This is a genomic window from Brevibacillus borstelensis, from assembly GCF_037834415.1.
Classification (GTDB): domain Bacteria; phylum Bacillota; class Bacilli; order Brevibacillales; family Brevibacillaceae; genus Brevibacillus; species Brevibacillus borstelensis_A.
Genome location: NZ_JAUMSJ010000008.1, coordinates 57,672 through 114,436 on the forward strand (window position 1 = coordinate 57,672; position 56,765 = coordinate 114,436).

Sequence of the window (56,765 nt, forward strand, 5' to 3'; positions counted from 1 at the left end):
CCACCATGTCCAGTCTTTCGGCAAAAGCGAATGCTGCCCTGCCGCCCCGCAAGTCAACCCTCTTTTGGTTCCGGTTGCGGCGGAGCCCGCTGACCTTGCTTGGCTTGTTTCTGCTCGCGATGCTGCTGCTCTTGGCCGTGTGCGCGCCGCTCATTTCCCCGCATGATCCGACCCGGATCAATATTGTGGAGCGTTTCTCGCCTCCGTCTGCTGACCATTGGTTCGGGACAGACGAGGTAGGCCGGGATATCTTCACCCGCATCCTGTACGGCGCCCGCCTGTCGCTCGGAGTCGGCGTAGCGGTCGTTCTCTCCGCCGGACTTGTGGGCACGATCATCGGTGCGGTCTCCGGTTACTTCGGAGGCCGGGTCGACCAGATCATCATGCGGATGATGGATATCGTCCTCGCGTTCCCTTCGCTTGTCCTGGCGATGGCGGTAGCCGCTGTACTCGGTCCCAACCTGCAAAACGCCATGCTGGCCATCGCCATCATCAAGATTCCGGTCTACGTCCGGCTGGCCCGGGCGGAAACGCTCGCGCTGCGGGAAAAGCTGTACGTCAAGGCGGCAGCGACTTTCGGCATCAAGCCTTGGCGAATCATCTTGCGCCATATCATTCCCAACGCCGTCTCGCCCGTGATCATTCAGGTCACACTGGATATCGGGGATGCCATCCTGCTCGTCGCGACACTCGGCTTCCTCGGCCTGGGCGCTCAGCCCCCCACGCCGGAATGGGGCGCGATGATCAGCATCGGCTGGAAATACCTGCTTGACTATTGGTGGTACCCCACCTTCCCGGGACTTGCCCTGTTCCTCGCTTCGTGCGGGTTTAATCTGATCGGTGACGGCATCCGGGACATCCTCGATCCGAAAGCTAACCGATAGGGAGAGATAACCTATGCTGCTTACTATCAACGACTTGTCTGTCGAATTTTCCTCCATGCAGCAGACTGTCAAAGCGCTGAATCACGTCTCTTTTTCCATCGATCAAGGGGAGATCGTCGGCATCGTGGGCGAATCCGGCTCGGGCAAGTCCGTTACGGCGCTGACCATACTCGGTCTGTTGGATAAAAACGCGACCATCAAGAGCGGGGAAATTCTTTATAAAGGAAGAAACGTCCTTCAGCTCGGAAAAAAGGAGCAGCAATCGCTCCGCGGCAAACAAATCGGCATGATCTTCCAGGAGCCGATGACGGCCCTCCATCCGACGATGCGGATCGGCGACCAGCTGGCCGAGGTGATTCACCGTCACCGCGAGATCGCGTACAAGGAAGCGTACCGGCAAGCCGTCCTCAGTCTGGCGGAGGTACAGATCAACGAGCCTGAGCTGGTTGCCCGCAAATACCCGTTTGAGCTGAGCGGAGGGATGCGCCAGCGGGTCGTGATCGCGCTGGCGATGTCGGCCCCTCCCGACCTGTTGATCGCCGATGAGCCTACCACCGCTCTGGACGTGACGATCCAGCACGAAATCCTGAAGCTGATGAAGGAGTTGGCCGCCAAACGCGGCACCTCGATCATGCTGATCACCCACGATCTCGGCGTGGTTGCGGAGGTATGCCAGCGCGTCGTCGTCATGTACGCGGGCGAAGTGGTCGAAACGGGAACGACCGACGAGGTGCTCGCCCGCCCGGTCCATCCGTATACACAGGCCCTGATCGGCGCCTTGCCAGACCTCGCTTCTCCTGATCAGCCGCTGCACGCGATCACGGGGGAGTCTCCCGATTTGCGGAACCTGCCGCCCGGCTGCGTTTTCGCGCCGCGCTGCGCACGCGCATTGCCGCTCTGCCGCGAGGACCATCCTGTTTTGGAGCCGGTACCGGGCTCGCTTGAGGCATCGACGGGTACACATCAAGTCGCTTGCTGGGTGAGGTGATTTACATATGGAAGCACTGCTGCAACTGTCCGGCGTCTGCAAGCAATACGGGAAGGGAAGCCAGCTGTTTCACGCTGTCGCTGACGCCGCTTTCTCGATCTATCCCGGCGAAACGTTTGGCCTGATCGGCGAATCCGGTTCCGGCAAAAGCACGCTGGGAAAAATGGTAACTGGATTGGAACATCCGACTTCAGGGTCCATCCTTTACGAGGGAAGTCCGCTTTGGACCGGAAAAAAATTCAACAGAAGGAAGCCCGGCGAAATGCAGATCGTCTTTCAGGACCCGCAGTCCTCTCTCGATCCGCGAATGACGGTTCAGGACATCATCCTGGAGCCGCTGTGGGCCCTGCCAGCCGAAGAGCGGAGGCAAAAGGGAAGGATGGAACGGCTGCACGCCCTGATCGCCCGGGTAGGGCTCAAGCAAGAGCATCTGCCCCGCTATCCCCACGAATTCAGCGGCGGCCAGCGCCAGCGGATCGCGATCGCACGGGCGTTGATCACGGATCCGACGTTCGTCATTTTGGATGAACCGACCTCTGCGTTGGACGTCTCTGTCCAGGCGCATGTCCTCAATTTGTTGAAGGAGTTAAAACGCGAACGGGGCCTGACCTATCTCTTCATCTCGCACAACATGGCGGTCATTCGCTACATGTGCGACCGGATGGCTGTGATGCAAAAGGGAAAAATCGTGGAGACCGGAACTGTGGCGGAAATTTTTGAACGCCCGCAGGAAGCCTACACGAAGACCTTGCTGTCGTCGCTGCCCAGCCTGCATAAGGAGAGCTTCTCTTCTGCCACCTAATAAACCAGACTAGCTTCTCATAAAAAGAAGGTCGATACCATGTTCAACGGAGCGGAACTTCGAGAAATCCGCAAGCAAAAGCAACTGACCCTGCAAAATCTCGCTGACCGGACCGGTCTCAGCATGAGCCTGCTTTCCCAAATCGAGCGCGGACTGGTCGATCCCACCGTAGGAACGTTTTGGAAAATCTGCTCTGCTCTCGATGTGCCGATCAACCATTTTTTTAAGGCAAAGGACGACGAAGAACCTGTCATCCGGCGAGATCAGCACAAAATCATCCAGCTGAAGAACACTCACGTCAAATACCATGTTCTCACGCCGATTCAAGCCGGCAAAATCGAATTTTTGCTGATCGAAATCGAGCCCGGGGAGACGCTGGAGCAGGAGCAGATTTCCCATTCCGGCGAAGAGTGCGGCTTCATTCTCAAGGGGGAGCTGAAGGTGCTGCTCGCCGACCGCGAGTACCATCTGTACGAAGGCGACAGCATCGGCTTTAACAGCTCGTCGCCTCACCGGTTCATCAACCCCGGAAACTCCGTATCTCTGGCGATTTGGGCGCGGGCTACCTAGAATGGTTCGAGATGGAGCAGAGCCACTTCTGATCGAAAAAAGCTCCGAGGCATGCCAAGAAGCCTCGGAGCTTTTTGCTGTCGTTTATTGCGCTCCCTTCACAGGGTAAAATGCGGGCACAAGCGCGATGAGTTCGATGTTTGCCGCTTGCCAAGCTTTCGGATGTCCTGCCCGCCGTCTATGGTCGATCTCCGGCAGGCTTGGGCTTGTTCGCCTGTGCCGCTGGAGCGAGTACCCGCTCCCTACCCATCAGCAGGATAAACAGAACGGCCAAAATGGCGGGGACTAGCGCCCAGAGAAAGGTGTGTGCGATGGAGCTTGCCAGCGTCTCCGTTATTTTTTCCAAAACGGGAGCCGGAATCTGGGCCCTTGTCTCCGGCGAGAGTATGGCCCGTGGATCGGCGAGGGCACCGCTCGGAATCGCACTGCTATTTCCCGCAAAAGCGGCATGCAGACCGCTTTCAAACAGATTGCGCTGAAGGATGCCGAAGATCGTGACCCCCAGCGTCATGCCGAGCGAACGGAAAAAGGAGTTGGTCGACGAGGCAGACCCGCGCTGCCGCATGTCAAAATTGTGAATCGCCGCCATCCCCAGAACGGAAAAGGAAAACCCGACGCCAAAACCGGTGAGAATCATGTAAATCGTTACCATAGCTCGGGAGGTTTCCGGCGAGAGCGTCCCGAGCAAAAGGAGCCCCGGAACGAAAAATGCGGCAGAGATCAGCATAATGCTGCGGAAGCTGATCTTGGTCGTCAGCATCCCTCCTGTCTGGCTGCCGGCAACCGAGCCAAGCATCATCGGCGTGAGCAGCAGGCCGGAGTTGGTCGCGCTTCCGCCAAACACGCCTTGTATAAAGATCGGAATGTAAACGGTCGCAATGATAAAAGCCGAACCGTAAAAAAGCGCCACGCCGTTGCTTGCGGCAAACAGCCGCTTTCTGAACATGGCAAACGAAATAATCGGCTCGGCCACCTTTCGCTCAACGGTCATAAAGACGGCAAACAGAATCGCAAACACGGCGAACAATCCGATAATCTGGACGGAGTTCCATGCGAACTGGCTGCCGCCAAGCTCCAGAGCAAACATCAGACTGACAACCGCTCCGACCAGGGTGATCGCTCCCCACCAGTCAATGCTTTGCTTGTTGTGGGAAAGCGACTCCTTGTAGTGCAAGCTGATAAAAAGCAGGGACAAGAGCCCGATCGGCACATTGATATAAAAGACCCAGTGCCAGCCGAAGTAATCGGTTATGTACGCGCCAAGGAGCGGTCCAAAAACGCTGGATGTGCCAAAAACGGCTCCGAATAGACCCGTCATCTTCCCCCGTTTTTCCGGAGGGAAAATATCAAAAATGATGGTGAAGGCAATTGGCATCAGCGCGCCTCCGCCAATCCCCTGAATCGCCCGGTACACGCTCAGCTCGATAATGCTGTTCGCTGTCCCGCACAGGATGGAGCCAAGCAGAAAGACGGCGAGGCCAAAAATGTAAAACCGCTTGCGCCCGTACATGTCGGACAGCTTACCGAAGATCGGCATCCCCGCCATCGTGGCTACCATATAGGCAGAGGTGACCCAGACGAATTTGTCCATTCCCCCCATCTGGGACACGATCGTCCCCATGGCTGTAGCCACGATCGTATTGTCCATCGATGCCATCAGCAGACCGAGCAGGAGCCCGGCTACCACAAATCCCGTTTTGCTTTCTTTCGCAATCACGCCGCACTCCTCCTATTTGCATGCTTGCCTACGAATAGATTGTAATCCAGGTTGACCTGTTGTTATGAAAGAAAAACAGCGCACATGACATGGCGCTGTAAAAGGAAGATCGCTGGTCAAAACGCGGTCAGCGGTTCACCCGCTCTCTCCATCGGCCTTATCAGCGGGGATTGCTGTAATGCGTGGTCACAGGCGGTTGAAAGCCCGCCTGCTGGCTCTGATACATCTTGTATGCGGCTTCCGACATCGGTTCCACCATCGGCGTAATCTCTCCGGTGTATATATTTTTCGAGAACGGCATATTAAAGGTTCGCACCCCATCGCTTTTGCGCATGATGGAGCCGTCGGAGAGCTCGACCCAGTTGCTTTGGTAGCTGCCGTAATCGACTACATAAATACCTTCGTCCGTATAAAACGGAGTATTGTAGTCAGGAGAGGATGCCGGCGACTGCTGCGTCTGTTCCTTTGGTGCCGGCGATTTCTTTGCTGCCTGTTTCTTCGGCTGCGCCTTTTTTCTGGCGGTCGCCGTCTGAGAGGCCTTTTTGGCCGGAGACTTGGCAGCCGCCGATTGGGCCGTCTGCTTCTGTTCGCCCGCCCCCGCAGCTTGCGCTGGAGTGGAAGAAGCGCTATTCTCTTTATTCGCGAATGGCTGAAAAGCGACCTGCGCCTTTTTCGGGTCTTGGTTGGAAAAATCAGTTCCTGCTGCTGTCGCCTGCACCCGCGGACCGGGTCCGATGTTTGGCTCTGCTGCCTTTGTCCCCGCCGATACTGACTTGATCAGCGCTGGCCAAATGTACGCATTGAGACCCAACAATGCTACCATCAATGTAATCCCCAGGACTTTTTTCATTGTATTCAGCTCCATAAGTAACCTGATCTTTGTGGCGATTTGATCTACCCAAATCAAAAATGACTTCAGAACTATTATACAAGAAAAAGGTACCGGGTGAAGCAATAAATGGATGATTAATTTGTCTGCAATATGTCGTGATCGACGTACCTCTCGCCGTTCAGCTCGCTGATTACATTGATCGCTACCTTGGCTCCGTCCCCGGCTGTAATAATCGTATGGACGCTGGCCCCTGCGCAAGTACCGGCAGCCCAAAATCCAGGCACATTGGTCTTCCCTGCCGCATCGGCATCGACGACTGTTTTGATCCGCGGCTCGGTGCCGGGCTTTGTCGCCACCCCGGCTTTTTCCGCAAGCTCGACCAGAACGCCGGTAGCCAGGATGACATGCTTGGCTTCATACGTCGCGTTTTCTCCCGCGGTAATCGCAAAGCCATCGCCTGATTTGGATATATCGGTTACTTGAGCAGCGACCAGCTCAGCACCGAAGTGCGCCGCCTGCTTCTTTCCCAACTCCACCATATCCGGTCCGGTAATACCTTCCACCCCGTAATGATTCTCAATCCAAGCCCGTTTGGTCATGCTTTTGTCATTGTCGAGAAGCAAAGTGCTCTTTCCCGCCTTGGCCGCAAACAACGCTGCGCTGGCCCCGGCCGGACCTGCTCCAATAATGGCGATATCGTACATAACGTAAACACACCCTTTCTGGACTTCTCTTAATCAACTTAATTATATATTAAGTAAGAAAAATAGAAACCATTTTTTACTGTTTTTCTCGCTGTTTGTTTACATTTCCTTCGGCGGCTCTCCCCGTTCTTGACGCCAGCTCCATAGTAGTGTTAAAAATAACTGATCAGTTACATTTCTCGTTGTTTCATTTTTGGAGGGAACAAGCATGGATGCACAAGAACGAAGCAGAACCGCAAAAGGCGAGGCCAGCAGACAGCGGCTGCTTGCAGCCGCGACCGCCCAGTTTGCCCGCAAAGGCTATCCGCATACCAGAGTCAGCGACATCGTCAAAGCCGCCGGATTGACCCAGGCCGCTTTTTATCTCTATTTTCCGAGCAAAGAAGCCATCTTCGCAGAGCTGGTGGACAGCTTTCGCAGGAAGCTGGGAACGCTCGCCCAAGCCGCCGGAAAAGTGACCTCGCTTGCTCCGGGAGAGGCAGCCGCCCAAATCAAAGAAAATCTGCGAGCCGTCTTCGCTTTCCTGCAATCCCAGCCCGAACTGACCCGGATCGCCTGGTTTGAATCCCCGGACGCAAAAGAAATGAAGGAAAAAGTAATCGCGCTATTGAGTGCCCACATCCTGAGCAATCAGCAAGCCGGCCATATTCGCAAAGAGCTCGTCCCCGAAGTGGCCGCCTACTGTATCATCGGCATGATTGACCAGTTGGCGGAACGGTGGATCGTGACCGGAGAGAAACAGCCGGAGCAGCTGACAGAAGAAATGTCCGAGCTGCTGCTCCACGGCGTGCTGGCGTCATCGCCAAGCAGATGAGGCTTTATCCAAAAGCCACCTTGTTCAATGATTAGCTAGATTACGTAGATTGATATTCGCTGTTTTGAGTTACTATCCGAAAAAAAGTCCCAGGCTTTAATCTCTTATCTTCCCGAGATTTCTTGCAAAAAACGGCTACGAAAGAGAAGCATATTTCCAGACGGAGCGACTAGCGTAGTCCAGCCCAGCTCCACACCGGTTCGCGGGAAAAAGGAGCGTAACCCTGAATACGCTTCGGAGCGGCTGCTGCTTTTACGCTCCCCCGCGAATCGGCGTGGAGCGGACAGTCCACGCTTCCTCGCAGGACGAAGACCGGAGCGCAGTCTGGAAATATGCTTCTCTCCACTACGGCTACTTTTCCCACGCAAAAAAGCGCCCCCCATATCGGGAAGCGCTTTGTCTTCGCTTTCGTACCTTAGTACTTGTTAAAAGTCATGATCCAGATAGAGCCAGCGACGATCGTAAACACGATCACCAGCCCCAAGATCAAGGTCTGCACATTGTACCGCGGCTTTTCTCCCTCTCTGATATGCATGAAGAAGAACAGCTGGACAATAAATTGCAAGATGGCCATCACCATGATCGTGATCACGAGTGCCGTCTTTTCGAGCATGTGGTTCATGACCAGCACAAGCGGGATAATGGTCAGCACAATCGACAGAATAAAGCCGATCACATACGATTTGAGCGATCCATGATTGTGATTGTCTCCATGGTTTTCATGATGCATCCTACATCACCCCCAACAGATAGACGACCGTGAAGAGGAAGATCCACACGACGTCCAGGAAGTGCCAATACAAGCTCAGGTTGGTCACTTTTCGGCGGGTAACGGGAGTAATCCCGCGGCGGGCGAGCTGGATCATGATCGCCACCATCCAGAACAAGCCTACCGACACGTGCAGACCGTGCGTACCGACCAGCGTATAGAACGCGGAGAGGAACGCACTGGTGGAAATGGTCGCACCCTCATGCACCATGTGCACAAATTCGGTAACCTCCAGCCCGATAAAGGCCAAGCCAAGCAGTGCCGTAACAATCAGCCAGCCGATCAGCTTTTTCACGTTTCCTTTGTTCATCGCCAGTACAGCCAAACCGCTGGTGAAGCTGCTGGTCAACAGGATAAAGGTCTCCGCGATGACACCCGGCATTTGAAACAATTCCTTGGGTGTCGGGCCACCAGCGTAGTTGTGCATCAGCACCGCATAGGTGGCAAACAGCGTACCAAACAAAATACAGTCGGTTACAACGAAGATCCAGAAACCAAGCACTTTGAGCTGCTCATGATCTTCATGACCATGATCGTGGTCGTGCCCGTGACTATGGTCGTGATGTTTTGCCACTTGTTGCATTATACAACCCTCCCCAGTGAAGCCTCCGTGCTGCGCACTTCATCCACCGGTACGTAATAATCCGTATCATATTGGAAGGAACGCGCCCACATCGACAGGGCCACGCCAATAAATCCAATCACGGCAATCCATACCCAGCCGAACGTAAAGCCAAATCCGACCAAGAACCAGAAGCAAGACATGATAAACGGAATGCCCGAGTTTTTCGGCATATGGATCGGTTCCAGATGCACAGGCTCTTTTTTATGGGTGCCGTTTGCCATCGCTTGTTTTGTATGCCACCAGTCGTCCGCTTCTTTCACCTCTGGCACGACGGCAAAGTTGTAAAACGGCGCCGGAGACGGAATGGACCATTCCAGCGTGCGTCCGTTCCACGGATCGCCCGTGGTGTCGCGTTCGCCGCGCTTGATGCTGTAGACGATCTGCCATACCTGGAAGATGAAGCCGATCCCCATCAGGAACGCGCCGACGGTCGAAATCAGGTTGAGGTCCGCCCAACCGCGGTCCCATCCATACGTGTAATAGCGACGGGTCATACCCATGAAACCAAGTGCGTATTGCGGCATGAAGCAAACGTAGAATCCGATGTTCCAGAACCAGAAGCCCCATTGTCCGAGCTTCTCATCCAGCTTGAAGCCGAACAGTTTTGGCCACCAGTAGTAGATGCCTGCCAGGTAACCGAACACGACCCCACCGATCAATACTTGGTGGAAGTGAGCGATCAAAAAGTAGCTGTTGTGGTACTGGTAGTCCGCTGGAGCGACAGCCAGCATGACGCCAGTGGCTCCCCCTACGAGGAAGCAAGGGATAAACGCAATCGTCCAAAGCATCGGCTGCTTGAACGAAATCCGGCCGCGGAACATGGTGAACAGCCAGTTGAACACTTTCACCCCGGTCGGAATCGCGATGACCATCGTCGATATCGCAAAGAACGCGATGACGCTAGCGCTGGTTCCCATCGTGAAGAAGTGGTGAGCCCAGGTGAAGAAGGAAGCAATCGCAATCGTCATCAGAGCCGCGACCATGGATTTGTAGCCAAAGACCGTTTTCTTCGAGAATGTAGCCACGACCTCAGAGAAAATACCAAAGGCCGGCACTACCACGATATACACTTCCGGGTGTCCCCACATCCAGATCAGGTTGAGGTACATCATCGGGTTGCCGCCGCCGTCCATGGTGAAGAAGTGGGCACCGGCAAAGCGGTCCAGGAAAAGCAAAGCCAGCGTAACCGTCAAGATCGGGAAAGCAAAGATGATCATGATGCAGCTTGACAGTACAGACCAGCTAAACAATGGCATCTTCATCAATTTCATGCCTGGAGCGCGCATTTTCAAAATGGTCACGATAAAGTTGATCCCCGTGGCCAAACTACCGATACCGGAGATCTGAATCCCCCATATCCAGAAGTTCTGACCAGGTCCCGGACTAAAATCATTTTCCGACAGCGGCGGGTACGACAGCCAGCCGGCATCCGGGGAACCCCCGATGACAAACGACAGGTTGAACAGCATCGCACCGAGCATGAACAGCCAGAAGCTGACTGCGTTCAGGAACGGATAGGCAACGTCCCGCGCGCCGAGCTGCAGCGGAACGACCATGTTGAACAAACCGAACATCATCGGCATCGCCATGAACAAAATCATGATCGTACCGTGTGTCGTAAAGATGGCGTTGTAGTGATCCGAGTGCAAAAACTCCACATTGGGGAATGCCAGCTGCAGACGCATCAGAAGGGCGTCAACCCCGCCCCGGAACAGCATCAGCAACGATGCGATCAGGTACATGATCCCGATCCGTTTATGGTCGACGGTGGTCAGCCATTCGCGCCACAGCCAACCCCATTTTTTATACTTGGTCAGGACAAAGACGATCGCGACCACGGTAAGGGCGATGGAAACATCTGCGCCGTAAATCAGCGGATCACCTGTAACAAAGAACGTGGATGCAAAATCCTTTATGTTTTCCCACACTTGGTATTCCTCCTCCCTCTCAACTAGTGGCTGTGATGATGGGTTTCTGTCGAAGAAGCCTCATCTGTCTTGCTGCCTTCCTGTTCGGTTGCAGGCGCCGGTTTCTTCATGACATAGTCCATGTCATGTCCATGGCTGTGCTTCATGACGATTTCTTCAAACAAACCCTCAGGGAATGCAGAATACGTCTTTTTATCAGTCAAGCCAGGCTTTCTCAGCACTTCGTAATCTTCCCTCTTCATGACAGGCGTGGTGTGCTTCACTTGCTGCACCCATTGGTCGAATTCTTCCTGCGGTTTGGCCACGACTTTGAATTCCATATGAGCGAACCCTTCGCCCGTAAAGTTGGCTCCTCTGCCGTAGAACTCGCCCGGTTTGTCCGCTTGCAGGTACAATTCAGTCGCCATGCCGGACATCGCGTAAATTTGGCCGCCAAGCTCCGGTACCCAGAAGGAGTTCATAGGACCATCCGCCGACAATTGGAATTGAACAGGGACACCCGCAGGAATCTCCAAGTAGTTAACCGTTGCGATGTTTTGCTCAGGGTAAGTAAACATCCATTTCCAGTTCAGAGACGTAACCTGAATGGTGATCGGTTTCACCGCCTGGTTCGGCGATTCTTTCAACACATAAGTATCCCGCACCGTGAAGTATCCCAGAATCGCAATGATGATCACCGGAATGCCCCACCAAATAACCTCAAGGGTTGTACTGTGTGCCCAATCCGGCTTGTATGGTGCTTTATTGTCCTTTGTATCCCGATATCGATAGACGATAAAAGCAGTAAGCGCAAGAACCGGAATGATGATGATCGCGCACAATATCACGGAAATCATAATGAGATTGTACTGCGTCTCTGCGACAGGCCCTTTCGGATTCAGGACAACGTAATCGCTCCCGCATCCCGACAACAGGACGCTGGCGATGATCGCCATAATCCAGAAGCCCATCTGACGAAACGTCTTCGCTCTGTTCATTTCTTCTACCCCTTCCTCGTTCGCCACAGAAAAGGAAACGATCGTCCCCAATTTGTTCACATGAATTAAACTTTTCTTCGCCTTCACATACTAACAGACAGAGCGATTTTCCGCAGTGGGTTTTGAACACCGTTCAACATTCTGTCTTTATTTTGTTACAAAGTGTTCAAGAAGGGTTCACGAGTTGATCATATTATTGTTATGGATCTCCTCCATTGGATTTTATCTGCCAGAAATGGTCATGATTTCAGTAAAACTAAAAAAGCGGATGCTGCCGTTGTGGCACGCATCCGCTTTTTCCGCTCGATATGAAATTGGCAGATCGGATTCTTTCCTTAATAAGACTGGTTCAATTTTTCGGTTCCAGATGCAGCAGGCGGAAAACAACGCTGAGCAGGAAAATGTTCGACGCTGCGATCAAAAATCCGATCGCCGCCATCAGTCCGAAGTTCTCTGCTCTGAAATCGCTTACATTCGCAACAAATAAAAGCGCGCCGATAAAGCAAGTGATCAATGCGAACCATTTGAGTGTGTTTGCAGCTTTCAATCCGTTATTCATAACACATGACCCCTGTCTTTGTGTTTTCGAAATATTTGTTACTCACATTGTAACACATTTTTCACTTGTTGTTCACTTTTTGTTCAAATTTTTTTCAAAATCTTACTCTTGAGAAGCTTGTTGCGAAAGCCGACCGTCAATTATGAACAAAAATCAACAGCCCGGCCTCCGCAACAAATGTGACAGGCGGGGTCTTTCCTGTCGGCCTCGTGTTCCGTCAATCCGATACATAAACGCGTTCAAGCCGATTTCCCAATCTGCTGCACAATTCATTGGTGATCGTTCCTGCCTGTTCCGCAACTTGCTCCGCTGTTATCCGTTCTGCCCCGTCCTTGCCGATAAGGGTAACGATGTCATTTGGCTGGACTACTGGTATCCCGCTGCAATCAATCATCAGCTGGTCCATGCAAATTCGGCCGATGACGGGGGCTTTTTTGCCTTTCACAAGCACATAAGCGCCGCCGCACGACAAGCTCCTGGGAAAGCCGTCCGCATATCCGATGGAAACGACCGCTATCGTCATGTCGCGAGGAGCGGTAAAACGGCAGCCATACCCGACGGTCTCGCCTGCCCCGATCTCTTTTGCAAGCGCTACTCTCGCCTTTAAAGTGAGGACCGGGCGCAAATCCACAGACAGTCTGGTTTGATCCTTCGCTGCGCTCAGCAAGCCGTACAAGGCAATGCCGATTCGGGCATAGTCGCACTGCAGTTCGGGGAAATTCAGCACCCCGTAGCTGCTTTGGATGTGTGCCTTGGGAAGGTCGTATCCCCAGTCTTTTAGCTGGGCCAATACGCTGTAAAAATTGTCTATTTGAAAACGGGAGAAATTCGTTCCCGCGGCGCTGGAATCATCGGCCATGCCAAGGTGGGTAAAGATTCCAGCGACGATCAGGTTTTTGCATGCAAACATGCTGGCAATCCCGCGCAGGTTTTGAAAGTCCTCCCCGAGTCGATGCATCCCCGTGTCAATTTTGAGATGGACCTTTATTTTTCGGCCATACTGATCCAAAAGCTTGCCGTATTCGCAATTGACGACCGTTTGCGTCAAATCGTACCGGACCAGATCAGCAAACTCCTCTGGAGAAGTATAGCCGAGGATAAGGATTTCTCCCGCTACTCCCTGTCTTCGCAGGTGAACCCCCTCCCCGATGGTCGCCACGGCAAATGCGGAAATTCCCGATCGATTGAGTTCTTTAGCGATGACCGCATCTCCATGCCCGTACGCATTTGCTTTCACGACCGCCATCACTTCGCAGTTCGGCGGCAGCTGTTCCTTCAGTACTTTTGTATTGTGGCGAAGATGGTTCAGGTTGATCTCCGCCCACGCCCTGCCTTTCATACGATCTTCCTTTCTCTTTTCCGCTGTGACAGCTTGGTCAGCAATGCTGCGCCCGCAAAGGACAGAGAGGCTACCGCCACGTAGTGGGCCACGCTATTTTCAATCAAAAGCTGCTGCATTTTCACCATCTTGGCGAATCCTCGCACGAGGATAATCGCCAGCGGGTGAATGATGTAGATGATCATCGAGATTGTCCGCAAGCTTTGGCTGCTTTCTCCTCTCCATAAAAGCAGCGATCGAAACAGGAAAAACATGCAGGGGAGCAGCATCACGTACATGCTGTCATGGCGCTGGAGCGAATAATGATGCAGGAGCAAGCCTTCTGCCAGCAAAAGCACAATCGACACAGCCAGTCCCCCCATGCATTCTCTCAAGCTGAAGCTGTTTGACTGCCTAGCTATCAGCGCGCCGAGCACAAGAAAAACCGGCGCAAAAAACAAGCCGTTCCGCGTGTAATCCGAAAAGCTGAAGAGCGCGTCGTAAAACTGGGCGAAAAGCGGCACCTGCGACGTTAAGCCATAATAGCTGTCCCCGCCAAGCCCGATCAAGTAAAGCAGTCCCGCAATCAAGACCGCCACGCTTGTCTTGCAGCTTCGCAGCAGAAGATAAACGAGTCCTGCTCCCAGGATCGTCGCCGGCAAGTACCACAAGTGATAAAACGTGCCGTCGAACAAAATATCCTTCAGCAGGTTGGGCAGCAGCGGCGTGGTGTCAAAGGACCCGGCATAAATGTTTACCGGGAGGAAAAGCAGGATCGCAATGCCGTACAGCTTGCATGACTTCACAAAAAACTTGGAAAGGCTCCCTCTGTCCCCATTCCTGCCATCCATGTATCGCGGCAGCAGAAAAAATCCCGTCGCCATAAAGAAAAACGGGACGGCTACCCGCCCCAGAATTCTCGTCACGATAAAATCGCCCGTCTCGCTGACGGAGGCGAGTGGGTACGTATGGATGGCGACGACCAGAAAGGCCGCCATGATTCGAAAGGTATCAATGCCCGCATAGCCCGCGCCCTGTTTCATCCGTTTTTCCTCCAAAGCGTTGCCACGAATCCATCCACGTTATTTCCCGAAACATCGTAGCGGGTGCCGCTCGGAATTTCAATCGACACTGTCGGGGAAGACAGAGCATGTACGTAGAAGATTTCTGCTGTTTGTCCGCCTGCTTCAAACAACAGGTGCTCACCTCCATAAGGGAAGCTTTTCAAAAACTCCGTATACTCTTCCAGGGTCAACTGATTCTTCTGAATCAGCTCCGAATGGGGATATCCGACGTACCGGAAGTGCCAAGGCTCGTGGGCGATGCCTGTAATGGCCTCTTTTCCCTGGGGGTAGCGTTCAACAAACCCGTACCCCGCTGCTTTGCGGCGAAACTTCTGACAGATTCCGGTATAGGGAAAGTCCGGTCTGATGAAGTCTATTTCTTCTTTATACTCGCCTACATCAATCGCCAGCCCTGTCTGGTGCTCGCTGTGGTTTGGATAGGCCACGTACTTTGCCGTAAAGTCTTCGCCGTTTTCCCGGATCGATTCCGTGTAGATCGTTTCCTGCTCCCTTCTTGTCCGGTAACCGCTGACTGGAATGATCCGCTCTCCGCCATGGAGTGAGTGGATCAGCCCTCTGTACATCACCGCTGCCTTTCGCTCCAGCAAAATGTCCGGATACCTGTGATCAACTGGAGTGAGCATGTCTCCCGCAGGCTCCTCGGAAACCGGATGCTTCCTGTTTATCAGGATCAAGCTGCCTTGATGGAGGTGTGCTTTTTCCAATTTCAATGTGTTCATTCTTCGATCGCCATCCTTATCAGCTCGTCTACAATTTCCTCAAACGACATCCCGATGCCCCTGAGCATATTCGGATAACGGCTATGGGCCGTAAAGCCCGGGATGGTGTTCACTTCATTAAAAACAAGCTCTCCGCCCGGCGTTACAAACATGTCGACTCTGGCAAAGCCGCGGCAGCCCAAAGCCTTGTAGATCACAGCCGCCGTACGCTTTATCCGTTCGGCTGTCTGTTTTTCAACTCTGGCTGGCATGTGGATTTTGGAAGTCTTGAGCGTATATTTTTCGGTGTAGTCAAAGAAGCCTTGCGACAGTTCGATTTCGTCCACTTCACCGATGATCAGTTCATCATTGCCCATAACGGCGCAGCCTACTTCGAACCCGTCGACGCCTTCTTCGATGACGACTCTTTGATCGTGCTCCAGCGCGTTCACTACCGCTTTGAATAGATCGTCCTCATGCTGGACCCTGGTGATGCCAAACGATGATCCTGCCCTTGCTGGCTTGACAAACAGCGGATAAGAAAGCTCCCGTGCGAGCTGCCGCATTTCCCCCTCGCTGTTTTTGCCGTTTGCGACGATGGAACGGGGCACCTTTATTCCCGCCTGCTGGGCGAGTTTGTGAGCCATGTCTTTATCCATGCACAGCGCCGAGCTGAGCGTGCCGCATCCGACGACGGGAATTCCGGCCAGCTCGAGCAAGCCCTGGATCGTGCCGTCCTCGCCGTTTTTTCCGTGCAGAACGGGAAAAGCGGCATCGATCTTCGTCGTTGCAATTCCGTCCTGGTGAAACTCGATCACGCCGCGAACATGCCTGCTCGGCGAAATCATGGCGTGCACGCAGCCAGGGTCATCGCTCCATGTGTCATCCGGAATCTTTTCAAGACTTCCCGTATACCGAAGCCATTCTCCCTGCCTCGTGATGCCGATCAAAACCGTTTCATACAACGATTGATTCACGTGTTTTATCACTGCATAGGCGGATTGCAGAGAAACCTCGTACTCTGTGGAACATCCGCCAAATAGGATGGCAATTTTTTTCTTTTCCATCGATTCCCGCTCCCTCCTCAACCATGCCTGTACCCGGCTTGCGGGAAGCAGGCAATTGTATTGTACCGGAGTACGACAGGCCGTCCTTTAACTTTGCCTGAGGGAATCCTTACGAAACTCTTACGGAATCATGACGTTTCAGGAACAATGCCAGCCGGGAAAAAGCGCAAAACCCTGCCATGGTTTCACCGAAACAAAGAGCAGGGTTTTGTGACTTTTTGAATCATCACGCGCCTTTCATGGAGCTGACCTGTGGCGCGCAATCATACGGCGGCATTTCTTCGCTTGACTTGGAGCTACCTCTAAGATGTAGGAATCCTTTTCTCCATCCTCTGCCGCGGCGTGGCGTTTTGGCCGCTTCGGGAATCATGCAGATTCCCAAGGCAAACGCTGAAAAGCAACGCCGTCTGCTGGCGTCAAAATGAACGGATCGTTTTTCGAAACAGCCGCATTTCATTTCCCGCGTAGAAATGAAATGCGGCTTCATGCCGACAATCTATCGCTCGATTTTGTATCCGACGCCCCGGACGGTTTTGATGTAGGCTGGATTTTCAGCCGGGTCATCCATCTTTTCACGCAAATTTCTGATATGAACCATGACGGTGTTGGTATTATGGCTGTAGTATTTTTCTCCCCAGACCTCCTGAAACAATCTTTCGGAGCTGACGACTTGTCCTCTGTTCTCGCACAAAATCCAGAGTATGGAAAACTCAGTGGGCGTAAGCGTCAGCAAAGTTCCGTTCAAGACGCATTCATGAGAGGCCTTGTTCAGCTGAAGGCCCGCAAAAGCGATCCTGTCTCCCTCCTGCTGCGGTTCCTGGCTGTAGGTCGTAGATCGCCGAAGCTGTGCCTTGACCCGGGCAACTAGCTCCAGCGGCCGAAACGGCTTTGTGACATAGTCATCCGCCCCCAACGCCAAGCCTGTGATTTTATCGATTTCCTGGTCTCTTTCGGACAGCATGATAATCGGAAAATAGTATGTTTGCCGAATCTGCCGAAGGAGCGAGAACCCGTCGATCTCCGGCAGCATGACGTCTATGATGGCAAGGTCAGGCTTGACGGAATCGATACGGCGGAGGGCCTCCTCGGCGGTTTCGCATTTATGGATGCCGTAATTCTCATTTTTCAGGAAAAGCTCGACAGAATCAGCGTCTTCCCGATTGGCATCCACGATTACAATCGTAGCATTCATGGTTTCTCCCTCATCCCGCAAGTGATATTGACCTATGTATTCTACTGAAAAAATGCTGGTAATTTTAAGTAGGAAATCTTAAGATTTCCTTACAAAAATGCGCACATCAGAAAACCCGCTCCGAACATCATCGAAGCGGGCGTAGAGACTATTCTTCAAAAACAACAAACACGTGCGGGTTGCTGCGAATCGCGTCCGCAATGCGTTTATGGGTGGCTGCAGCAGTCTGCTGAAAGCGGTTGTACAACTGATCGACGGTATCGCGAAGGTCCTGGTCCTGGTCCCGCTCCAGATCCAGCGGGGATGCCTCTGGCACTCGTTCCGCTCCGGATTGATTCCGCGATACAAGATACGCCTGTGTGAATATAAAAATCCCTCCAGTGAAGCCATGATACCAAAAAAAGAAAAATCCGCCTCTATTATTTGGAAAAGAGGCGGATGCTGCATGAAATCTCGGTCCTCCCGTTTCTTCTCTCAATCTTTCAATAATAGATGAAGCTCGCCGACGTCGACATTGCCCCCTGAAATGACTGCTACGACTTTTTTTCCGGAAAACGGCGGCTTGCCAAACATCGCCGCTGCCACGGTCGTGGCGCTGGACGGCTCGATCATCTGCTTCATGCGCTCCAGCACAAATCGCAGCGCCTGCCGGATTTCCTCCTCGCTGACAAGCACCAGATCATCGAGGTACTTCATCAAGACGGGAAAGGTAAGGTCGCCCGGCTGCGTCGTCCTGAGTCCGTCCGCAATCGTTTTCGAGCCTGGAATGGACACGATGCTTTGCTGCTTCAGCGAAAGCCATGTGTCGTTGGCCATCGCCGGCTCCACCCCGATCACCCGGACTTTTGGACGGGTTTCCTTCACGGCAGTCAAAATGCCGGAAATCAGTCCGCCTCCACCGATGGGTACAACGATCGCATCCGCGTCGCCGAGCTGTTCTAAAATTTCCAGCCCGATCGTTCCCTGCCCGGCCATGATGCAAGGATCGTCGTACGGGGGGATGTAGATCCCATTTTGGCTTGCCGCGAGCTCCTTTGCCCGCGGGAGCCTTTCTGCCGAGGTGAACCCGCATTCTTCTACCGCTCCCCCATAGGAGCGGATCGCGTCGACCTTGCACTGGGCTGCATCCTCAGGCACCACGATCGTCGCTGGAATCCCCAGCTTTTGGGCGATATACGCGACCGCCTGTCCGTGATTGCCCGAGGATGCAGCCGTCACATAACCAGCTCCCCTCTCTACGGCCTCCTTCACCTTGTTGGTTGCACCGCGAATTTTGAACGAGCCTGTCTTTTGCAGATGCTCTGCCTTCAAATAGATATCGCAGCCGCAGCGCAGAGAGAGCTGCTCGGAGGTCAAGAGCGGTGTGACGTGGACGACATCGGCAATTCGTTGCCGCGCTTCCTTTACATGCTCCAGTCGAATCATTTGCACCTCTCCTTATTGCTGTACGTTGACGGCAAACACGAATTCGATCTCCACCGGAGTGTTGCCCGGCAGTTCGGCGACTCCGACCGCAGAGCGGGCATGCCGTCCTTTTTCGCCAAAAACGGCTTGCAAAAGCTCCGAGGCGGCATCCAATACTTTCGGCTGCTGCGAAAAGCCGGGAGCGGACTGAACAAACCCGGTCACCTTCAATACCTGCTCCACCTTGTCCAGACTGCCAATCTCCGCTTCCAGGCAGCTTAAGCCTTTCAACACACAAACTTTAGCCAGCTCGCGGGCTTGCTCAATCGTGACCTCGGCTCCAACCTTTCCTGTATAGGGAAGCTCCCCGTTCACCCGCGGCACCTGACCGCTGACGTAGGCTACGCCCTGATGCACGGTGACGGGCACATAGCTGTACAAAGGAGGGACCGCTTCGGGCAATTCAAGCTTCAGCTCCCGCAATCGTTTCTTGATCATGAGAAATCTCCTTTCGTGATCGTCTGCTGTTCCTTAAAGAAGTTGTCTGACTATGGCGAATACTCTTTCTCCCTTCATTGTAGCAAAAGCTTCCTGCGGCTGCCCATTGCCATTTCCAGTTCCCCTGGCTGTCCTCGCAAAATCTTTGCGCTATCTTCACCAATCTTTAACGGTATACCTGCTACAATGCTTCCAGGAGAGGAGCATTTTTGGTTCAAAAACAGCAAACTGCAAATTTTGCACATTTTACAGTTTGATCCAGTTGCCTTTCCATGCCCAGATTTTATATAATGGGTCTTATTTTCTACGGGCAGGAAGGATGCCGGTTCCTGTCGCGTGGCGTTTTTTGAAAGAAATACGGTTTAAACCACAGAGAGAGGAGAGAACCATCTAGTGAAAGAACAGAGCATTCAAAAAGCGCCACTCGTCATTTTGATGGTCAACATGTTTATCGCGATGCTGGGAATTGGCCTAATCATTCCGGTGTTGCCAAAATTCATGCTGGAATTCGGCGCGAGCGGTACGGCCCTGGGCTATCTTGTCGCCGCTTTTGGCTTGACGCAGTTCATCTGTTCGCCGATCGCCGGGGAGTTTTCCGACAAGTACGGACGGAAGCGGATGATCGTCATCGGGCTGGCGGCGTTTTCTCTGTCCCAGCTAATTTTCGCCCTCGCTGATCAGATGTGGCTGTTGTACTTGTCGCGGCTGATCGGGGGAATGGGCGCTGCGTTCATGATCCCTTCCATGATGGCCTACGTCGCCGATATTACGAGCGTGGAAGCCCGGGGAAAAGGGATGGGGCTCTTGGGCGCATCCATGTCGCTCGGCTTTGTGATCGGGCCGGGGATTGGCGGGTTTTTGGCCGAATACGGCCTGCGTGTGCCGTTTTACGTGTCCGCCGCTGTCGCCTGTTTCGCGACCTTGGCTTCCTTCGTGTTTTTGCGGGAAACCTTGTCGCCGGAGGACCAGCTGGCAGCCCGCAGCGCAGAGAAAAAGCGGGAAAATATTTTCAAGCAGTTTGCCTATTCCTTTAAAGCGCCTTATCTGGTGCTTCTCGTGCTGGTCTTTACACTGACGTTTGGCCTGGCCAACTTCGAGGCGATTTTCGGGCTGTTCGTCGATCAAAAATACGGGTACACTCCTAAGGATATCTCGATTTTGATCACAGTCGGGGCTTTGGTCGGCGTCGTCATTCAATCGCTTTTGATCGACAAGCTGCTTCGCCGCTTCGGGGAAAAACGGCTGATCAACATCAGCTTTTTTGTCTCCGCTGTGACCATGGTGCTGATGCTGCTGTCCGGTCATTTCTGGTACGTCATGCTGGTGTGCCTCATCTTCTTTACCTTTACATCGATCCTCCGTCCCGCGATCAATACGCTGCTCTCCAAAATGGCCGGGAAGGAGCAGGGCTTCGTCGCCGGGATGAACAACGCCTACATGAGCCTGGGGAATATCGTCGGTCCTTCTCTGGCTGGCATCCTGTTCGACGCGCATATCAATCTTCCCTACCTGTTCGGCGCCTTCATGCTGCTGTTCAGCCTGTTTCTGTCGGTGTCCTGGAACCGCCGCACCCGAAACAAGCAAATTACTCCTGCGGTACAGGAATAATCAGCGGGAAACGCAAAAGGACGAGTGCCTTCTATCCGCCGGAAAAGTGGATAGACAGCACTCGTCCCTTTCTTTTGACAATGAAAGGCACTCTCCTTATTGAAACAATGGATGAACCTCTATTTGACTCAGGCAATCCTGAATTTCTTTTCCTCGTTTTTCGAGCAGATGGAGCGCATCCTGCACCTTTACCTCGGGCATTCTGTAGCTGGGGCCTGCGATGGACAGGGAGGCGACGATTTCCCGATTCTTGTTGAACAACGGGATGCTGATGCCAAATGTGTCTTCGAAATACTCTCCTCTGGAGTAACACCATCCCTGCTGCTTGATGTTGTCCAAATCCTCGATCAGCTTCTCCGGGTCGACGATCGTATTGGCTGTATAGGGAGACAAGCCCTGTTCGATCACTGCCGCTCTCTTTTCTTCCGGGAGATAGGCCATCAGCACCTTGCTGGAAGCCCCGACGTACAAGGGCGCGCGATTGCCTACCGTCAGCTCGTATTTTACTTTTTGCGGGCTCTCCACGATCTCGATGTCAACCGCTTCGATTCCCTCCAGAATCGTCAAAATGACCGACTCTCCGGTATCTTCGCACAGCCGATGCATGATCGGCCGGATGGCGTCAACAAGCTTCAGGCGTTTCTGGACAAGCTGTCCATACTCCCAAAATTTGATGCCCAGCACGTACTTTTTTGTCACTTGATTTTGCGCCAAAAAACCGTGTTTTTCATAGGTGGCCAGAACCCGATGAATAATCGAGTGGCTCACATCCAGTTCTTTCGCCAGCTCGCGGACACCCCAGGCAGGAGTTTCATCGGTAAAGAATTTCAATATTTCCAACGCATTATCCAATGTTTTCAAGCTCATACCGGTCTCACAGCCTCACTTCCCTTATACAATGTCGATTATAGTATAAGAGTCCTGATATTTCCATTCGCTCCCGGGAGAATTCCGGTCATGGAAGATTTCTGCCGGGCACATAGCCGCTCGCGCTAAGCGCTTCTTGTCCCCGCCTCTCCTTCGTCAAACCACCCGCGCGCTGCCACCCGGCAAATGACTGCAAGTCAGTTTTTTATGGCATACCGGGCGAGCAGCCCCTCTGCCTCCACAGGATCGATGACGGTTACGCCAAGCTCCTCGCGTATGACCTTTGCCAGGCCAATGGTTGAATACCCGGTACACGCAAACGCAATCGTCTTCGCCCCGTTTTCCACCATCTCCCGAGCAGACTTCAACGCCGCTTTTCGACCGTATGGCGTCATGACCTCTGCGGAATTGGTCACGCCTGGCGGGGAGGCATGCCAGACGAGCTGTTCACCCAAAATCTGTTTCATGACTCTGGGCGGTTCTGCGGCGATATCGAGCAGACCGACAGGCTCGCCGTATCCTTTGGCGAGGAGCGCCGTCGCGCTGCCAGCTCCGATCACAGGGACCGGCACCTGCTGGCGCAGCGCATCGATCCCCGGATCATCCGCGCAGCTGATCACCAAAGCCCGGCACCCTGACATGGCCAGCCTTTGGCCGAGCACGACGATTTTCGGCACGGCCTGGCGCTCCGTCGCTTCATCGTAGATACCGTACGGCTGATCGGGAATGCACGCGGACACGGTTTTGACGCCGTACCTGCGCTCGATCAGCTTGCCGTGCTCGCTTAGAATGTCCGCATCGGCAGTCGTGATTACCCGGATGATTCCGATCATGGCTGGATGGTTGCCCTCCCTTTGGAAAGGATTTTCGTTTCGTCGATGAACACGTCCGGCTGATGGACGACCAGATCGATATGCACACCCGCTGAAATCGTGCCGCCAAACGTCCGGTTGCTGCCGAAGGCCACGTGAATCGTACCGTAAACCTTTTCATCCTCCAGCACGTTTCCGGTGATGCGCGCCATGTCATTGGTGCCGATGCCGAACTCCCCGAGCAGCCGGCCGTCTCCCGCTCCCAGCATGTCCAGAAGCTGATCGGCATCAGGGCCTTGCAGATCGACAATCCGGCCCTGGTCAACGGTTACGAGCAGAGGGCCGCTCACCTTTCCGATCCCGGCGATCGAGCCGTCTACGACGATCTGGCCCGATGCTGTTCCCTCGACAGGCGCGATATACGATTCGCCGGAAGGCAGATTGCCGGATTCTCCGGGATTGCGGTACACGCCTGTACTGGAAATCCCGTCTCTGCCCGCGATGGAAAAGCTCAGCGAGTGTCCGTCCTTTTCGATCCGCACGACGCTGCCCGCTGTCAGCACGCGCGTCATCTGCTCCGTCAGCCCCTGCACCTGACCGTAGTCCGCAGTGATCGCCCCTTCCAGAAACATGTCGGGCGTAATCCCCGGCATGGTCGCGATGCGCGCACCGCTGGCGGCTGCATGTTTCCTCGCCTCTGTATGGGTGAGGGAATACTCCGTCACACAAACGACGACGTCCGCTCCCCGCATCGCCTCCGCGACCGGCTTCGGCGGCTCTTCCCCGTCCTTTTTCCGCTCCTTCATCACCATCAGGATCGCTTCTGCCCCGAGCTGGAGGCCCGCCTTCTGAATCGCCTCCGCGAGTTCCTTCTTCTCCAGGTCAGCGACGATCAGAAGAGTCTCCTCCTGCTTCAGCGCCAGACTCGTCATCAGTAAATTTTTGCTGACTTCCACCAATTTCGGGTCCATTTCTCGAATACCCTCCTAGTACAGTTCCGATACGATTTTGGCAAGCAAGGCGTTCGACAGGATGACTGGCAGATTGGTGTGCGCTTCCACGACCGCCTTGGACGCTTCCACGTACCCCATGCAGTCCATCAGGATCACGTCTACGTTTTGATCAGCCAGCTTTTTTGCGGCCCGAATCAGCTCCGCATCACCCTCCGCATAGGGAGACGCCGCCGCGTAGACGGCATCCACAAGCGCTCCCCACTCTTCTGCAAGCGTCTCCTGCTGTTCCAGAAGGGGAACAATCACACCGAGCCTCTTGTTTCTCAACATTACCGACAACGTCGAGCGCAGGATGACGTCAGGCTCGATCAACAAGGCGTTTTTCGCGGCAAGCCCTTCGAATGTTCCGGTGCACAATACGACAATCGGATTGCACCCTGCCTCCTCCAGCTCATTTAGCTTGCGCTGGAGCACGGGGGCGATCTTTTCCCGTGACATCACGACAGACTCTCCTGTCACGAGCTTGCTGGTCAAGACGTAGTCTCCCTTTTCCGGTGAGAAAGCCGCTTCCGCCTCCGCTTTGGTCATGCCGTCGAGAACACCTGCCTGCATGATATCCGCCCGGTTTCCCACGTATTTTTGAAAAATGGGACCGACATCCATCCTCGGGGCTTGTCCGATCGTTACGAGTCCCAGCTTTTTCATCGTCATGACGATTCTCCTGGAGTCTCTTGGCTGCCCATCGTCTGGAATACCGCCAGCGAGCCGTACAAGCTGACGAGGCGGTCGTGCTCCGCCTGATCGTAGAAGCTGCAAGTGCCCGCCGTAAACTCTTTGGCTACCTCGATGGCGAACCGGGCTGTAGCTGCGATATCTACTTCGTGGCTGGCTCCCGTGCCGCAGCCGGGAACGGCCGATTGCGCGGTGATGGCGACTCCGACGACGGGAGCCTTTGTCGCTACGGCTGGCTGCATGATGCTGTTGAAATGGAACACGCCGTTTCCATACGGCGTTATGTCCTGAAGCGTGATCGGGAAGGTGGCCGGCAGCTGTCCCGACGTCATTTCCATGATGCGCAGCAGATCCTCGCTGATACGCAAAATGTACCCTTCCTTTACCGTCGGGGAGATCGCAAAGCCTTTGATGTTGATCAGCCTGTTTCCTTTGGACGTGTCGATCGACAGAATCGCATCCATCTCTGGACATACCTGGTAGCGGTTCATCGTCGGATCATCGACAGGCGAATCCATGAAATCGACGGGATCATGCGGCTGGGTAGGCGCATCCGGGCAGATGTGCGTCGTCACCAGCACATCGCCTTTGAGCCGGTCGCCGTTTTTCGTCATCTCCGCGAGCTTCAAGCCGCTGGCGACAGCCGCCACCGCACCATCCGCATCGGATACCATGCCGATCCGGCTCGGACGGGCCCCGATCCCGCCCAATTGCCCGATGATGCCAAGCGTCGGCGCCGAGCCTCCCCGGGATTTCCCCTCAGTCCCGGGAATCAAGATTTTTACGAAGTCCGTTTTTCCTTTGTCGCCTTGCACTGTCTCAACTGTAACCTGAACATCGCTGAAATGGGAGAACAATTCCCTTATTTTCTCCCCGGAAGCATGCAGGCTGTCCATCGTCTCATAGACGATCAGCGTCTGTTTCAATGCCATGCCTTTCCCCTCTCCTTTCAGGAAAACACGTATGGAATGACCGGTTTTCCAATCGCTTCTTGCACTGGTTCAAACAATTTGCGGTTTCGCATCGTCGAACTGAGGAGCAGCTGCTCCTTTGGCACCGCGATGACCGCCGCTTTTTGCCCGTTTGCCATTTTGGCCGACTCCAGCGGGCGTCCGCTTTCCGCGTCAAAGGCCATGATCAGGTCAGGGAACGTAGCCAGCCTTTCGCCATTCGCTTCAAGAGTCATGTACTCGTTCCAGAAGGTAAGCTCCAGGGAGCCGATCTCGGCCCGGCCTACATCAAAGCCGCCCGTCGTATTCAAGGAAAAGTTCGAAACAGTCCCAACCTCGATGATTCTACCCTGCAAGAACGAAGTCACCGCCTCGATAGCCTTCTCTCCAGTGTGGGACAGCATCGCCTCCCCGATGCGGATCGCCTGCTGGATCGCCCCTGGACAGCCGTTTTGTTTCACGTAGGCTACCTGCACCGGATTGCGGGCTACGGCCACCATGCCTCCCGCGTCCACGGACGTCCGGCGCACCATTCCTGCCATTTTTTCCAGCGAACCGGACGCGCACAGCTCGATGTACCGACTGCCCTGTCCGCCAACTGCCGCCTGCGTAGAGACGTAGCCGTCCAGTTCAGTCAAATTCATCGATCCCATGCTCCCCGTCGGATGGGCTCTGCCGTTGCACGGCGCGTCCAGGACAGGCAGCCCGGTAACAGCTGACTGAAACCAGCCGTTTACCGTGGTGCTCGCCCCGTTTTCGTTGGTGATCAGTCCGGAGACCGGACGGCCCAGCTTGTCCAGCAGCAGCTGCAGGGCCCGGATATAGTGCATCGGCTTGACGTACTGCTCCGCTGCGGCAGGCGCCCCTACCGCGGAAACAGTCACCACCCACTCGTCATCCTGCAGTTCATCTACCGTAATCAGCTTCGGCTCGCCCACTTCCAGAGCCAGTCTGCCCAGCTGCAAGCCTTCCTCAATCGGCCCTCCGCCTCCGCCGCCCAATACGGCTCCTCCCCAGACAGCGGCCTCCATTTTCCGTTCGTCCAGTGTAATCATTCCCATCTGCCTTCTCCTTCCTCTATTTTTTCATCGAAAAGACGGAACTGAAGAAGCTGTACAAGGCATCGCCCGCGATAAAGCCGGCGGCCATGATATTCATCGAGGAATCCGCCTCCTGGCCTTTCCATTTCAAAATAAGCACGCGAATCAGCAGACCTGCGAGAACAGCCCAGCCGGCCTCGGGATAAGTAAGCAGCAACCCCGTCGCAAACAAAATCCCCATCTGCCGTTTCGGTCCGCCGAGGAATTGCAGGATCGCTCCCGGAATCGCCCAGAGAAACAGCTCTCCTGCCACATCGCCGGAAACTCCGGCGTTAATCGTCGCCACGTATACGGTATCGACTGGCGGAACGAGGTTTTGCGAAAACAGGCTTTGAAAGCTGAACAGAACGACGAGGACAGCTACGCCGAACGCGATCATCCCGGCAGTCATCTGCTGTCTTCTGCCATCTTTCTCAAACTCGGGATCAGCACCGTTCCCGCGCAAAATATAACCGGCCTTCAAGTCGTAGCCCATGTCGGCAAACGCGGGGCCCGTAGCTGCGCTAAAGCCGACGAGCAGTGCCAGCGCAACGGGCGGAAACCCGATCAGCATACCGAGGATCAGCGTGATCAGCGCAACGGCAAAAGCCGGAAACCAGCCGGAGTGCATCGCGGAAATGCCGACGATCAATTCGTGCAAATAAGCGGCGAAGGCAGCGAAAATAATGAACAATAAGAACATTCCAAACGACATATGCGTCAATAGTCCGCCGATGATTGCCAGAATGACCGAAATTGCCATGTACAGCAAAAGCCCTGTCAAAAGCGTGCGCGAGGTCTCCTTTTCCCCTTTGGTCACCTGCTGCACTTGTTCCGTTTCCGAGCCAGCACTTTGTTCCGGAGACTTTTTCCCGAAGATTACGAAGCTGACCTGGATCAGGGCGACAATCCCCGCTCCGATCATGAATCCATGCGGGATATACGATTCCTTTAAATCCATTCCGAGCAATGTCCCGGAATAGCCTTTGAGCAGCAGACCGATCCCGAACATCGCCAGCGCCCAGATGTTCCCGATAAAGGCAACGCCAAACGCGGACATCGGCACTCCCAGGATGGAGCCGACCACACCGCCGGCAATCCCCACGCCGAGCAATCCGGCCCGCTTTCCTCCCTTGTCTCCGGCAATGATCGACTCCGCCGTAGCCCGTCCGTCCGGCCAGGTGCCTGAAGCGGGAAAGACCTTCGTATCAAACAGCTTGTACAACAGAAACGCGTCAACAAACATCGCCAGCGCCGCACCGATCAGCATCGGCGTGATCAGCTCCGGTTTCCCGAATACGTAAGGAATCCCGATCGGAATGAGCAGACTGTTAGCGGCCCCGAATGTCGCCGATGAAATGGCGGTCTGAACGATATTTTGCCGGTGAACGGAGCGCATCTTGCGAAGAAAGGCAATCGGCACCCTCGCGATCAGCATAGCCAGCAGCGCCCCGATAATGGCCGTATTGGCCGTAATGCCCAACGTCACGATCAGCTGCATCCCGATCGCTGCCCCGAGAACCGCCGTGACGATCGTTAAGACCAGCGTTACAGGCTCCAACGCTCGGGGATGCTTCTTTTGTTCCTCATTGTTCATGTTGCCCTTCGCCCCTTTGTCTCCATATTAGGACCACAGGTCCCTATTTTAATAACATATGAGCAATTATACAAACCTCTCTTTTTTTATTCAATAATCAATTTTGGTCATTTGAGACTTTTGCAAATATTTTTGCGTTTTCTTTTGAAGCACGGGCTACAGTGTTTCCACAAAACTTTACTTCGAACCGTTCTGCCAGTAGGATGGGTAATAGCTGCATTTACTTAGGTAAACATATGAAAACGGATTCAGCCCAGACGCTGGGAAGCCGCTTTTGTTGGAAATCATGAAAGAGACGGAGGCCGAAAAATTGTTACTAATCACTCGAAGTTCCGTCTATGAAAGAGAAGGATATTTTCAAATCAAACAACCGTTGGGAGGATAACCATTGAACTACCTATACGGACACAAAATAAATCAGGCTGCGAGGAAATTCACCAAAAAATTGAACGAGAAGCTGTCCGCTCAAGGCTTGTACAGCTCGCAGTGGGGAATTATCTGGTGTCTGCATCAGCGAGGCCCGTTGACCCAGGTGGATGTCAGCAATTATTTGAACGTCGAGGCCCCTACCATTACCAGATCTCTGACCCGGCTGGAGGAGTTGGGCTGGGTGATTCGCGAGGAAGGCGAGGACAAACGGGCTCGCAAGGTTTCCTTGACCCCTCGGGCGAAAGAGAGGCTGGGAGCCTGGCAGAAGACGTCTGACGAACTGGAAATCATCGCCCTGCAGAACATCTCGGAAGAGGAATTGGCTGTGTTTGACCGGGTTTTGCAGCAAATGATGAAAAATCTTGATTCGCGTTCTTGATCGCTCTTGATCGTATAATCGGGTATACGTCTCTGGCGAAAAAGCGCCGCTCCAGTCCGGAGGGCGCTTTTCTTTGTTTTCCTATGAATCCCGTTGCCTGATCAGTGCTTCCATTAGAGGCCGTCTTTTTTGAATGGGGTTGCTCTCCTCGCTGTATCACTTCAACACTTCGTCAAATGCGCTTTCGATCTGCTCCGCCTCCTTCGATACCGCCAAAAGAATATAGCGGCCTTTCGTCCGCAGCACATGCTTTTCCAGCAAATAATATTCATCTGGAACATAATCTTTGAATTTTTTTTCTTGTTCTTCAATTCTTTCTATTATTTTTTTCTTGATGTTTTCAACCTGCCCCTCATCCTTTGCGATCAACACCGCGACCTCCTCAGCCTTTACGTTAGTCGGAGCTGTAAACAGGATAAAATCCTCAACCTCTTCCTCCGTGATGTTGTACAGTTTTTGAAGCTTCTTGACGTCTCCCGCTTTCATTTCATCCAAATTTACAGCTTGTTTGATTTTTTCTCCTATTTCCATTGCCGTAGGATGCTCCGCTTCTGCCGTTTCGCCGGTACATCCGGTTAAGATGGAAAGTGCGGCGAAGCATGCTATCATCAAAACGGACATGACCGGGTTGATTTTTTCGCGCAATGCTTGCATGGGCTTGCTCCTCCTTTCTTGTCCTCATTCTTTGACGATCAACGGGCTGATTCAGCTTTGACTGGCCAGTTCCTTTATCGACGGTTCTTCAAAGAACGTGTTCACGTTGTAGAGCAGCAGCATATCGGTTATGTGGTTTTCCCGTATGAGCGCGTCCAGGCGATCCTCGTAATACCGGAGGTCCACTACGTAAATTTCATCGAAATGCGCCGTTAGAAAAGGAAGAAAGCAATTGGCGTATGAGTCCTTGACCACAACCAGTTTTTTCCCTTCACGAGAACCGGACGCGATTTTAATCAAGGGATGGTTGCCATTCAAAAACACCGTGTATTTGTCCTTTTTCTGCAAATTGTCCCTCTCATAAAGAGAATCGGAGCTTTTCTTTTCCTCTGCATACTCCACGCGGTACGTTTCCGCATCCTTTGGCACATACAAATCGATTCGGTCAGGAAGCACATGCCTGAAGCCGCTTTTGGAATAGAGCGATCCGTAAAATTCATCTGTGCCCTTTTCTATACGAAAATCCGCTTCATCCCTCGGTGTGAACCCCATCTGCTTGCCCAGCTCCCGATAGGCATAGTAGGCTCCCCTCGTCGTCCAATGGTGGTCCGTTTTATAGTACAGATACTCTTCCTTTCTAGCACGCATCGCGGGGTAAACGTCAACAAAAACAACATCTTTGCTGACTGCTTCCTTCACTTTTTCTAGGTACATTCGCTCATCATCGCCCGTGACATGGGCAGGAAGCTTTTCTTCCAGCACACTGGCTGCTGTCGGCGCTAGCAGCAAGTACGTGCGAAGGCCGGGCAATACCTTGACAAAGCCGTTTATGGCTTCTCCCTTCTTTTCCAGATCGCCATCCTCCGGTTTCCCGAATTTTTGAATCAGAAACCCGTCTTTGCCTAAATAAACACCGTTGCTTTCCTTTTTTCCCATCATGCGATCCGCTTCCGATTTCACGCCGATCCAAAAATCCCTGAAAGCGAACTGGTCAGAAAGGTACTTCTCAAAATTGGCAGTGAACGTTCCATTTATGACATTTTTCAGTGAAAACGACGGCTGCTGCTCCAACAGTCTGTTTTCTGACTCGGAAAACTTTCGTGCGGGCGTTCCCGTATTCAGAGCCAGCAGTCCTCCGATAAACAACAAAAGGATAAATCCCAGCATGTATTTTGACAGCTTGTCATTGCGAATCATGAACACCCTCCCTCCAAGTCGATTGATTCGCATGGCGCCACATCCGGTTAAAAGCGAAAGTACAGAAACGGATTGTACGTTTCGTTGACCAAATAAGCTGTTGAAAGAAAAAGCAGGCTGGAATAGACAGCGGTACCGATGAATGCTCCGGTGATGTTCCACCTTTCTCTCAGGAGAGAAAATGCCTTTTCAGGCAATGGAGTTGAACACATGGCCAATGCGATCAGCAAGGCGAAATGGGTAGACAAATCATAAAGCGCCTGGTTATCGACGAGGGGATGGGCACCAAGGCCAAACATCGTTCCGATAAATGCCCACGCGCTGGACAGGTTTTCAAACTCGAAAAATACCCAGCCGACGATCACGATCAAAAGTGTGTAGAGATGTGCGACGATGTGAGCCCTACGCTTCAGCCACTCCAGCAGAAACCACTTTTCCAGTGCGAGAAACAAGCCGAAGTACAATCCCCACAGGATAAAATTCCAGTTTGCTCCGTGCCATAGCCCTGTCAACATCCAAACGACGAACAAATTCCGCAGCTGTTTTGCCGTCCCCTCCCGATTGCCGCCAAGCGGAATGTAGACATACTCCCGAAACCAGCTGCCTAGCGAGATGTGCCACCTGCGCCAAAACTCCGTGATGCTTTTGGACACATACGGGTAATTGAAATTTTTTAGAAAGTCAAAGCCAAACATTTTCCCAAGACCTCTCGCCATATCCGAATAGCCGCTGAAGTCAAAATAAATCTGGAAGGCAAACGCGACAATCCCCAGCCATGCCGAGAGCACGGCAAGCTCATCCAGAGGCGCAGCTTTCACATTAGTCCAGAGCAGCCCGATGTTATTGGCAAGAAGCACCTTTTTCGCCAGTCCCTTGATAAACAATTCGGCCCCTTCGCCAAATTGATCGATGGTAACCTTTCGGCCTGCCAGCTGCTTGGCAATATCGCCGTACTTCACGATCGGACCTGCGACAAGCTGCGGGAACATCGTGACATAGGCACCGAAGGAGATGAAGTTTTTTTGCACAGCCACTTTCCCCAGATAGACGTCAATGACGTACGACATCGTTTGAAAGGTATAAAAGGAGATTCCCACCGGAAGCGGAAGATCTGCCGCATGGATGTGCAGGCTGAACAGGTCATTGATCGTAGCTACGAGGAATCCGTAGTATTTAAAGAAGCCGAGAACCCCCAGATTCGCTATGATGGAGCCTATGAATACCGCTCTGGCAATCCCTTTTCGGCCCCTGTGCTTGTCGAGAAGCAAGCCGTTTGTATAGTCCAATGCGGTAGAGAAGATCATGAGGAACAGATATACGGGTTCTCCCCATGCATAAAACACCAGACTTGCAGCAAACAAGATGCCATTTCGCAGCATTCGCGGTGACAGGTAATAAATAACCAATACTAGAGGAAGAAAAAGGAAGAGAAATATGAGACTGCTGAATACCAAGGCTTTCCCCTCCCGAACAATCATTATTCTTTAGCAAGCTTGCTCATATAAGGCGTTGCGAGCATTTTTGAAGGATGAGCTGCCCTGCCGCCTGTCAGAACGATTGCAGGGCACTCATTCGAAGCTATTTTGTATGCTCCTTGATAAAATCCAGCAAAAGAGGATAAAACTCGGCTTTGAAATGGATTCCATCCGTGTCATGCAGATCGGGCTGACCTGCAAAAAGCGGAGACAAATCGATAAATTCCACCTGCTGCTTCGCAGCCAGCTCTTTGAGCCCCTGATTGTACTGGCCGATCTTTTTGTAGCGGGGCTCTGTCTTCTCTGCCTCCGCAGTGACCGGCGTGACTGTGAGAATCGAGATTTTTGCTTTCGGCAGCTTTTCTTTGATTTGGCCGATCAGTTTTGCATACTGGTCCAGCGAATAGGCGATCGGATTCTCTACCGGCCAGAGGATGTCATCCGATCCCAACTGGATAAAAACATGCTGCGGGTTTCTCTTTGCCAAATCGTCAATATCCTCTAAGGCAAACTCGGCAGTTTTCCCGGCACCCGCAGACACATTCGCTTCATCCAAAACATCGTGGAAGGACAACCCTTCCGTAATGGAATCTCCCAAAAAGACGCTCGTTTGAAAATCGGCTTGATGCGAAGTCTTCGCGGCAGACTCTTTTTCATGAGCCACAGGAGTGGAAAGAGATGTTCCTTCGCCCCTTCCGCTTTCCTGACTCCCGCATGCTGCCAGAGATGCCGCTGCGACCCCCGCGAGCAAGATTGTCATCCATTTTTTTGTCATATCCATGTTCCCTCTCTTGTACATGTATTTCCAAGCCTTGCGCTTGCAAGAGATAGGATAATCCGGACAGATAAAGATCAGGTGCAGATGAGATCAAGACGAATAAAAAAAGTGCAGAACCAAAAGTTCTACACTTTTTTCGGCAAATGGAAGTAAAACAATACGCCCTCCGCTGTATTGGCCACTCCATAAGCTGCGCCGTGCAAATCCAATATTTTTTTGCAGATCGCCAGGCCCAGGCCGGTGCCACCCTTTGAGCGCTGGCGCGAAGGCTCCCCGCGATAAAAGCGGTCCCATATTTTCTCCAGATGCTGTTCTTCAATATGGACCCCTTTGTTTTCCACACAGACCTTTACGCTTCCATCCTCTTCCATAGCCGTAATGGAAATAGCCTCCTTCTCCGGCGAGTAGCGGATCGCGTTTGTCAAAAAGTTGGTGATGACTTGTTCGATGCGATGCTGGTTGGCGATGACTTCGACCGGAGCCAGATCGGCATGAAGCTGCAGCTGCTTTTTGTCCAGCTCAAGAGACAACTGCTGGCATATTTGCCGGATCGCCATATCAATAAAAAAAGCATCGAGCTTCAGCTTGTACGTACCGGATTCGAACTTCGCCAATTCGAGCATATCGACGATCAGCATGTCCATCCGGTTCACTTCATTTTCCATCGCTTCCAGGTAATGCTCCCGCTTGTGGCTCGCGACGCCGTCCCTGACAATCGAGATGCAGCTTTTGATCACACTCAGCGGAGTTTTCAATTCATGCGAAACGCCCGCGATAAATTCCTTTCTCGTGTTTTCCAGCTGTTTTTCCTTCTCGATGTCCTGCCGCAGCTGTTTGATGTGCGAATGCAGCGTATCGGAAAGCTCATTGATCGTTTGAGAAAGATCGCCAATCTCGTCTTTGGAGGCGATGGAGATTTTCTCCGAGAAGTCCAGCCCGGCAATCTTTTTCGTAGTGCGGTTGATGAGCAATAGCGGCCGAGCAATCCGTTTGGAATAGTAAAATGAGAGCAAGAGAATCAGGATCATCACAAAGAGAATCAGATACACATAGTACGCCTGGATCATTTGCACCGCCTCGTCAACAGGCTGCAGAGAGGTCATCGCGATGACATAGGCCCGTTCTCCGTCGTCTTTTATCGGATCGATCATGATTTTGTACTTTACGTCGTTTTCCTCATAATCAATCATTTGCAAATCTACAGGCTGCTTCTTCTCTTTCCCCAGCAGCAGATTGGCCTGGAATTCTTTGACCCGGTCTATAAACAAGTGGTTAGAATAAACAAATCTGCTGGCCCGGTTTCCGTCAGGCAGTTGTACTTTGGTGATGCGGCCATAAAGAAAGTAGGATGGAAACTCATCATGCTTCTCCGCCGGATTTTCAAAGGTCGGAATGATTTCGTGCTCTTTCTTGGCCATCTGCTGGTTCTCCCAGGCAATATTTCCGTTTCCCAGCCCCAACCGATACGTGACCGCTGTCGAATCCACCGTGATGCCATTCAAAATCGCACGCTCCCCTTCGCGAAGAAAAGGATTCTGCTTGGAAACTCCTTCGGCATCCACGAGGCTGTACAGCGGAACGGTCATCGTCTCTCCCGCGATGTTGTGGTCTTGAGTGGGATCGAGTTTGACCTCGATATAGAAGTCGTCAGTTCCTTTCAGATTGCCCAGCTTGTCCACGGTGGTAATCCAAGTATTGTGCTTGCGGTAAAACTCTTCCTCCAGCTTGTCGATTGCTTGTGTATCGCCGCCGCTATTTGCGTAGGCTGTCTCAAAGGTTTGGAGGCTTGCCTGAATATTATCCACTTTTTTATTCACATAAAACTGCTTGAAAAATACGGTTTGACCGATAAAAATGGTGGCCAAAATGAACAGGCATAAGGCAGTTGTCAGCAGAAACAATTTAAATACGATGCCCGTTCTCATACGTGCTCCTCGAATTTATAGCCTGATCGGACAACCGTCACAATACATTTTGCTTTATCTCCCAGCTTGTATCGCAAATTGCGGATATGGCTGTTCACCGTGCGGTCATCTCCCGCAAAGTCATAGCCCCAGATTTTGGTGATCAACTGCTCCCTCGTGATGATAATCCCTTTGTTTTTCATGAGATAGGCGAGAATTTCAAATTCTGTATGCGTCAGGCTGCTGTTCTTTCCATCTACCGTGACGGTTCGGGAAGGCAGGTGCATCACGATGCCGCTGCCGGTTAATGCATCATCGGCTGAAGCTCCCGGTACCTGTCGACTTTCCAGAAGCCTTTTCGCCCTTGCGAGTAAAATCGGCGGGCTGAACGGCTTTGTAATATAATCGTCCGCACCCAGCTCAAACCCGAGCAAGGTGTCATCTTCATCTGAGCGGGCGGTCAACATGATGATCGGAACGTTGGATATTTTGCGAATCCGCTGGCAAACAGACCACCCGTCGATTTTCGGGAGCATGATATCGAGAATGAGCAGATGAATGTCATGTTCCTGGAACAAGGCTAAGGCTTCTTCGCCGTCAGCTGCTTCCAGCACTTTATAGCCTTCATGCAAGAAATAATCCTTGATGATTTCACGTAAAATCTCTTCGTCTTCCACGATTACAATGGTTTTTTGCATCATGTTTGTACTCTCCATTACAACGTTTATCAGCAGCTTTGCAGGGATGGGCCAGTCTGGCAAGTGTAAATCGGAGGCAAGCCGGGTAATCTCCGGAACTTGTCCTCGTTCCATCCTACTTACCAAGTCTACTGAAACAGGTGGCGGGATTCTATCTTTTTTGCGGTTCGGAGGTTGTTTTGTAAATATCCAATTTTCGACAGCGAAACTGTATGGTATAATTTTCCTAAATGAAGCAAAAGGAGATATCGTTGTGAATCTTATTCTCAAGGAAGTAACTTCTGAAGACTGGGAAGAATGCATTGAGTTACAGCCCCGTGAAGATCAAAAGCAATTTATCGCCTCAAATCTATATTCCTTGGCACAGTCAAAATTTTTACCGAATTTCGAAACACTTGCCGTGTACAAAGATGAAATAATGGTTGGATTTGTGATGTTTGGGATAGATCCTGACGATTCGCAATACTGGATTTATAGACTTATGATCGATTCCAGTCACCAAGGCAAAGGTTACGGAATTGAAACCATGAAACAGGTCATTGACAGAATAAAAGCAAAGCCTGATACCACAGATATCATGGTAGCCTATCACCCTGACAACCAAGCAGCTGCCGCTCTTTATGAAAAATTAGGATTCAAAGTTCTTGGTAAAGCTCCATGGGGCGAAATTATGGCACGTCTTTCGAAGGTTGATGAAACAAATTGAGCATTGTGTATCCAGCACCGGCTGCGCTTCTGCCTTCGTTCTTGGAATCGTCAGGTCCACGGTTATGCAGCTTGAAATCAGGTCACGTTCAAATTCAGCAAGCACGCAAAAGGGAATTGTACAAAAGATCCGTACAATTCCCTTTTGACTTACTTCAATTGATCGACATCTACCGGCTTTGCTTTTATCAATTCAGCGACAATCTCTTGTTGCTGCGAAATGTCTTCTAAAAACGTTGCCTGGTAGCACATATCGTTCTCTATCCAAAAATAACTGATATGGCCAACCTCATCTGCAGAGCTAAATCGTCCATCTCTTTTATATTTTTCTGTTTTGAATACTTCCTTCCCCTCTATTTGCAAAGGAGTCGTTTTGACGTTGTTATATTCGGGTCTGAGGATCTCGTAACGATATGTGCCCGTCTTCTTGATCTCTTGATAGATACTAGTGTCTTTCCTTTGATCAAAATAGAAACTGGTCTTCCATTCTTCCGGCTTATTGGTTCTATCATATGTAATGAAGAACGATTTAGATGTACGGTCCGTATCTCTGTAGTAAAACTCGGCTTCTGCCGCTTTAAATATCCCAAGCGGTTGCATGGGAAGCTTCGGAGCAAATCCGAGCGCATCCTGAACGGAGCGCAAGTCTTCTGTATCATAGACGGATGCTTTGCCACGTGCTTTGGCGAGATTGGTTTTGTATCGTTTCAACATGTCTTTGTCCGGGAATTTCATAGAGGAAATCACCTGTAACGCTTCTTGAGAAATATCCCACCCCCAGAGCTTGTATTGAAGGCCTTGTTCCTCCCAGTAATAGCCGGACAGCGAGTCCGATACCCGGGTCAGCTTAAGAATGTTCATTCCCTTTATGTTCAGGGTTTCGTTCTTGATTTCTGAGGATTGCTGATTATCCCACAAGGCGTCTTCATAATCAACTCCGGTAGGGATAACTACTAAATTATATGAGTACCCACGTCCATACTTTTTAAAACTGATAGACGCTTTGGTTAATTTTTGATCTTCTAGATCTAGAGTAACAGAATCTAAACTTAACTCCGGCAAGTCAGGCACTTTAAACGGAGTAGGCGATACCTTTACCGCTTTTTCCAAATCGCCATAGGTTCGAGAAGAGGAAGCGAAAAGAAGCCGCTCTTCCCCCGCTTGGGCAACGCTTGCGGAACTGCTTGCCGGAGCCGGTGCGGCAGCGTTGGTCAACGTCGCTACACCCAGACCGGCCACACAGACAATCGCCAGTGCCGAAAATTTATACGACCCCTTTTTAAATGCTTTGATCATGGTAATTCTCCTTGTCATTTCATTTTTGTTCGTCGTTCCCCAGAAATACAACAACTGGGGCTGACCGGATTTGGACGCAAAACGCTTCAGGAAATCAATCATCGTCAAACCATAAGGAGCAGCTTCACGTTCTCCGAGAACCTCCAGCACGCAGGCATCACACGCGATCTCCCTGTCCGCTTTCATTCTCTTCATGCAGATCCACATGATCGGGTTCATCCAATGTATTGCCAGGACATAGCTGCCGAGCGTGTTCCACCACATATCTTTTCTTTTACAATGCGCCAGTTCGTGTGACAAAACATGCAGTAGCTGGGTGGAGGACAACTCTCTCGCGACCGCTTCCGGCACAAAGATCCACGGATGAATCAATCCGGAAATGCACGGGCTTTTTACATAGTCACCTGTGTACAGCGGGATTGTTTTTTTTATCCCGAATTTTCTTTGACATTCATCCATGATCGACAAGATCCGCTGGTCTGTTACGGGCGTGAGCGTTTTGCGTCGCTTTCTCATCCGAAATAGATAGGAACACAAATAGGTAATGAATGTAACCGCACCGGCAAACCAGATCGTCGCTGCGATTTGTACGCCCAACGGATAGTGCACTTGCGAGGAGTGGAGTGCTTGCTTTTCCTCCTGCAGCCCGATTGCTTCAGGCTGGTCATGATTATTTTCGGATAACATGCTAAGATCATGTTGTGGTATTTTATTCTTTTCGCTGTTCCGAGAGATTTCATTTGAAGGGATGTTTCCTTCAACATGAATCATCGAAACGGCATTTTTTATGTGTGCGGCAATATTAAAGATGCTTGCAGGGCTGCTGGGAAAATCAGGCAAAAGCAGTCTGAGCAGCACGATCAGCCATAGCGCATGCTGAAGGCGGGCACTCAGATGACGGTAAAACAATTTTTGGATGGCCATCACGAGCAGGGCAACTGCGCTAGCCGCTAGCGTGGAATAGAAAAACCATAAAAAAACGTTGCATAGGATCTCCATGTTTTTTTACCTCTTCGCTGGACTTTGGCGATCTGCAGCCTCTGTCCCTATCGTTTTTCTTCCTTTTTTCCTTCCAGTATCTTCTTCAGATGCTCAATCTCCTTCTCGGACCAATCGACCTCTTCCAAAAAGTTGGTTACCATCAGCTTTGCCGCTCCGCCAAACACTCTGTTTACAAAGGACTTGCTTTCCGCTTTGACACATTCTGTTTCCGAAACCATCGGGTAGTACAGATAACTTCTTCCCGACCGCTCAAATCTGATTGCCTTTTTCTTCAAAAGCCTGTTCAGAAAGGTGCGAACCGTCTGATCACTCCACTCGATTTCAACCGGCAGTTGAGCTGCGATTTGCTCGGCGGTGATCGGATTTTGCTTCCAAATCACCTTCATGATTTCCCACTCAGATTCGGATATTCTCGGAATATCGGACACGTGCTGCACCTCCTGTCGCTTGAGAATTTAAATTTACAAACGTAAAAACAAACGAATAGGTTAGATTTTACAAGTGTAAATTTAATTTGTCAAGGAGTGAGGAGCATCATTTCTCCCGGAAATATCGCTATTTGATTTTGGGCGGCGGCGCACTTTCCACTCAGAAGCCAACAAAAAAGGGGCTGATCGCCCCAAATCGTCTTTGCTATCCAGTAAACAAAGTTGCTTTTCCAGTTCCCGACGCTGCTACAAAAACCGCCGATGCACCTTTTTCCCGTCATACGTAAACTGTACAGGCCGATCCTCGATCACCGTTTCGAGATGAACGTTTTTCCCCCACATCCGGTAGATGTAAGGAATCGTCTTCTCCACGTATTTGACATCCAGCTCCAGTCCTTCGAAATAGTGCTTCAGGTACAGCTCGCCTGCCCGCAGGTAGTCGCCGTCGTGGACCATGACGTACGGAAAGCCGCCGTTGACGCGGGTGACGGCGAGACCATCCCGGACATCCTCCCACGCTTTGTCGGTTACGACCCACTCGTTTCCCTGCTTGCCGAACATGTACAGATCCAGTTTGCCGACCAGTTCCTTCGTCAGGTAGTTCCGGATAAAGCTAATGTCAGACTCCAGCTCGCGCACTTCAAAAATCTTGGTTCGCCCCTGCCCCGGCACCCGTCCGAAACGCTCCTGCTCTTCCTTTGTCGGATTGTCCCAGCGCCGTTCAATGTCTTCAAAAATTTTCAATCCCAAATGATACGGATTGATGCTCGTCGGGGAAGGCTGAATGACTGAGGAGTGCAGCTTGGCAAATTCAATCGTCTCCGCCTCCGTCAGGTCCAGCTCGCGCAAAATGCGCATGTGCCAGTAGGAGGCCCAGCCCTCATTCATGATCTTCGTCTCCAGCTGCGGCCAGAAATACAGCATCTCATCCCGGACGATGGTCAAGACGTCGCGCTGCCAATCCTCCAACACCTGGCTGTGCTCCATGAGAAAGAGCAGCAGGTCTTTCTCTGGTTCCGGCGGAAATTTGCGCGCCTGCTTCTCCGGCTCCGCCTCCTCTTCTTCACGGTCCAGCTTCCACAAATCGTCGTACGGGGTGCTGCGCTGGGCTTTGGCTGCCGGTTTATTCCCCGCCTCCTCGATCTCCCGCTTCCATCTGAGCTTGGGCCGCAAAAGGCTCGGGTCGATATGCTCCTGCACGGCCAGGCAGGCATCGAGCAGGGATTCGACCGCTTCTTTCCCGTGCTCGATCTCGTATTGGCGGATGCGCTCCGAGCTGGCGGCCATGCTCTCTACCATGTCCCGGTTGGTGTTGGAGAAGCGGGCGTTGTTTTTGAAAAAGTCGCAATGCGCCAAGACGTGGGCGACGATGAGCTTGTTCTGGATCAGAGTGTTGCCGTCGAGAAGGAAGGCGTAGCACGGATTGGAATTGATCACCAGCTCGTAGATTTTGCTCAGGTTGAGGTCGTACTGCAGTTTCATTTTATGGAAGGATTTCCCAAAGCTCCAATGCGAAAAACGGGTCGGCATCCCGTACGCGCCAAATGTGTAAATGATGTCGGCCGGGCAAATTTCGTACCGCATCGGGTAAAAATCGAGGCCGAAGCCTTTGGCAATCTCGGTAATTTCGTCTATGGCACGCTCCAGTTCTTTGCGCTCTTCATTGGTCATGCTGTTGTCCCCCCAAGTCTTTCCGTCGTTACTCATATGTATATGGGGAGAACTTGGGATTAGATGAGGGGTGGTGAGTAATTTTTCAGAAAAGAAATGGTTTACTAATCAGAGGCTATCCTATACAAGCTTGTTAAACTAGCCTATGTTGTTCTTAAGCCGTTCCACATTAAAAAAGCGAAAAGCAATTAAAAAAAGCAATGTGTATACAAAGAAGAGGAAAAAATAGGGGAGTCGAACTGACCATTCGCGTCCGACCAAAAGTTCTCCCCCGCTGACTAAAGCTCCTCCTAGGAAGGCCCCAATCGAACTAATCCCCAGTGATAAAAAACGAAACACTCCGTTTACGCGTCCTAATAGTTCATTTGGCACCAACCGTTGTCTTATAGAAACACTTATAATGTTCCATACCACAACAAAAAAAGCAGAAATCGTATATAACACGCCAACAATCGCCCAATGACTACTTAATCCCGTACAACCATATCCCAAACCCATTACTGCAATTGCCAGCAGGATGCTATTTCTCGTTCCTATTTTATTTTTGATTTTGGATACGAACTGACCGCCAAGAATGCTGCCTATTGTAGCTACTGATATAAGTACACCAAATCCAAGGGCATTCAAATTTAGAACTTCCTTCATAAAAAAAATCTGTACCGCAGTGATGGAAGAGAATGGGCCGGTCATACCTATTGAAAAAATCGCTAAAGCTCTAAGTAAAGAGCTATTCTTGACAAGGCGTATTCCCTCCATAATGTCTGACCGAAAGCTCAGATGTTTCCTTTTCTCAACTATCTGATCGGAGCCTCGCAAAGCCTTTAAAAGAGGAATTGAGCAGGTTGAAGTTACGGCATCAATGACAAAGGGAAGTGGTAGCCCGATCATAATGAGCATCCCTGCGAGCGCCCCCCCTAGAATATCGCTAGTTATCAATTGTGCTGTGGAGAAAAGTCCATTAGCACGCTCTAGTTGTTGTTTTTCTACGATTATCGGAACTACAGTCTGTATCGTACTGTCAAACATGACCTTTGCCGCACCGAAAAGAAACGTAACAATTATTAAAAGCGGCAAACTCACCCATCCTCCTATAGTAGCAAAAGCAAGGATAGATATCGTTATTGCTCGTATCGTACTTGAGATAATCATTAATACATTACGTGGAAATCGGTCAATAATCACACCAAAGGGTAGACTCAACAGAAGCCATGGTAACCGGAAGCAAACGGAAACTAGAGAAATAAACATTGCGTTGCTCGTAATCGTTGCAGCAAGCCAAGGGAGTGCGTTAAAAGTAAGTCCATCACCCAAACTCGTCATAGAAATAACTGCAAAGAGACGACGAAATGAAGCACCGAGTGTTTGTTTCTTTTTTTGCTTCTCTACTTTCTGAAGTGACTGCATCTTGTCCTCCCTATCCCTCCTCATTTCAGTATTTCCCTTCTTATCCCAGTTTAAGTTGCTTTACCATATGCTCAATATCAACCACCCATTCTTTATAATGGGCATACGGGTTTGCAACCATTGCCAGCAGTTGCCATAACGCTTGGTTAACAAACCATTCTTTATTTAATTTTATTAATTTTGCATTATCTTCAAGTATCCACTTTATGTACCACTCAAGCCCTCTCGGTTCTTCGAACGCAAAAGCACCCATGGCTGTAGGTACAAAGGTGCTTTCTGGTGCATTAATCTCAATTAGCCGTTCAGTAACTGCGCGAGATCTTTCAGCGTCATATATTAATTGTCTTAACTCACTTGATTCTATTTTAGGATAACCAATGTCTAGTAACACGCTATTGATTTTGTTAACTAATCTAGGCCATCTTCGTAACATTTCTGCGTCTATTTCTTTCATACCAGTAGCTAACATTCCATCTCTAAAAAAATGCAACTCTTCAAGGTTTTTCGCATAATTTAATCTATGTGGGATTAATTCTACAATAATTCGATCTATATCATTTAAAGTATAGCTAGATTTACGCTTATGGATGTTCAATACACGCTGTTTATTAGCAATAAATGTAATATTTCTACGATAAGGTAATAAATGTACGCTCTTAAAGTAATTTTGTATAATTTGGGCAAGCTGCACATGAACAGTTCTTCCCTCAAATGGCCTTAAATGTTGTGGAAGCCCCCAAGAATTAAAGAGAACCACTCCTTCAGGAGTAAGAATTTCAGTTACCATGCTCCAAAATTCGTTTTCCAATACAAATGATGGATATCCTTCATCTGTATACAAGTCAATACATACCACATCAAAGGGAGTAGAAAAATATTCATTAACGCGAGCCCCATCTCCATGTACATATTTAATTTTCCGACTCACTTCTGGAAAGTAATCCTTAATGATAGATTTACAAGCATTTAATACGTGAGGGTTTAAATCAACTGCAGTTATTTCCACATCATCATTTCCTATTAACAGGGGTCGCAGAGCCCCCCCGTACCCCAACCCAAGCATCAATATCTTTTGGGCTGATTCGATGAATCCTGCTATCGCAAATTCATCACTCTGATTGCCTACAAAAATACGATCATTTACGATAAGAGATTCAATAGTATGGAGAAGAATTTTTTTTGAACTGTAAAGTCCCGAATTCACTTGAGAGTCCAAATATATCACTTCCTTATTTAAGAACCTCGAGTATCTGCTCTCGATAAATCTACACCTTCAGAGAAGGAATCTTTTAGGTCTATACCCCAAATGTTAGCTCCCCACAATTCAGCTCCCCTAAGTGCGGTACCATTCAAAATTGCTTTCCTAAGTTCGGCCCTCCGTAAATTTGCTCTACGAAGGTCGGCTTTCGTCAAATTAGCTCCAAATAAGTTCGCTTCCGTAAGGTTACAACCTTGTAAATTGGTTCCAATGAGGCTTGATCCCTTTAAATTAGCCCGTTCAAGGTCGGCACCTTGTAAATCGCTATTATTTAAGTTTACTCCTCTTAAATCAGCACCTTTTAATTGTGCCCCTCGTAAGTTAATAAATGCTAAATCAAGGTCTTGACCATACTTTCTAATGAGTGTGTTTCCGTCGATGATATTAAAAAGTTTTGCCTTGGTAACTTTTACAGTATCTTCATTTTCCCAATATATATCATCTTGAGCAACTTCCATTGCTACCAGTATGCTTAAATGTAGCGCCTGTTTAGAAAGTGCTTTTGGATTCTTAGCTAATACTAGGTTATTAGTCATTTTTTCTAAAATGAATTGATTAAGTTCTTGCCCATTATTAATCGCCTTTAAGAACAGCCTAACTCCTTCTTTCTCAAAACCAATATTTTCAGCAACAAGGTCTAACAAGCTCTTCATTTAAGACTACTCCTTTAAACGTGTTAATATCGTATTCACGGCTGTTGTCGTATTTATACCGAAAAAATCTGTGTAGTAAGTATCTACAACAAATTGATTATTCATTTCTTTTGCCCATTCGAGGACAACATCCTGTTTCCTTAAACTATCTTCAACAACAAGATAATCATTTGGGGTTAAGACATTTCCTAAGTATCGAAGTACAGTAAGCACCTCAAAATGTGCATCTTCAATGATAAGAAGAGGTTTTGGTAATGACAAAAGTCTTTCTTGAGGTAGTAGACGATGTATTTCACTAACATTTCCTTGCCTAAACTCAATATTTTTTGGTATGCTACCTGGGTAGTTTTGATCAATTCCTACTATGCATGCCTGTAGATTAAACAAATCCGACATGTCTTTTAACCAGCATAAACTTGCATAAGTAGAGCCAATCTCAATAATTGTAGCTGGTTTTATTTCACTTAACATCATCTGATAAATTGCTAAGTCATAAGTACTTTTAAATAGCGGATAGCCTTTCCAGTGAAAACAATTGCTCACCCCTTGACTGCAAAGGCGGTTATATCCATCCAAATCACTAAATGGTAGCCTCGTAATTCTGGAAACAACTTCTACATATCTGTTCTGACCAGATAATGATAAAGTATCTATTGCACGCTCTAAAATTTTGGTGCTTAACTCGTCTTGCATTTTATTTTCTAAAAACGCATTTCCTTCTGATAAAATAAGATTGTCAAAAAAAGTAGCGATACCGTTTTGTTCGTTTTTTACTTTTCCCCTGTATCTTTGAATGTACTCCTGAAGAAAAACTAGTTGGTTAGACACGCTATTCTTTCACCTTGCATCTTTAAAGAAAAAGTTTTGAGTTAAACGCGAATCATTAATGGAGCTACCAAATTTTTGAGTTATCCCATGAAAATACTTCTTTCCTGGAAAAAGAATTAATCGATTAAAGCGAATTGGAATTTCAAAAATTAGTTCCCATGCTTCTATATTATTAGATTGAGGGTATACATATTTTCGGTCAAACTCTTGTAGGTCGTTACATTCGTATTGATGCATTTCATCTAAATTTTCTGGCACTTTCAAGAGACCAGTCTGACGATGTCGATAAATGCCTAAACCGCCTTTACAATTTTCGTCAAGTGTAAGGTACACAACACCTGTCCAATCAACATAATCCAAATGAACACTTGTCGGTGCAATATCATATTTAGTTGAATAACGAAATTTTCCGAACACAAACTCCTCCGGTGAAACTTCAATTGAGCTCCCAACCAAACTTTCAAACTTTTCTTTATGATCAGAAGAAAAATAAGCCTTTGTACTTTCTGCACCAGGAAAATTTTGGTGATACCCGAAATTAGTATACTCTACCCTTAATGCAATTTGGCGCACCTTGTCGGGTTCTGTGTAAAATCCATCAATTATGATAATATCTTTAGGTAACATTTATTAAGAAACCTCCTCTTTAAAAATCATTTAGCTCTAAAAAGAAAAAATTATGTGTTAATCGGCAATTCTCGAGATTATCTCCGAATCCTCCTAGCGGTGCATGATACAACTCTCGTCCACGGAATAAAACTAATCTGTTGTACACGGGACTAACAAACGATACTAATTCCCATTTTGAAAGATCAGCTTGATCATTATGGATAATTTGACGCTCAAACTCACAGGCATCTTCAAAACCAAGTTCTCTTGCTTCACGATCGGTTGGTGGACCTTCTAAACCTGTTGCTTTATGTCGAAAGAATCCCACACCTTTGTCCATAGGAGCGTTTGGAGTGAGAAATATCATGCCAGCCCAATCAATCGCGTCTGCGTGTACTTTAGGTAATGATCCGGTTTCTTCAGTTATGAGTCTAAATCCTCCAAATGTAAATCGGTCAGTATCTACATCAATTTTTCTCCCAATTATTTGCTCAATTTTTATTTTTAATCCTTCTGAGCTGAATATTTTATGACTTTGATATCCGGGGTAATTAAATTTCGCAACACTAGCGTATTGATCTTGTAAAGCTAATTTTCGAATAACATCAGGCTTAGTGTAAAAATCTTCAACAATTATAACTTTCGTTTCCATAATATGGCCTCCTATTTTATTTCTTCAAAAAAGAAACGCTGCAATAATCGTGAATCTGTAACACTTTTACCGAATCCTTTTCCCCCGCGATGAAACATTTTTCCTCCACGTTTTAAAATAAGCCGATTGTAACGTGTAGGAATAAACATAGTTGTTTCCCATGCATCCACATTTGTTTTGTTTGGTTTATATACTTGCTCCACCCATTGTTCAAAAGATTCAAACCCGTTCTTAGAAAGCCATTCTTTGTTAGGCGGTCCCATTAATCCGGATTCTTTATGCCGGCACAAAGAAAGACCACCATTGCCAACCATTTCATTAGGAGTAAGGTAAATAAGGCCGACCCATTCAGCATCATCATAATGTGTAGAATGATGCAGATCATCTCCTTCAGGAAAATAGTTAAAAGTCCCAAAGCCATAGCGAATTGGATCAACTTGAATTGATATCCCCAAAATTTCCTCGAAGCGCTTTATTAAAGTATCTGTGTAATACAGTTTTTGAGTTTCAAAACGTAGACCTTTTTTTAAATAGTCTTTTCGATTTATCGCAAAACTACGTACATCATCAGGTTTATCATAAAAATTATCAATAACTATTAAATCCAATGCCATTGAATTCTCTCCTTTTTATGATTATGAAGACTGCTAGAAGGAGAGGTTTAATGTTCCCCTCTCCTTCCACACTTTCTACCTTAGTTATAGTGCGATTGTAAATACCTCTTCTACTTCTTTTTGTTCCTGTTCAGATAGTGGTGTCAAGGAAGTGATTAATGGCATGTTGTTTTCGGATGTTCGAGCATACACATCAGTGTCAAATGTTTCCAGTTTCTTTTCACTCATTCTAACTGCCTCCTCATCATTTTTATCCCATAGGGGATTATGAAAATAATACACAAATTTCATACCTGAATTTTCAAAAAATTTTAACTAGATTTAATCTTTAACATCGTTAACTCCTATTTAGAGTTAACGCATAGGGAACTGAAAATTAATGGAAGTATACAAATACTTAATTATTTGGCATTTTGAGTAAAAATTAAAATAAAAAAATGATTCCAAGAGCTATTTTTACAGAGAGCCAATTCTCGAGTTTATGGCGTATGGCCAGAAATCCAAGGCAGTTTCCCACCATACCCGATTTCAGGATTACATCGATTTAATTAGCATTAGTAAACAGAAAAGCTTACGGCGGCTCGTCCCCCTCCCTTCAAAAAAAAGGCGCCCTACCCGGACGCCGCCCCATCGACATAAAAACCCGTATCCCCACAGGCTGTCGTTACTTCTGAATCATGTCGCGTACACCTGTATAGATGAGTGCAGCGGAAAATACCAGCATTGCGATAATTCCCAATCCATCTACGACGGGATTCAGGCCAGAGAGGAAGGAACCTTCCAAAGGAGTTTTCAGGAAAGCGTAGCCGCCGATCAAGCCGCCAACAAGCGAGACCCATTTGTTCATCTGTGATTCACCTCCCGTTCACCCAGCTCTAACTTCTGCCGGATTTACTACACCCTATGCGAGAGGTGGCCAAGCGGTTTGGACAGGAGTATAAGGCGCGTTCATCATTTTGCAATTGGGCAGGGCTCTCCTCGTAGGGTACAATAGAAGAGTGAGTTTTTTATTTGACCATCCAACTCTTAAAGGAGCGATATACGTTGCGTACCTTTCTTTTGCTGGGCGCGATCAACGGGTTTTTGTCCGTTGCCCTCGGCGCATTTGCAGCCCACGGCTTGAAGCAAAAGCTGGACGAGTATCTGCTCGGCGTTTTTCAGACCGGCGTTACCTACCAGGCCACACATGCCCTCGCCTTGATCGCGGTTGCCCTGCTCATCAAGTTTTTCCCCGGCTCTTCTACGCTGACCTGGGCAGGCTGGTGCTTCTTCTTCGGGATTGTCCTGTTCTCCGGCAGTCTCTATGTCCTCGCCTTGACCAACATCAGGGTGCTGGGTGCGATTACCCCATTCGGGGGCGTGCTGTTCCTGATCGGCTGGGCGCTGCTTGCGGTCCAGGCGTGGAAAACAGCAGCTTGACCAGATCCCCAACTTTGCACCAAGCGGCTTCTTCTTTGACGGAGAAGCCGTTTTCCATATCTGCTTTAGCTGGAAGATGCGTAAGATCCATACGAAGGAAAAGAGTTTTCGGGCAATACGTTTTGCCAGGGAGATGATGCCAATTGCGTCCCGGCCATCCCGTCTCCATCCGAGTTTGTGGAAAATGCCATGCGCTATCAGTACGGGGGCACCTGCTACTCTTTGCACGCCAGTTTCCTCGCTCTGCTCGCGAACGCTCGGCTTCGAAGCCCATCTCGTGCAGGTCGCAAGCGATCACGCGGCGATCATCGTCAGACTGCCCGAGCTGAACGGAGAAGCGGTATACGTGGACATCGGCTCGGCTGCTCCGCTGTTTCAGCTCGACCGCAGCCGGTCTGTTTCACTCAAAAACAACTCGCTTTTCATTACCTGGCTCGATGGCCGTGAAGAACAAACCCGCCTCGGCTCTATAGACGAAATGGAGGAAGCCGCAGCCGCAGAATTCGGGCTGCCGCGCCTTCCTGTTCGCCAGGCGGCGATGATCCTGCGCAAACGGGGAGTGGACATCTTCAGCGAAAATGCCTAGCACGGCAACCGGGCCTTTGCCATATCCTGTAGGTGAGTTTCCCCGAAGGAGCGAACCAGATGGCAAAACACCCGTTTTCTCATCAGCCGCCTTACTTTTTCGGCATGACGGACATGGACATGTACATGCAAATGGGCTATTATCCCTATCCGGGACAAACTTCCGGAGAACATCCCGACGCGAACACTGCTATCCCTTTGCCTACCGCCATGGCGATGCAATGCAAATACTACCTCGGCCAGACTGAACCTTTTACAGCGGGGGGCGGCAATCCTGCCTGGGCGGCGCTGGTCAATCCGCTCCGCTCTGAAGTCCATCTGTTCGTAAACGAGTTTGTGATCACGAACCGATCTGCCTCGCATTCGGCCGAGGCCCAGCTTTGGTTCGGCAAAGCCGCTTCTCTTGGGGATGCAACCGTCTCCCAGCTGGTAACACCCGGATTTGTACAGCTTTCACCCTGTCCACAGCCTCAAGGTCAAATCGCCTACCATTCCGCCCCGCTTCGGATTAGCGGTACCGCGTCCGCCACGCGGATCATTTCTCCGAGCTCGTCCGCAGCCGCGGAAAAAGCCGGGCATTGGATATTGGGCCCCGGAACAGCTCTGGTGTTTTTCTTTTCCGGAGAGAGGGCAGCCGTCGATTTGGTCGTTTCGTTTGGCTGGTGGGAGCAGCCGATTTACCGCTGAAAACCGCTGCCTTGGCTAGCGGTTTTTTCATTCCCGCATGCCCCTTCCTTCCGGATTGAACAAAAGCGGGCTTAACGTGAGGTCCGACCGAAATCTATACGATTTGTTCCGAATAACGTCACTTCGGCCACCTTTTGATGAATGTCCTCTTCCTTCTTCCTCCCAGGTACAGCGTGATCGCAAGCAGCACCAAATCAAGCTCGTATCCGCTTTTTCCCGCGCTTCCCATCAAGCCGTTTTGCCATTTGACCGTCAGGATGGCGCCGACCATGATGACTGCCAGCGCCCATGCCGCATAACGGGTGGCTACGCCGAGGATCAACGCCATTCCTCCGATCAGTTCTACGGCCAAAACCGGATAGACCAGCCATTCCGGCAAACCGTAGCCGACAAACGATTCCCCGACCGGCCCGATCCCCTTTTTCAGCTTCGCCAGCCCGTGCGCCCAGAAAACCAGCCCGGTTACGAACCGCATAAATAAATATGTCGCCTGCTCGATTCCGCTTCTCCACGATACAGCTGCCGCGTCTTTTTCCGCTGTCCGCTTCAGCATTTGCCGCCGCCTCCCGTTCTTTTTTCTACTACTGTATGCTCCCGGCCGGACAAACAGAAAAACCCGAACAGAAAAGTCCGGGTGCTTGCTGCATTTCATAACGATTCGGTTCTGCTTTGTCAGATGTCATCCGTATACGTTTCGTCGACTGTCCGGCTCAATCGGCGGATACCGGACAGGCCAGCCTGCGCTGCTTTTTTTCGTAAAGGCTGCGTCCTGCTCCGTAAAACGCCAGACTGATGACAGCGAGCGCCGCCATGACAAGGAACATGACAGGTCCTCCGTATGCGGATAAAATCATGCCCCCGGCCCATGGACCCAAAAAATTTCCTAACTCGCTGAAGCTTTGCGCCCCGTAGTAGGTTCCCCGCATGTGCGGTGGAGAAATCTGATCGATCTGTGCGTATTCAGTTGGAACGATCAAAATTTCGCCAAGAGTGAATACAATCATCGCAATAATGAACCAACTCCACTCCTCGGAAAGGGCAAAACCTACTTCCCCCGCGGCCATCAGCAGGGCCCCGCCGACCATCCGGCGAAAGAGCGTGAAGCGCTCCGCCCATCTGGTCAAGGGAGCTTGCACAAGCAATACAGTCACGCCGTTGACGCTCATCATGACGCTGAACAAAGCCACCCCCTCCCTGATATTGTGCCGCAAATACTGGGAAAGGGTGACAGACATCTCACCGTGAACCGTGACCAGCAACACTCCTCCTAGCACGAACATCAGCAGGACGGCATCGCGGCTTAACACTTGCCACATTTGCACCAGTTTCGGTTTTTCCGATTGCCGATCGGCCGCGTCGCCTACACGGTACTTCTTGCAAAAATACCCGAGCAATCCAGCGAACAGCAAATACGTGATGGCGGTCAGCACAAACGTGAAGCCACTCCCCGCTATACCGAGAAAGGCCCCCAACATCGGCCCGATGGAAAAGCCCAGGTTAACCGCCAAATACCGATTTGCAAAGACGCGAAACCGTCTCTCTTCCGGTGTCAAATCGCCCATCAGCGCTTTTGACACAGTGCCGAAAAAAGAACTGGCCAAGCCCCGTAAAATGCTATTCGCAAGGAGTATCAACGGATCGTTCGTGACGACAAATCCTGCGAATGCGGCTGCCATTAGAAGCATGGAGAAAAGCATCAGCTTCCGCCGCCCGAACAAATCAGACAGCAGGCCGCCCAAAAATCCGCCGACCATTCCAGCCAATGGACCAGCCCCGATAATCACGCCGATCTCCGCCGGTGACATCGCCGTCGTTTCACTCAGCATGATAGCCAAAAACGGCATGCTCATCGACTGCGTCAGCATGACGAAAACAGTTCCCGCCATCAAGAGATGGACAACGGGATGCTGGGTGGACCACGCTCGTTTCAGCATATTCATCGCTCGTTTCCTCCGCCATGGATGGATTGCGACAGGATGTGCGGCAGCTTGGCAAAGACCGCATCACGTATACTGTAGCCCTGAATGGTGGAACCGTCTGTATAGTGGGCCCGGATCAGGCCCGCTCTGCGCAATGCTGTGACATGGTGGTGAACGGTGCTTTTGGCAAGGCCCACGGCGGCCTGCAGCTCGCCCAGTGTGCACATGTTCCGCGCCAGTGTTTGGAGAATGATGAGACGCTTCTCATCGGCAAGGCACTGGGTAATCGTCAAGAGCTGCCTCAAAGGGTCCTGCTTGACAATTCCTCCGTCGATGACCGGGTACAACACTGTCGCCATGCCTCGATAAAAATCAAGAATGGTCGCGGGTGTGCAATGAGCCTGCGGGATAAGCACGACCCGCTTGAGACTGGCCGTCGGCTCGATCCAGATGCCATTGGTCGCTTCATCGATCAAGACCGGCGCCTCGACGCTGTTGGAACGTTCCTGAAAATACCCGGCGCTTTTTTTCAAGCAAGCTAGTACGGTTTCTTCCTGACGGGAAAAGTAATGCTCATTCCAACGGGACAAAAGCAAGAGCGACCGATCGCGAATGTCCGCCAGATTGAGCGGAATGGAATCGACCCATGGAGCCATTCGCTCGTACATCTCTCCGGCAGGCAGCGATCCCAGCCAGTCGAGGAACTCACCGACCGTTTCTTTGCGGGGCGACTGGGCAGCCAAAAGCACGATCCGGTGAAGCACCTCCCAGCGCTCATCCTCAAGCTCTGCGGCAAAGGAGGGGGGCAGCATTTGCTTTGTTTTTTCCCTCCAATCCGAGTCGAGATGAAAGCTCTTGGCTTCCTTTTGATGGACGTAGGCGTAAAAGCTGGCTATGCATTCGTAGACGGGAGAATATTCGATTTGTATAGAATATAAACTCTTCATTCGATCACCATCGAACATTATTTTTGATAAATCCACTTTACCTTGACTGCTTGATTTTTGTCAATAGGAGCAAGTGACAACTGCTGGCTGTCGGCCGGCTTCCCTGTCTACGATCGGTACAGAAAGGCCATGGTATGCCTGATCATCTTCATTTTTAAAAATCGATTGCGGTTTTCATGTTGACGAATACGAGCAGGAAATATATACTAAACACGATATTGATAATGATAATCGTTATCATATATTTTTTTATTTGGAGGTCTCTTATGAAATCTACACTTTTCAAACGGTTTTACAGCACAACTCTGATCACCGCTTTACTGTCTGGGTCCCACATCGCAATGGCCGCCCCTCCGGCTGCGCATGCTGAACAGGCCAATGCAGCCAAATTAACGCTTGACCAAGCGGAGGAGAAAGCGCTTAGCAGCAGCGTCGACCTGGCATTGCTGCGGCTCGACGCCGATTCCACCTACTATAAGACGCGTCAGACTCTGCAAGAAAAAAGCGCCATCAAGAGCAACTCGATAAAAAAGCTTGATCAAGCGAAAAAGAAATACGAAGATATGGCGAAGGCCCGCAAAGACCTGGTTCTTGGTGAGGCCAACATGAAAGCGCAGGAAAATACGCTGCGCCTGCAGGTGCAAAAAGCTTATCTGGAGCTGCTCTATATCGAGGCTCAGATTGATCTGCAACAGCAAAGCATCAAGCGGCAATTCTGGTCCTCGTCACCTGGCGAAGCCACCGAAAAAAACGTCGGCGATCTTAAAACCAGCCATAAACAAGCCCTGGCCAAGCTCAACGAACTGTTGAATGAAAATCCTGCCAAAGAGTGGAAGCTGGCAGCCGATGACTTGACCGATTACAAGCTGCCCCCGCTGGAGGAAATCCAGCAGGCCGCTCATGAAAAGCGTCCGGACATGGTAAAGGCGAGAGCTGAGAAGGAGTTTGCCCAGGCTAGAATCGATTACCTCAATGATTATTCTGCCTTGAGTACCTACTTGGGGAAAATTGCAAAAAACGACGGAATAAAAGCAGACCTTGTCATCCAGAGAACAAAAGAGAAAGCGGATCAGGAAATAGCGGGAAACTATCAGAAGGCAGTTACGGCCAGACAAGCTTTGGAAGAAAGCAGTAAAAGCAGGAAATCGGGGGAGAAGCGTTATCATGAGGTTCTTTCCAACTATCGCAATGGGAATGCAGCCCTTTCGGAGTTGATCGAGCAAGAGGGCAAATTGTTAGAGGTAGAGACAAAACATGCGGAATGCATGTATCAATACCATACAGCCGTAGTCACTTTCAAACATTCGATCGGTTATTAAACGTCTGACCCTTTCGCAAACAATCCGGAGACAAATGAGCCAAGTAGACGGAAAACCGGTCTGGCAAGCCTTTGAATAAGCCCATCAATAGAAGCGCGAAAAAGGTTTCATCTCCTTACCAGGGACAGCTTTTTCCAGGATTAAACAAAGTCGGGAAGCGTAACGAAGTTCGAACGCAAGACGCTTTCGTTTAGGAAAAAGAAGCCTGGTAGGGATGAAACCTCGCGCCATAAATCTCGTGCTGTCATTTTTGTGCTGGAATATTTAACAAAATAGCACAAGGAGAACTGTGAAAAACAGGTATGCAGCAGGTTATATTGCCTCAATGCTTATAATGATCTCTGGCTTCATAAGCTTGCTAGCAAATTAGCCTCGTCTGCGTCTATCATTTTACCTGCTCTTCTGTTATTTGGAGGAATCTGCTTCTTTATTTCTTTCAGCATAGCCATGAAAAATAAAAGTTTTCCAACCGACCTCCCTCTCATGTTTTCTCTTCCGAAGTCCAAAATCCCCCGACAGCAAAATAAAAAACACGGGAAAGCCCCGTGCACCAATTCTGTTCAAACAAAAGGCGGATTCCACATTTTTTTCCTCCAGCCCATTTTCAGAGAAACGACATTCAGTTCCCGAACGCGCTGATATTCCACTTTTCCCGTATAGAAGTGCCGGTCTGTTTCCACTACGAAACGCCAGTAAAACGGGTGAAAACCGGGGATCACATGATACGCGCCGTCCAGGCCAAACCGGTCCTTTACACGACGAACCAGCAGCTGATGGTGACAAGCCCGCCCGACAATATAGCCAAAGGACGCCAGATAGACAATCGAGAAAATCGTTCCCGGCTCTCCGCCAAAAAACAGCCACCGTACCGCCGCACCGGCATGGAGCACAAACAGGAAAGGCTCAAAAATGGCGAGGATGTCGAGATGAACCCAGCGCTGCGAAAACGGACGCAGACACTGAACGCCGTACGTATTCAGCATATCGAGAAAAACGTGCAGGACGACCGCCAGAAAGGCCCACAAATACAAGAGCATAAGATGCGCCCACAATCCGCTGAAGGCCGATACCGATAACGAAATGACGGCCGGCCACAGAAATAGGGCCGGAATGGAGTGTGTTATGCCCCGGTGATAACGGATGTAGGTCGTCGCCCCTTTTACCCTGACGACCGTGTCAAAGTCGGGTGCGTTTGAACCGATGACCGTCGCGGCCATGACTGCTTGCGCCAACGCCGGATCGCTTGCGACGCTCGGACTCAAATGGGCCAAGCCTCCCAATGTTACTCCCAGCAACAGATGACTCCCCGTATCCATGTCGATCCCCCCGAGACGTTTTTGCTCGCAACAGCAGCTCTGTCCCATATCCAACAGCCCTCTCTCTATACTGTACGGAACATTCGTAATCGTATTATCAATGCCAGGTAAAGGTTTCTTTAAGAAAGCGCGAAGCCGCGTGTTTCGGTACCACAAGACCAAAAAAACCGCCAGGGCATGGTGACCCTGACGGTCCTTTTGGAGCGGAAACGCATCGTACGGAAAGAACTCACGCGAAGAAAGGATAAGCTGCCAGCTCCTCCGCTTCCTTCGACTCGCCCCGGTTCAAGGCGGAGGCGGTCCGAGCACCGACCGCTAGTAGCTGATCAACGCTGCCATAAGCAATCCTGCCGCGATGCTCAAGCGGGAGGCAAAAATACCGACCGAAACATTCCCGTTTGGAATTTCCGAAACGACTTTAAAGGGAGTAAGCCATTCAAACAAGTAAAAAACAAGCACTTGAAAAACCACGCCGACAATGCCCCAGATCAACAGATCCAGCAAGCTTACGGAATGGTAGACCGCAGACCCGAGTACAATCGAAAGCCCGATTATTTTTCCCCCGAGATCATGGGCCGCCGCTTTGGCTGCAGCCATTTTTTTCGGGTCGTCCGTCTGCGATCCATTCTTGATCAGTTCAAATTCCTTGTACGGAGTCGTAAAGGTAAATACAAAAATCCCCACTGCCAATATCGGAATGGTTACTGCCAGATAAGCAAGAAAGTTCAATAGATACGCTGCTTGCGAGTCCATGTCGCTCTCCTCTCCCCTCTCTATTCTTTTATGCCTACAGGCAAATAGTAGGACATGTTGTTGGTGATCGGCCCTCCGACGCGAGCGATGATCGCGGATGGCTCTCCGCCAATCAAAAACGAGCCCCAGAGCAGCCGCCCTTCGCGTTGCCCATCAGATGTGCTTACTGTGACAACGGGAAGCTCCACTCGCTTTTGGTACATCATCTGCTGGTCCCAGTAAAACTCCTCCTGGTCTTTCTCCGCAACGGTGCCGTCCGCATCGAACAGCGCGACGCCGCCCCCTTCCCGCCCGAAGACAGGCTTGGTAACGTATGGGGCAGCCCCCGCGAATCGGTTTTCAAAATAGGTCGGCAGCATATAGCTGGAAATAATGCCATGCTCCTCATGGGTTAAAAACTCATCCGCTTCATGCAAATTCCAGATCAGGGCCTGAATAGCCTTTGATTGGAGCAAAAAGGCGGAAGGCGGATTGATGATCGCCAGCTTTTTATCCGCGATCAGTTGAAGCACGTGCGCGCCGGTCGGGTAGCCGTCCTCGTCTCGCTCCCCCGCTAGCTTTTCCAGGGCATGCAGGCGGTAAAGCACGTCGACAGGCGTGAGGTCCTCGCCATCGAGCACGTACAGCCGATCCTCGCAGACACGCAACTGCTCAAGCCCGGCAAAACGGGCGGGCAATCCTGACTTCTTCAGAAGATAGAGCGTCGTCCCTTTGTCTTCTTCGTGCCAGTCAAGCGAGCTGAACCAGATGTGCTCCGTCTGATACCCTTGCCTCCGGTAAGCTTCCAGCATGTTCTGAAATGCCCGAGCAATGCCCTGCTCCATTCCCCGGTTCGGATTTTTCCGTCCAAAAAAACGGCAAGCGTACTCATTGACGCAAAAAGCCTCGACAATCCCTGTCGGGGTATCGCTGTTGTACTCCAGCATTTTCAAGCCCTCTGTTGTCTGGGCAAAGTCGAAGCGGCCGACGACCGTCGCAGGGACCTGGGGAATGACGGTTCGCACCGCCCGTAGAGCGGGCTCGGGGACACCGAGTTCAAGCAAGAGGGTATCGTCGGCTTTTTGCAGGACGGGCACTGCTTTTGCAAAAACGCGGTCCAATTGACTCGTCGCGTAAGACAACTCCTGACGAAATTCGTCCGTAACAAGGCGAATATC

General features: G+C 50.6%; 58 protein-coding genes and 1 pseudogene (1 of these 59 only partly in view). 12 read left to right on the top strand and 47 right to left on the bottom strand.

Going from position 1 to position 56,765, the window contains the following annotated elements; all coding sequences use genetic code 11:
- The first annotated feature begins 5 nt into the window (after positions 1-5).
- From Q3F21_RS09600 to Q3F21_RS09615, 4 genes are read left to right on the top strand one after another with little or no spacing between them, the layout of a single operon-like run.
- Positions 6-884 carry an ABC transporter permease subunit gene (locus Q3F21_RS09600; protein WP_340251786.1) on the top strand — a complete coding sequence of 293 codons (879 nt, stop codon included), beginning with the start codon at positions 6-8 and terminating at the stop codon, positions 882-884.
- 13 nt (positions 885-897) lie between these two features.
- Positions 898-1,872 (top strand): oligopeptide/dipeptide ABC transporter ATP-binding protein, encoded by a 975-nt coding sequence (locus tag Q3F21_RS09605; protein ID WP_340251788.1) that lies wholly within the window; start codon positions 898-900, stop codon positions 1,870-1,872.
- Positions 1,873-1,879: 7 nt separating this feature from the next.
- Positions 1,880-2,674 carry an ATP-binding cassette domain-containing protein gene (locus tag Q3F21_RS09610; protein WP_340251790.1) on the top strand — a complete coding sequence of 265 codons (795 nt, stop codon included), beginning with the start codon at positions 1,880-1,882 and terminating at the stop codon, positions 2,672-2,674.
- 39 nt (positions 2,675-2,713) lie between these two features.
- Positions 2,714-3,244, top strand: coding sequence for a cupin domain-containing protein (locus Q3F21_RS09615; RefSeq protein WP_340251792.1), 531 nt, complete (start codon positions 2,714-2,716; stop codon positions 3,242-3,244).
- A gap of 178 nt (positions 3,245-3,422) precedes the next feature.
- Here the strand turns inward: Q3F21_RS09615 and Q3F21_RS09620 are convergent, their stop codons facing one another.
- From Q3F21_RS09620 to Q3F21_RS09630, 3 genes are all read right to left on the bottom strand, one after another.
- Positions 3,423-4,961: a DHA2 family efflux MFS transporter permease subunit gene (locus Q3F21_RS09620; RefSeq protein ID WP_340251794.1), complete on the bottom strand. Its 1,539-nt coding sequence runs from the start codon at positions 4,959-4,961 to the stop codon at positions 3,423-3,425.
- Positions 4,962-5,121: 160 nt separating this feature from the next.
- Positions 5,122-5,811, bottom strand: a complete 690-nt coding sequence (locus tag Q3F21_RS09625) for a hypothetical protein (RefSeq protein ID WP_340251796.1) — start codon at positions 5,809-5,811, stop codon at positions 5,122-5,124.
- Positions 5,812-5,927: 116 nt separating this feature from the next.
- Positions 5,928-6,497, bottom strand: a complete 570-nt coding sequence (locus Q3F21_RS09630) for an FAD-dependent oxidoreductase (protein ID WP_340251798.1) — start codon at positions 6,495-6,497, stop codon at positions 5,928-5,930.
- Positions 6,498-6,705: 208 nt separating this feature from the next.
- Here Q3F21_RS09630 and Q3F21_RS09635 point away from each other — a divergent pair, with 208 nt between their 5' ends.
- The gene (locus Q3F21_RS09635) at positions 6,706-7,311 is read left to right on the top strand and encodes a TetR/AcrR family transcriptional regulator (protein ID WP_340251800.1); all 606 of its coding nucleotides are present in this window, start codon (positions 6,706-6,708) and stop codon (positions 7,309-7,311) included.
- Between the two features lie 169 nt (positions 7,312-7,480).
- Here Q3F21_RS09635 and Q3F21_RS09640 read toward each other — a convergent pair whose 3' ends face one another.
- The 13 genes and pseudogenes from Q3F21_RS09640 to Q3F21_RS09700 form a co-directional block, all read right to left on the bottom strand.
- A complete protein-coding gene (locus Q3F21_RS09640) occupies positions 7,481-7,675 on the bottom strand; it encodes a hypothetical protein (protein ID WP_340251802.1) in 195 nt (64 codons plus the stop codon).
- 51 nt (positions 7,676-7,726) lie between these two features.
- Entirely contained in the window at positions 7,727-8,041 is a 315-nt protein-coding gene (gene cyoD / locus Q3F21_RS09645) for a cytochrome o ubiquinol oxidase subunit IV (RefSeq protein WP_340251804.1), read from the bottom strand.
- Between the two features lies 1 nt (position 8,042).
- On the bottom strand, positions 8,043-8,663 hold the full coding sequence (gene cyoC / locus Q3F21_RS09650) for a cytochrome o ubiquinol oxidase subunit III (protein ID WP_340251806.1): 621 nt from the start codon (positions 8,661-8,663) through the stop codon (positions 8,043-8,045).
- A complete protein-coding gene (locus Q3F21_RS09655; protein ID WP_340251808.1) occupies positions 8,663-10,633 on the bottom strand; it encodes a cbb3-type cytochrome c oxidase subunit I in 1,971 nt (656 codons plus the stop codon). The genes cyoC and Q3F21_RS09655 overlap by 1 nt, the downstream gene beginning before the upstream one ends.
- Positions 10,634-10,656: 23 nt before the next feature.
- Entirely contained in the window at positions 10,657-11,610 is a 954-nt protein-coding gene (gene qoxA / locus Q3F21_RS09660; protein ID WP_425341236.1) for a cytochrome aa3 quinol oxidase subunit II, read from the bottom strand.
- A 349-nt stretch (positions 11,611-11,959) separates the two neighbouring features.
- Complete coding sequence (locus tag Q3F21_RS09665; protein WP_340251813.1) at positions 11,960-12,169, bottom strand: hypothetical protein; 210 nt, start codon at positions 12,167-12,169, stop codon at positions 11,960-11,962.
- Positions 12,170-12,386: 217 nt separating this feature from the next.
- Positions 12,387-14,530, bottom strand: a pseudogene (vanT, locus tag Q3F21_RS09670) (serine racemase VanT catalytic subunit).
- The gene (locus Q3F21_RS09675) at positions 14,527-15,291 is read right to left on the bottom strand and encodes a M15 family metallopeptidase (RefSeq protein ID WP_340251815.1); all 765 of its coding nucleotides are present in this window, start codon (positions 15,289-15,291) and stop codon (positions 14,527-14,529) included. The pseudogene vanT and the gene Q3F21_RS09675 overlap by 4 nt, the downstream one beginning before the upstream one ends.
- A complete protein-coding gene (vanG, locus tag Q3F21_RS09680) occupies positions 15,288-16,337 on the bottom strand; it encodes a D-alanine--D-serine ligase VanG (protein ID WP_340251817.1) in 1,050 nt (349 codons plus the stop codon). Before vanG ends, Q3F21_RS09675 begins: the two co-directional genes overlap by 4 nt.
- 496 nt (positions 16,338-16,833) lie before the next feature.
- Positions 16,834-17,529, bottom strand: coding sequence for a response regulator transcription factor (locus tag Q3F21_RS09685; protein WP_340251819.1), 696 nt, complete (start codon positions 17,527-17,529; stop codon positions 16,834-16,836).
- A gap of 148 nt (positions 17,530-17,677) precedes the next feature.
- Positions 17,678-17,845 (bottom strand): hypothetical protein, encoded by a 168-nt coding sequence (locus Q3F21_RS09690; protein ID WP_340251821.1) that lies wholly within the window; start codon positions 17,843-17,845, stop codon positions 17,678-17,680.
- A 158-nt stretch (positions 17,846-18,003) separates the two neighbouring features.
- A complete protein-coding gene (locus Q3F21_RS09695) occupies positions 18,004-18,954 on the bottom strand; it encodes a threonine ammonia-lyase (RefSeq protein WP_340251824.1) in 951 nt (316 codons plus the stop codon).
- 12 nt (positions 18,955-18,966) lie between these two features.
- Positions 18,967-19,431, bottom strand: coding sequence for a RidA family protein (locus Q3F21_RS09700; protein WP_340251826.1), 465 nt, complete (start codon positions 19,429-19,431; stop codon positions 18,967-18,969).
- Positions 19,432-19,824: 393 nt separating this feature from the next.
- Between Q3F21_RS09700 and Q3F21_RS09705 the strand changes: the two genes are divergently transcribed.
- Complete coding sequence (locus Q3F21_RS09705) at positions 19,825-21,039, top strand: MFS transporter (protein WP_340251828.1); 1,215 nt, start codon at positions 19,825-19,827, stop codon at positions 21,037-21,039.
- A 96-nt stretch (positions 21,040-21,135) separates the two neighbouring features.
- Here the strand turns inward: Q3F21_RS09705 and Q3F21_RS09710 are convergent, their stop codons facing one another.
- The 7 genes from Q3F21_RS09710 to Q3F21_RS09740 form a co-directional block, all read right to left on the bottom strand.
- On the bottom strand, positions 21,136-21,906 hold the full coding sequence (locus tag Q3F21_RS09710; protein ID WP_340251831.1) for an IclR family transcriptional regulator: 771 nt from the start codon (positions 21,904-21,906) through the stop codon (positions 21,136-21,138).
- Positions 21,907-22,103: 197 nt separating this feature from the next.
- Positions 22,104-22,739, bottom strand: a complete 636-nt coding sequence (locus Q3F21_RS09715) for an aspartate/glutamate racemase family protein (protein ID WP_340251833.1) — start codon at positions 22,737-22,739, stop codon at positions 22,104-22,106.
- Positions 22,736-23,689, bottom strand: a complete 954-nt coding sequence (locus tag Q3F21_RS09720) for an aminopeptidase (protein WP_340251836.1) — start codon at positions 23,687-23,689, stop codon at positions 22,736-22,738. Before Q3F21_RS09720 ends, Q3F21_RS09715 begins: the two co-directional genes overlap by 4 nt.
- Before the next feature lie 15 nt (positions 23,690-23,704).
- Positions 23,705-24,382 carry an AroM family protein gene (locus Q3F21_RS09725; protein ID WP_340251839.1) on the bottom strand — a complete coding sequence of 226 codons (678 nt, stop codon included), beginning with the start codon at positions 24,380-24,382 and terminating at the stop codon, positions 23,705-23,707.
- On the bottom strand, positions 24,379-25,335 hold the full coding sequence (locus Q3F21_RS09730) for a DUF1177 domain-containing protein (protein WP_340251842.1): 957 nt from the start codon (positions 25,333-25,335) through the stop codon (positions 24,379-24,381). The genes Q3F21_RS09725 and Q3F21_RS09730 overlap by 4 nt, the downstream gene beginning before the upstream one ends.
- 17 nt (positions 25,336-25,352) lie before the next feature.
- The gene (locus Q3F21_RS09735) at positions 25,353-26,414 is read right to left on the bottom strand and encodes a DUF917 domain-containing protein (protein WP_340251845.1); all 1,062 of its coding nucleotides are present in this window, start codon (positions 26,412-26,414) and stop codon (positions 25,353-25,355) included.
- Between the two features lie 16 nt (positions 26,415-26,430).
- The gene (locus tag Q3F21_RS09740; RefSeq protein WP_340251848.1) at positions 26,431-28,029 is read right to left on the bottom strand and encodes an OPT/YSL family transporter; all 1,599 of its coding nucleotides are present in this window, start codon (positions 28,027-28,029) and stop codon (positions 26,431-26,433) included.
- A gap of 388 nt (positions 28,030-28,417) precedes the next feature.
- Between Q3F21_RS09740 and Q3F21_RS09745 the strand changes: the two genes are divergently transcribed.
- Entirely contained in the window at positions 28,418-28,837 is a 420-nt protein-coding gene (locus Q3F21_RS09745) for a MarR family winged helix-turn-helix transcriptional regulator (protein ID WP_340251850.1), read from the top strand.
- A 156-nt stretch (positions 28,838-28,993) separates the two neighbouring features.
- Here the strand turns inward: Q3F21_RS09745 and Q3F21_RS09750 are convergent, their stop codons facing one another.
- The 6 genes from Q3F21_RS09750 to Q3F21_RS09775 form a co-directional block, all read right to left on the bottom strand.
- Positions 28,994-29,491 (bottom strand): DUF4358 domain-containing protein, encoded by a 498-nt coding sequence (locus tag Q3F21_RS09750; RefSeq protein WP_340251853.1) that lies wholly within the window; start codon positions 29,489-29,491, stop codon positions 28,994-28,996.
- Positions 29,492-29,542: 51 nt separating this feature from the next.
- A complete protein-coding gene (locus Q3F21_RS09755) occupies positions 29,543-30,688 on the bottom strand; it encodes a DHHW family protein (RefSeq protein ID WP_340251855.1) in 1,146 nt (381 codons plus the stop codon).
- Positions 30,689-30,735: 47 nt separating this feature from the next.
- Entirely contained in the window at positions 30,736-32,142 is a 1,407-nt protein-coding gene (locus tag Q3F21_RS09760; protein ID WP_340251857.1) for an MBOAT family O-acyltransferase, read from the bottom strand.
- A 124-nt stretch (positions 32,143-32,266) separates the two neighbouring features.
- Positions 32,267-32,938: a GDSL-type esterase/lipase family protein gene (locus Q3F21_RS09765; protein WP_425341237.1), complete on the bottom strand. Its 672-nt coding sequence runs from the start codon at positions 32,936-32,938 to the stop codon at positions 32,267-32,269.
- Between the two features lie 128 nt (positions 32,939-33,066).
- Entirely contained in the window at positions 33,067-34,866 is a 1,800-nt protein-coding gene (locus Q3F21_RS09770; protein WP_340251861.1) for a sensor histidine kinase, read from the bottom strand.
- The gene (locus Q3F21_RS09775; RefSeq protein ID WP_340251986.1) at positions 34,863-35,543 is read right to left on the bottom strand and encodes a response regulator transcription factor; all 681 of its coding nucleotides are present in this window, start codon (positions 35,541-35,543) and stop codon (positions 34,863-34,865) included. Before Q3F21_RS09775 ends, Q3F21_RS09770 begins: the two co-directional genes overlap by 4 nt.
- A gap of 253 nt (positions 35,544-35,796) precedes the next feature.
- Here Q3F21_RS09775 and Q3F21_RS09780 point away from each other — a divergent pair, with 253 nt between their 5' ends.
- Complete coding sequence (locus tag Q3F21_RS09780; protein ID WP_340251864.1) at positions 35,797-36,249, top strand: GNAT family N-acetyltransferase; 453 nt, start codon at positions 35,797-35,799, stop codon at positions 36,247-36,249.
- Between the two features lie 149 nt (positions 36,250-36,398).
- Here the strand turns inward: Q3F21_RS09780 and Q3F21_RS09785 are convergent, their stop codons facing one another.
- The 12 genes from Q3F21_RS09785 to Q3F21_RS09840 form a co-directional block, all read right to left on the bottom strand.
- Positions 36,399-38,543, bottom strand: coding sequence for a M56 family metallopeptidase (locus Q3F21_RS09785; protein ID WP_340251866.1), 2,145 nt, complete (start codon positions 38,541-38,543; stop codon positions 36,399-36,401).
- Positions 38,544-38,590: 47 nt separating this feature from the next.
- Positions 38,591-38,974: a BlaI/MecI/CopY family transcriptional regulator gene (locus Q3F21_RS09790; RefSeq protein ID WP_340251868.1), complete on the bottom strand. Its 384-nt coding sequence runs from the start codon at positions 38,972-38,974 to the stop codon at positions 38,591-38,593.
- Positions 38,975-39,220: 246 nt separating this feature from the next.
- Positions 39,221-40,645 carry a SpoVR family protein gene (locus Q3F21_RS09795; RefSeq protein WP_340251870.1) on the bottom strand — a complete coding sequence of 475 codons (1,425 nt, stop codon included), beginning with the start codon at positions 40,643-40,645 and terminating at the stop codon, positions 39,221-39,223.
- A 138-nt stretch (positions 40,646-40,783) separates the two neighbouring features.
- Entirely contained in the window at positions 40,784-42,049 is a 1,266-nt protein-coding gene (locus Q3F21_RS09800; RefSeq protein WP_340251872.1) for an MFS transporter, read from the bottom strand.
- Between the two features lie 40 nt (positions 42,050-42,089).
- On the bottom strand, positions 42,090-43,265 hold the full coding sequence (locus tag Q3F21_RS09805; RefSeq protein ID WP_340251874.1) for a hypothetical protein: 1,176 nt from the start codon (positions 43,263-43,265) through the stop codon (positions 42,090-42,092).
- Positions 43,266-43,282: 17 nt separating this feature from the next.
- Positions 43,283-43,960, bottom strand: a complete 678-nt coding sequence (locus Q3F21_RS09810; RefSeq protein ID WP_340251876.1) for a pentapeptide repeat-containing protein — start codon at positions 43,958-43,960, stop codon at positions 43,283-43,285.
- 6 nt (positions 43,961-43,966) lie between these two features.
- Complete coding sequence (locus Q3F21_RS09815; protein ID WP_340251878.1) at positions 43,967-44,788, bottom strand: CmcI family methyltransferase; 822 nt, start codon at positions 44,786-44,788, stop codon at positions 43,967-43,969.
- Positions 44,789-44,797: 9 nt separating this feature from the next.
- Positions 44,798-45,415 (bottom strand): DUF6445 family protein, encoded by a 618-nt coding sequence (locus Q3F21_RS09820; protein WP_340251880.1) that lies wholly within the window; start codon positions 45,413-45,415, stop codon positions 44,798-44,800.
- Between the two features lie 19 nt (positions 45,416-45,434).
- On the bottom strand, positions 45,435-46,049 hold the full coding sequence (locus Q3F21_RS09825; RefSeq protein WP_340251882.1) for a DUF6445 family protein: 615 nt from the start codon (positions 46,047-46,049) through the stop codon (positions 45,435-45,437).
- An 11-nt stretch (positions 46,050-46,060) separates the two neighbouring features.
- Positions 46,061-46,663: a hypothetical protein gene (locus Q3F21_RS09830; RefSeq protein WP_340251884.1), complete on the bottom strand. Its 603-nt coding sequence runs from the start codon at positions 46,661-46,663 to the stop codon at positions 46,061-46,063.
- Between the two features lie 84 nt (positions 46,664-46,747).
- Positions 46,748-46,891 (bottom strand): hypothetical protein, encoded by a 144-nt coding sequence (locus Q3F21_RS09835; protein ID WP_340251886.1) that lies wholly within the window; start codon positions 46,889-46,891, stop codon positions 46,748-46,750.
- 436 nt (positions 46,892-47,327) lie between these two features.
- The gene (locus Q3F21_RS09840; protein WP_340251888.1) at positions 47,328-47,510 is read right to left on the bottom strand and encodes a hypothetical protein; all 183 of its coding nucleotides are present in this window, start codon (positions 47,508-47,510) and stop codon (positions 47,328-47,330) included.
- Positions 47,511-47,707: 197 nt separating this feature from the next.
- Between Q3F21_RS09840 and Q3F21_RS09845 the strand changes: the two genes are divergently transcribed.
- The 3 genes from Q3F21_RS09845 (at position 47,708) to Q3F21_RS09855 (ending at position 49,354) form a co-directional block, all read left to right on the top strand.
- Positions 47,708-48,082, top strand: a complete 375-nt coding sequence (locus Q3F21_RS09845; RefSeq protein ID WP_340251892.1) for a DUF423 domain-containing protein — start codon at positions 47,708-47,710, stop codon at positions 48,080-48,082.
- Positions 48,083-48,266: 184 nt separating this feature from the next.
- Complete coding sequence (locus Q3F21_RS09850; protein WP_340251894.1) at positions 48,267-48,668, top strand: hypothetical protein; 402 nt, start codon at positions 48,267-48,269, stop codon at positions 48,666-48,668.
- A 59-nt stretch (positions 48,669-48,727) separates the two neighbouring features.
- Complete coding sequence (locus Q3F21_RS09855) at positions 48,728-49,354, top strand: DUF6143 family protein (RefSeq protein WP_340251896.1); 627 nt, start codon at positions 48,728-48,730, stop codon at positions 49,352-49,354.
- A gap of 118 nt (positions 49,355-49,472) precedes the next feature.
- On the opposite strand, the gene Q3F21_RS09860 is transcribed toward Q3F21_RS09855, so the two are convergent.
- The 3 genes from Q3F21_RS09860 to Q3F21_RS09870 all read right to left on the bottom strand — a co-directional run bounded on the left by Q3F21_RS09860 (position 49,473) and on the right by Q3F21_RS09870 (position 52,220).
- Complete coding sequence (locus Q3F21_RS09860) at positions 49,473-49,907, bottom strand: DoxX family protein (protein WP_340251898.1); 435 nt, start codon at positions 49,905-49,907, stop codon at positions 49,473-49,475.
- A 157-nt stretch (positions 49,908-50,064) separates the two neighbouring features.
- Positions 50,065-51,294, bottom strand: a complete 1,230-nt coding sequence (locus tag Q3F21_RS09865; RefSeq protein ID WP_340251901.1) for an MDR family MFS transporter — start codon at positions 51,292-51,294, stop codon at positions 50,065-50,067.
- Entirely contained in the window at positions 51,291-52,220 is a 930-nt protein-coding gene (locus tag Q3F21_RS09870) for an ArsR/SmtB family transcription factor (RefSeq protein ID WP_340251903.1), read from the bottom strand. The genes Q3F21_RS09865 and Q3F21_RS09870 overlap by 4 nt, the downstream gene beginning before the upstream one ends.
- Before the next feature lie 266 nt (positions 52,221-52,486).
- Between Q3F21_RS09870 and Q3F21_RS09875 the strand changes: the two genes are divergently transcribed.
- The gene (locus Q3F21_RS09875; RefSeq protein ID WP_340251905.1) at positions 52,487-53,539 is read left to right on the top strand and encodes a TolC family protein; all 1,053 of its coding nucleotides are present in this window, start codon (positions 52,487-52,489) and stop codon (positions 53,537-53,539) included.
- A 560-nt stretch (positions 53,540-54,099) separates the two neighbouring features.
- Here the strand turns inward: Q3F21_RS09875 and Q3F21_RS09880 are convergent.
- From Q3F21_RS09880 to Q3F21_RS09890, 3 genes are all read right to left on the bottom strand, one after another.
- Complete coding sequence (locus Q3F21_RS09880) at positions 54,100-54,855, bottom strand: metal-dependent hydrolase (protein ID WP_340251908.1); 756 nt, start codon at positions 54,853-54,855, stop codon at positions 54,100-54,102.
- A gap of 315 nt (positions 54,856-55,170) precedes the next feature.
- Positions 55,171-55,608 carry a DUF350 domain-containing protein gene (locus Q3F21_RS09885; RefSeq protein ID WP_340251910.1) on the bottom strand — a complete coding sequence of 146 codons (438 nt, stop codon included), beginning with the start codon at positions 55,606-55,608 and terminating at the stop codon, positions 55,171-55,173.
- A 20-nt stretch (positions 55,609-55,628) separates the two neighbouring features.
- Positions 55,629-56,765: the 3' portion of a glutathionylspermidine synthase family protein gene (locus Q3F21_RS09890; RefSeq protein ID WP_340251913.1), read on the bottom strand. It continues 105 nt past the right edge of the window; the window shows 1,137 of its 1,242 coding nt (coding positions 106-1,242); its start codon lies off the right edge, out of view; its stop codon occupies positions 55,629-55,631.

Bases quoted from the DNA above. Each gene is read 5' to 3' on its own strand.
- Q3F21_RS09600 (WP_340251786.1), top strand. From the start codon at position 6: ATGTCCAGTCTTTCGGCAAAAGCGAATGCTGCCCTGCCGCCCCGCAAG.
- Q3F21_RS09605 (WP_340251788.1), top strand. From the start codon at position 898: ATGCTGCTTACTATCAACGACTTGTCTGTCGAATTTTCCTCCATGCAG.
- Q3F21_RS09610 (WP_340251790.1), top strand. From the start codon at position 1,880: ATGGAAGCACTGCTGCAACTGTCCGGCGTCTGCAAGCAATACGGGAAG.
- Q3F21_RS09615 (WP_340251792.1), top strand. From the start codon at position 2,714: ATGTTCAACGGAGCGGAACTTCGAGAAATCCGCAAGCAAAAGCAACTG.
- Q3F21_RS09625 (WP_340251796.1), bottom strand. From the start codon at position 5,811: ATGAAAAAAGTCCTGGGGATTACATTGATGGTAGCATTGTTGGGTCTC.
- Q3F21_RS09630 (WP_340251798.1), bottom strand. From the start codon at position 6,497: ATGTACGATATCGCCATTATTGGAGCAGGTCCGGCCGGGGCCAGCGCA.
- Q3F21_RS09635 (WP_340251800.1), top strand. From the start codon at position 6,706: ATGGATGCACAAGAACGAAGCAGAACCGCAAAAGGCGAGGCCAGCAGA.
- cyoD (WP_340251804.1), bottom strand. From the start codon at position 8,041: ATGCATCATGAAAACCATGGAGACAATCACAATCATGGATCGCTCAAA.
- cyoC (WP_340251806.1), bottom strand. From the start codon at position 8,663: ATGCAACAAGTGGCAAAACATCACGACCATAGTCACGGGCACGACCAC.
- qoxA (WP_425341236.1), bottom strand. From the start codon at position 11,610: ATGAACAGAGCGAAGACGTTTCGTCAGATGGGCTTCTGGATTATGGCG.
- Q3F21_RS09665 (WP_340251813.1), bottom strand. From the start codon at position 12,169: ATGAATAACGGATTGAAAGCTGCAAACACACTCAAATGGTTCGCATTG.
- Q3F21_RS09675 (WP_340251815.1), bottom strand. From the start codon at position 15,291: ATGAACACATTGAAATTGGAAAAAGCACACCTCCATCAAGGCAGCTTG.
- vanG (WP_340251817.1), bottom strand. From the start codon at position 16,337: ATGGAAAAGAAAAAAATTGCCATCCTATTTGGCGGATGTTCCACAGAG.
- Q3F21_RS09685 (WP_340251819.1), bottom strand. From the start codon at position 17,529: ATGAATGCTACGATTGTAATCGTGGATGCCAATCGGGAAGACGCTGAT.
- Q3F21_RS09695 (WP_340251824.1), bottom strand. From the start codon at position 18,954: ATGATTCGACTGGAGCATGTAAAGGAAGCGCGGCAACGAATTGCCGAT.
- Q3F21_RS09700 (WP_340251826.1), bottom strand. From the start codon at position 19,431: ATGATCAAGAAACGATTGCGGGAGCTGAAGCTTGAATTGCCCGAAGCG.
- Q3F21_RS09710 (WP_340251831.1), bottom strand. From the start codon at position 21,906: ATGAGCTTGAAAACATTGGATAATGCGTTGGAAATATTGAAATTCTTT.
- Q3F21_RS09715 (WP_340251833.1), bottom strand. From the start codon at position 22,739: ATGATCGGAATCATCCGGGTAATCACGACTGCCGATGCGGACATTCTA.
- Q3F21_RS09720 (WP_340251836.1), bottom strand. From the start codon at position 23,689: ATGGACCCGAAATTGGTGGAAGTCAGCAAAAATTTACTGATGACGAGT.
- Q3F21_RS09725 (WP_340251839.1), bottom strand. From the start codon at position 24,382: ATGACGATGAAAAAGCTGGGACTCGTAACGATCGGACAAGCCCCGAGG.
- Q3F21_RS09730 (WP_340251842.1), bottom strand. From the start codon at position 25,335: ATGGCATTGAAACAGACGCTGATCGTCTATGAGACGATGGACAGCCTG.
- Q3F21_RS09735 (WP_340251845.1), bottom strand. From the start codon at position 26,414: ATGGGAATGATTACACTGGACGAACGGAAAATGGAGGCCGCTGTCTGG.
- Q3F21_RS09740 (WP_340251848.1), bottom strand. From the start codon at position 28,029: ATGAACAATGAGGAACAAAAGAAGCATCCCCGAGCGTTGGAGCCTGTA.
- Q3F21_RS09750 (WP_340251853.1), bottom strand. From the start codon at position 29,491: ATGCAAGCATTGCGCGAAAAAATCAACCCGGTCATGTCCGTTTTGATG.
- Q3F21_RS09755 (WP_340251855.1), bottom strand. From the start codon at position 30,688: ATGATTCGCAATGACAAGCTGTCAAAATACATGCTGGGATTTATCCTT.
- Q3F21_RS09765 (WP_425341237.1), bottom strand. From the start codon at position 32,938: ATGACAAAAAAATGGATGACAATCTTGCTCGCGGGGGTCGCAGCGGCA.
- Q3F21_RS09770 (WP_340251861.1), bottom strand. From the start codon at position 34,866: ATGAGAACGGGCATCGTATTTAAATTGTTTCTGCTGACAACTGCCTTA.
- Q3F21_RS09775 (WP_340251986.1), bottom strand. From the start codon at position 35,543: ATGCAAAAAACCATTGTAATCGTGGAAGACGAAGAGATTTTACGTGAA.
- Q3F21_RS09785 (WP_340251866.1), bottom strand. From the start codon at position 38,543: ATGGAGATCCTATGCAACGTTTTTTTATGGTTTTTCTATTCCACGCTA.
- Q3F21_RS09795 (WP_340251870.1), bottom strand. From the start codon at position 40,645: ATGACCAATGAAGAGCGCAAAGAACTGGAGCGTGCCATAGACGAAATT.
- Q3F21_RS09800 (WP_340251872.1), bottom strand. From the start codon at position 42,049: ATGCAGTCACTTCAGAAAGTAGAGAAGCAAAAAAAGAAACAAACACTC.
- Q3F21_RS09810 (WP_340251876.1), bottom strand. From the start codon at position 43,960: ATGAAGAGCTTGTTAGACCTTGTTGCTGAAAATATTGGTTTTGAGAAA.
- Q3F21_RS09820 (WP_340251880.1), bottom strand. From the start codon at position 45,415: ATGTTACCTAAAGATATTATCATAATTGATGGATTTTACACAGAACCC.
- Q3F21_RS09825 (WP_340251882.1), bottom strand. From the start codon at position 46,049: ATGGAAACGAAAGTTATAATTGTTGAAGATTTTTACACTAAGCCTGAT.
- Q3F21_RS09830 (WP_340251884.1), bottom strand. From the start codon at position 46,663: ATGGCATTGGATTTAATAGTTATTGATAATTTTTATGATAAACCTGAT.
- Q3F21_RS09835 (WP_340251886.1), bottom strand. From the start codon at position 46,891: ATGAGTGAAAAGAAACTGGAAACATTTGACACTGATGTGTATGCTCGA.
- Q3F21_RS09840 (WP_340251888.1), bottom strand. From the start codon at position 47,510: ATGAACAAATGGGTCTCGCTTGTTGGCGGCTTGATCGGCGGCTACGCT.
- Q3F21_RS09850 (WP_340251894.1), top strand. From the start codon at position 48,267: ATGCCATGCGCTATCAGTACGGGGGCACCTGCTACTCTTTGCACGCCA.
- Q3F21_RS09855 (WP_340251896.1), top strand. From the start codon at position 48,728: ATGGCAAAACACCCGTTTTCTCATCAGCCGCCTTACTTTTTCGGCATG.
- Q3F21_RS09860 (WP_340251898.1), bottom strand. From the start codon at position 49,907: ATGCTGAAGCGGACAGCGGAAAAAGACGCGGCAGCTGTATCGTGGAGA.
- Q3F21_RS09865 (WP_340251901.1), bottom strand. From the start codon at position 51,294: ATGAATATGCTGAAACGAGCGTGGTCCACCCAGCATCCCGTTGTCCAT.
- Q3F21_RS09870 (WP_340251903.1), bottom strand. From the start codon at position 52,220: ATGAAGAGTTTATATTCTATACAAATCGAATATTCTCCCGTCTACGAA.
- Q3F21_RS09875 (WP_340251905.1), top strand. From the start codon at position 52,487: ATGAAATCTACACTTTTCAAACGGTTTTACAGCACAACTCTGATCACC.
- Q3F21_RS09880 (WP_340251908.1), bottom strand. From the start codon at position 54,855: ATGGATACGGGGAGTCATCTGTTGCTGGGAGTAACATTGGGAGGCTTG.
- Q3F21_RS09885 (WP_340251910.1), bottom strand. From the start codon at position 55,608: ATGGACTCGCAAGCAGCGTATCTATTGAACTTTCTTGCTTATCTGGCA.